Below are 55,930 nucleotides of genomic sequence, written 5' to 3'. Positions count from 1 at the left end.
CGTCTGTCGTATTCGGGCAAGGCCGTCCACCGCGTGTTCGCGTCCTGCGGGCAGGAGGGCGTTCTTCGAAGGGCACGTCCACGCGCTGCGGACGCTGGGCGGGGTTCCGCGGAGCAAGGTTCGCTACGACAACCTCAAGGTGACCGTCGCCCGCGTGCTCGGGCTGAGCCGGGCGACGGTGGAAGCTGACCGGTGGATCGCCTTCAAATCGCACTACGGCATCGAGAGCCTCTACTGCCGCCCAGGCATCGAGGGCGCCCACGAGAAGGGCGGCGTCGAGGGGCAGATCGGCTACTTCCGCCGCAACCACTTCGTTCCGGTTCCCGACGTGTCCTCGCTCGCCGAGCTGAACGAGATGGTCGAGCAGCGGAATCGGCAGGACGACGCCCGCCGGATCGGCTCAAGGTCCCGGACCATCGCCGAGGACTTCGCGCTCGAACGGCCGCTGCTGATGCCGCTGCCGGAGGAGCCGTTCGAGACCGGCCGACTGTTCACCCCGCGAGTCGACCGCGACGGTCAGGTCCCGGTCCGCACGAACCGCTACTCGGTCCCCATCCGGCTGATCGGCAAAGGGTCATCCTTCACGCCTCTCAACTGGTTGTTTACGACCAGAACGTGGAGGTGGCCCGGCACGAGCGGCTGATCGCCAAAGGCTCCGTCCGTCTTGAACTGGACCACTACCTGGAGGTCCTGGTCCGCCAGCCCGGCGCCTTCCCCGGCTCGACCGCTCTCGAACAGGCGCGTTCGGGCGGCAAGTTCACCCCGGTCCACGACGCCTGGTCGGCCCAGGCCATGAAGATCCACGGTGAGTGGGACGGGACCCGCGCGCTGATCGAGGTGCTGCTGCTCGGACGCCACATGTCACACGAACACGTCGTCGCCGGCCTGGCAGCAGCCCTGCGGGCCGGGGCGATGACCGCAGACGCGGTCGCGCTGGAGGCCCGTATGGCCGCCCAGGCCGAGACCGAGACCGCGCCTGATGCCCGGCCCCTCGGCCAGACGCCGGCGACGGTGACGTCCCTGCACGGGTGGCGCCTGGCGCATCTTCCGCCGGACACCAGGCCGCTGCCCTCGGTGTCCCACTACGACCAATTGCTCCGACGCAGCCGCACCAGCGGCAGCGGCCACCGTGAGGGAGAAGCGCAGTGACCATGCCCCGCCAGCGAGGCTTGACCGAGCAGGCCGCCGACGCCGCGATCGACTCCGCCTGCTGCGGCTGCCGTCGAGCCGCAACGAGTTCCCCGACGACTCCTATCCGGCCGGCTGCAATGCCCAGTAGTGCGGTTCGATGGGGGCATGCCTCACTACGATCCGGCCGGTCGCGCCGGGATCGTCCACGATCTTTCCGTACGAGGGGGAGAGGTCGCCGGGCGTGTGCTCGATATCGGCCCATACCACGCTGCCGGGCCCGGCGGAGCCGTAGGAGACGGTCCACTCGCCGTACCTGTCACCGCAGCTGGTGACCGACACACTGTGCTGCGACGTCACCTTCAGGCAGGTGCGCGGGTTCGAGCCTGACGGGGATACCTCCATCACTCCGTCGGGGCGGCTCAGCACCTGCCAGTTCGCCGAGGTGGACGCGGTCTCCGTGCAGTCACCCAGCGAAACCACGCCGATACTCGCGTGTGTCTTGGGCCAGACCAGACACTTGCCGTCCGTGAGAGCCGCGAACCGGTAGACCCCATCGACGAGCGGGGCAGCGTGGGCGGGTTGCGCGAGTGCCGCGATGGCCGCGAGCGCGGCGGCCATGACGGCGATGACGCGTGAACGCATGGATGAGACTCCTCGAACAGCCGTGGTCGATCCGATCACACGGCAGACGCGGTGGAGGGCAGCCGCCGCGGGAGACGGCGGCGGAACTGATCTTGGGGGACCGGTTCGTCCGGTAGCGGCCCCGCGGCGGCCGCTGTCACTCGTCTGGCCGAGCCGTGTCATCCGATGGCATGGCGATTCGAGATGCGGCCTCGCCACCGAGAACCCCGTGATCACAAGCAGAGGGCTGAACGCCGCCCTGGGTGCGTCAGGCCGTCAGGCCGGCTGCGTTCAGGGTGCAGGCCATCAGGGGCTCATAGGAGCGAGGGTCCAAGACGCGTCCAAAGGGAGCCATCTGCATCGTCCCCTCCCGCCGCGCCGATGAACAGCGCCGGAACGTTGCAGTCCGCGTACCCCTGAGGCGGATTCGTACGCCACAGGTACGCCATTCGTACGCGATGCGTACGCTTCATGGGGTAGGGTGTTGCCCGGGAGGTGTTCCATGTCCGAGTTGTTCGACGCGGTCGACGCGCTGCTCGCGTCCCGCGCCACGCTGCCGTCGCCGACGGAGCGCAAGCGGCTGCGTGCCGCGCACGGCCTGACGATCGACGAGGTGGCCACCGCGTTGAAGGTGCGCCGGGCCACGGTGTCCGGCTGGGAGGCCGGCAAGACGGAGCCCCGCCCGCCCGAGCGCGACGCCTACGCCCGACTGCTGGACAAGCTCGCGGAGCTCTACCCCGCCGCCCCGGCCGCCCCGGCCACGCCCACCCCCGCCGCCGACGCTGCGGTGCCTGCGACGTTCACCGGCGCACCCGATCCGTCGGAAGCGCAGACTATGTCCACAGGGCAGGCGTCCGAGGCTGCGGCCATGACTGCAACCGAGGACACCCAGACCCCTGCCCCCGTCGCCGCTGCTTCGGCCGCCGCGACCCGCCCGGCGCGCACCACCAGGCCGACGTCGTCGACGTCGCGCCGCCCCGGTGCGAAGAAGGCGGCTCCGGCCGGCACCCCGGCACCCGGCACCGATCCGCGGTTCGAGAACGGACCGCTCGCGGTCGTCGACGTCGAGGACGGGAAGGCGTTGGCGTACTGCACCGGCGGCCTGGTCCTGGACGTGCCCGCCAAGAGCATCCCGGCCCTGGTCGACTGGACGCTGCGCGAGGCGAAGCTCGGGGCTCCGAAGCTCGCCGGACCGGGCAAGGACGCCGACCCGCTGCTCGTGCTCACCGAGGCCGCGCTGGAGCGCTACGGCCTGCCCGCAACGCTTACGGAGGAGGAGCGCCTCGCCGGGCGTCTGCCGGAGGGCCACAAGGTCATCAAGCAGCTGGCCCGCGCGGACTGGAAGCTGACCAAGCGCGGGTTCGGGCCGTGGGCGCGGATCTACCGCCCCGCGACCGGCTCGGAGCGGGCCTGCGTGCAGCTGTGCATCCCGTCGTGGAACGCGCTCGACACGCGGCACTGGGGTGAAGCCGGGCAGCTCCCGCCGGCGGAGCTCGCCCGGGTCCTGGGCGTGTACGCCTCCCGAGTGATGACGCCGCGCGGCTCGACCGCCGTGACCGGTCTGGAGCTGATGACCGCCCTGCACCCACCGACGCGCGCCTCCGAGCCGGATGCTGACGGCAAGCGGCACTCCGAGCACAACCCCGGCTCACTGGGCAAGGACGCCCTCGACCCGATGAACTGGCCGCCGTGCGAGGTCCCCGACGGCCACCCGGTCCTCAGGGACCTGCCCCGGTTCCACGTGCGCGGCCCCGGCGAGAAACTGTTCGAGGAGGCGTACGACTGGGCACGGCCGATGACCGATGCCGAGTGCACCCTGCGCCACCTGGTCGGCATCGACGTCAACATGGCCTTCGCCGCCGGCGCCAACGGCCTGAACGTCGGCCTCGGCGAGGCGACGCACGTCAAGGCCCCCGCGTTCGACCCGAAGCTGCCCGGCTCGTGGCTGGTCGACCTCTCTCACGTCGACCTGTCCCGCGTGAAGGTCGCCAAGGACAAGTGGGCGGAGCTGGACGGCAGCCTGCTGCCCTCCCCGTTCACGCCGAAGGGCGAGGGCCCGACCGGCCCGGCCTGGTACTCGACGCCCACCGTCGCCTACGCACAGGAGCTCGGCTATGAGGTGCGCCCGACCGAGGCGTGGGTGCGGCGTGAGAACGGCCGCTACCTGGACGGCTGGTACAACCGGCTCCGTGACGCCTACCTCGCCACGATGGCCGACCTCGGCGTCGACGCCGACCTAGCGCCCGAAGACTTCCTCACGGCGATGGACGGCTACAAGGCCCGTGACCCGGAGCTGGCCATCGTCGTCTCGGCGGTCAAGGCGACGGTGAAGGGCGGCCTGGGCAAGCTGCGCGAGCGGCCCCGGGGCGAGGGCTGGCGACCGGGCGAGCCGTGGCGCGCCCTGTCCCGCCCGACCTGGCGGCCGGACATCCGGGCGGCGGTCATCTCCCGAACCCGGATCAACTTGCACCGGAAGATCGTCAAGCACGCGGCGTTCACCGGGCAGTACCCGATCGCGATCCTGTCCGACTGCGTCGTGTACGCCTCTAACGGGCCCTCGCCGCTGGACTTCCTGCCCTACCGGGAGGGCAAGCCGCTGCCCGGCGGCTTCAAGCTCGGCATCAACCCCGGCCTCGTTAAGTGGGAAGGCACGCAGGACGTCCTGTGGGGCGAGGAAGTCCGCGAGCGGTTCAACGCGGGGGAGCTCAACCTCGCCCGGTACATCAAGGACGGCACCGTCACCGACGTTGACAGTGGAGAGTAGGAGAGGGCCACGATGAGCCTGTTCGGGGACGGCCTGGAGGCCGCGGTGCAGAAGGCGTTCACACGCCCGGCACCCAAGAGCGCGGGCGCGCAGATGCGGTACCTCGTCAAGCAGCTCAAGGGCACGAAGGCGGTCGCCCAGATGCTGCGGGTCTCCCAGCGCACCGTCGAGCGGTACGTGAAGGACCAGATCAAGAAGCCCCGCCCGGGCCTGGCCGCGCGCCTGGAGCGCGAGGTGAAGGCACGCTGGCAGCCGCAGATCCGGGCGAAGGCCAAGGCGAAGGCCGCATCGACGGGCGGCATCATCATCGACACCCGCGCCCGCATGGGCTACACCGCACCGATCGGGTCGACGGACCAGGACCGCATCCGGCACCTGACCGTCGCCCTGCCCCCGCAGTACGCCGCCCGTCTCTTCGAGGCCCAGGACGCCGACGCCGGCGACGACGAGCTTCAGCAGATCGCCGCCGAGGCGCTCAAGGAGGTGTACTTCCAGGACGGCGGCCGCCGCGCCGGCTCCCTGGAGGAGGTCCGCTTCACCGACGTGCAGCACCTCGAGTTCGAGCTGTAGCCCGGCTCCTCGTACCAAGCATCTGGCCCCCCGTGTGACGTTGCGGCTTGTGAGGGAGCTGATCTCTGTTTGGGTGTCGGTATCTGCGGATGCCGTTGCAGAGGGGGTGCATGGGATCGCCAGCATGACACTGCGACCTGTCCTGGTGAACATGAAGGCTCTTGATGACTCGGCGGTCGGCCGGTTCTGGGCGGAGGCGTTCGGCTGGAGTGTTACCGGCGAGGGATCGGGCGCGACTGCCGCCAAACCCGCTGGCTTCGATTGGCTGGACCCGGTCGGCATATGCATCGACCTCATTGCCGTGCCAGAACCCAAGACGGCAACGAAGAACCGTGTGCACGTCGATCTCGCCACCACCTCTGCGGCCCATCAAGCGGAGTTGATCGCATCCCTTGAAGCTCTCGGTGCGACGCCCGCCCACGTGGGCCAGAGCGACGTGCCGTGGACGGTCCTCGCCGACCCGGAAGGCAGCGAATTCTGCGTGCTGGAGCCTCGGGAGATGTACCGCGACACCGGGCCGATCGCCCGGGGGGTGGTCGACTGCACGGATCCGCGGGCCATAACCCGGTTCTGGGACGAGGCGATGGACTGGACCCTGCACGAGGTGACGGACGACCATGTGGTGTGGCGCTCGCCCAAGGGGATCGGCCCGTATCTTGAGTTCCTCCGCTCGCCCGACGTGAAGGCTGTGCCGGACCGCGTCCATCTTGACCTTGTACCGGACCCCGGTGACGACAAAGCAGCGGAGGTCGCCCGGCTGCGGGCCCTCGGCGCCGCCGACCTCGACGTCGGCCAGGGGGACGTCCCGTGGACGTGTCTTACCGACCCAGAGGGTCATGAGTTCTGCGTCCTCGCCCGGTCCTGACGCGGAGCCTTGACCACATCCCCACACGCGAACCTCGTGCACTCATGCGCGTGGGCGGGCCGGGCTGTAACGTCCTGGTCAATCCGGGCGGCGCGAGCTTGTGTGTCGGGGCGAGATCGGCTTGCTCACCGCTTACAACGCTCAACTCGCCAGCTGATGCGCTCAGTCACAACTATCCGTTCCCGGACCCCAAGAGCGACGCCGAGCGCGCAGGCGAAGACGAGTACCAGCGCCAGGAGGAGGAAGGGGCCGCCCCCCTCCGCCTGGCCGACGAACTCCCACCAGTCGCCCCCGAGGCCCTCCTCGAACAGGTGCGGCTCGACCTCGCCACCGCCAGCCTGCACGTGGCACCGCCCCAGCCGCTCACCGACGAGGACCAGGGGGGCGTCATGGTCTACCTCAACGACGACGCCCAGGTCGTCGTCGACACGCTGCCCCACGCCCGGCTCGACCGCGCGGCGCTCGACATGGTCGAAACCGACCGCAATGACGACGTGGCCGTCATCCGCTACGAGGCGGTCCCCTCCGCGATGGACACCGCCCTCGGCACCATCCTGACCGGCTTCCGCTACACCACCCGCCAGCCGCAGTTCGGGTTCGGCCACATCGGCCTGCCCACCACCCGGTGGAAGGGGATCCGCCCGTGCCCGCATCCAAACGACCGCTCCCACCAGGGCAGCGTCGCCTCCACCTGCCCTTTCCTCCGCTCGTCTCCTTCTCCAGGACGAGCGACCCGGCCGGATCGGTTTCCGCGACGCTACTTCGAGTAGTTGTAGACGGTCGCCCGGGAGACGCCGAGCTGGTCGGCGATGAGCTGTGCGGAGCTCCGGGTCTCGAAGAGGCCCTCGCGATGCAGCTGCCGCACCAGCTCGCGCTTCTGGTCACGGGGGAGGCTCCGCGGGGTGCTGGAGCGCTCCGCCGCGAAGGAGTCGATGGCCGAACGGAGTTCGCGTCCGGTGCGGTCGCGCAGCGTTTCCAGGGCGGCCTCGCCCTGGTGCGCGACGTCCGTGGCGACGAGGTTAGCGAGGGTCAGGGCCAGCGGCGACAGCGTACTGACGTCGAGGTTCAGGCACAGGGCCGCGACATAACGTCCCTCGGCGTTCTTGATGCCGATCGAGGTGCTCTTGGCGGGGCGCCCGTCGGGGAAGCGGTTGCTGTAGTTCTGGATGACGCCGGGGTAGTCGGGGTCGGCGATGCGGCGCAGGCCCAGCTCGGTGGCGGGGTCGCCGACCTGCCGCCCGGACAGGTTGTTCTCGATGACGCGGATGGCGTGGTCGGGTCGGCGCAGATCGTGCAGGACGACCTCGCACAGACCGGGGAACATGCGTCCGACGGCGACGGCGATGCGCTCGGCTTCCCGCAGGAGGTGTTCGTCGTCCGGGCGGCCGGTGGGGTGGGTCATCGGGCGCCGCCGGGTTCCTGGGCGAACACCGCGGCCATCTTTTCGGCGGACTTCAGCCCCGCACCGGTGAGCACGACCACGGTCGTCTCGTCCGGAGCGATCTGCCCGGACGCGATGAAGTGATCGAGGGCCGCCGCGGCGACGCCGCTGGTCGGCTCGACGTACAGGCCTCGGGCGCTCAGCGCGCGGACCGCGGTGTGGATCTGGGCCTCGGAGACGGCGCAGGCGCCGCCACCGGAGCGGCGGACGGCCTCCACCGCCTCGGGCAGCCGGACCGGGTGGGCGATGGACGCGCCCTCGGCGATCGTCGGCACCCGCTCGCCGCGGTGGGCCGGGTCGATGCCGTTGAACGTGTCGGCGATGGTCGCCCAGTGCTCGGGCTGCCCGACGAACAGGCGCGGGCGCCTGTCGATCTGGCCGGCGGCGAGCAGTTCGCCGAACGCGAGGTCGCACCCGATGACGTTGCTGCCGGCCCCAGCCACGAGGACGACGTTGTCGGGCGCGGTGAAGCCGAGGAACTCCCACATCTCGTAGGCGACGGTCTTGGTGCCCTGGAGGAACATGGGGTGCCAGTTGTGACTGGCGTAGGGGATCCGCTCCGACTGCCGGATCGCCTCCTCCGAGACATCCTCGCGGGTGCCGCCCACGAGCTCGATCTCGGCTCCGTAGGCGCGGGCCTGGAGGATCTTGGCGGCCGAGGTGGCGGCGGGAACGATGATCTTGGCGCGGATACCGGCGGCGGCGGCGTAGGCGGCCACCGCGGCACCGCCGTTGCCCGAACTGTCCTCCAGCACGCGGTCGACGCCGTGCGCCACGAGGTGGGACATCATCACCGACACGCCCCGGTCCTTGAAGCTGGAGGTCGGGTTGAACCACTCCAACTTGAAATGAACGCGCCGACCACCCCACTCCAGGGGGACCATCGGCGTACAGCCCTCACCCAGGCTCACCCGCCGGGCGACAGGGACGGGAAGGACGGCGTGATAGCGCCACAGGGACCGCTCGGCGGTGTCGATCTGCTCGGGCCGCAGCCCCGGCAGCGCACTGACGGCGAGCGGACCGCCGTCCTCACCCCGCCAACGGGGCTCGTGCAGGGGATACCGCTCCCCGGACCGGTCGTACAGACCGACGGCGTCGAGGTGCTGTTCGGTTGTCATGCCCCCATGCTAGACGCCAAATCCAAATGTAAACAGCAAGTCCAAATACGCAGGTGGTGCCCGCGTGCTGGATGGAGCAGCTCGGTGCCGTCGGCGTCGGGGACAGAGGTGTCGGGTTCCCGCCAGGCGGTGACGAGGCGCAGGATCCCGGCCCTACTGCCGGCGGCCCGAAAGGCCGACAGCCGGCTCGGCCGCAGGAGGCCGGCGCGCGGGTGCGATTCCTGGGTGCACCAGGCCAAGGAACAACGCCTTCCGCTGCTGCCGCACCTGCGGGTCCGCGCTCGTCTTCTTCAGCCCGCCCGCGACTGGGACCACAGGCGGGCGACGACCTCCTGGTCCCCGGGCAGCAGCACCCGGATGGGCACTGGCAGCGGTTCGGGGGCGAAGGACGTCGTCACGTCTCCCACCGTACGGACGAGCGCCGGGACGCCGACGATCGGCACGACCTCACGGCGGGCGCCGACCCCTGTCCACAGGTGGCCGATGGCCGACTGGACGGCATGAGCGATCACGAGCAGCAGCAGCCGGCCCCGCGCCGCGGCAAGGTCCTGGAGGCCCTCGCACGGGCGGAGCGGAAGGTGTTCACCCGGCCCGCGCCGAAATCCGCACAGGCTCAGGTGAAATTCCAGCTCATGCGGGCGAAGGGGGCGACGCAGGCCCTGGCGGAGTGCGTGGGCGTCTCGGGCCGCACGGTGGAGCGCTACCGTGCCGGGAAGCTGACGACCCCGCAGAAGTGCCTCCAGGCCGCCTTGGTGGAGGAGACGGAATCTGAGTGGCAACCGCAGGTCAGAGCGCAGGCACGCGAGCAGGCGTCCACGTCCACCGGCATGATGGTGGACGTGACGACCCGCTTCGGATTCACCTGCAAGGGTAGCTCCGACGACGGTCGCGAGCGCAGCATCACCACGGCGATCTCGCCCTACTACGCGAAGCAGATCCTCGAACTCCAGGAGGCCGGTGCGACGGAGGAGGACTTGCATCCAATCGCCGCTCAGGCCATCACGGAGTCATATTTCACGGATTGGGGCACCCGTGCCGCTGGCCTCCGCAGATTTCACCGACATCTTGAAAATGGAGTTCCGGTTCTGACCCGGCCGAATTCAGGACCTGCCGGAAACGTATCCGACGGGCCGTCGCACAGCGCTCTGACGACGGCCCGCTCCGGAATCCGCACCACGAATGCGAGGCCGAAAATGACCACGCCCTGGCCGCCCCGGCGCACGGCCGGCCGTCCGCTCGCCCCGCACGTCGCCGTGCCCCGGGAGTCGGTCGACCCCGCCCGCATCGGGCGGCGCGTCGTACGGCGCCGGGCGAAGGGGATGGACGCCGGCGCCGTCGCGGCGGCCCTTGAGGACGCCCACCTCGACGCGCGGCAGGACTCCCGCCACGCGGACCTGGTCGACGACGTCCGCGGCCGGGCGGACCTCGCGGAGTGGGAGCGCTTGGACCAGCCGCTCGCCGCCGCGCCGCCAGGGACCGTCTACGACCCGGAGAGCGATGACGTCGTCCAGACCGAGCTCGCCGCCGAAGCCGCGGCCGCCGCCGACCGCCGCGATGTGGGCGGAGATCATCGAGTCCTTCCAGGACGACCGGACGCTGTGGCTGGCCACACTCGAAGCCCTGCTCCAGGCGGAACATTCCGATGATCTGCGCCGCTACCTGGCCGGAAGTCAGGCCCAGGGCCGCCGGGGTCTGGCCGCGCTGCTGCTCGGCACACCCGAGGACGAGGTCGGCGACACCGCCACCCGCACCCTGGGCGCCGCGCAGATGGCCCTATTCACCGGTCTGATGACGCAGTGGCTCACCGACCCCGACCAGGCTGCCGACGCCTCTGAAATCGTCGCGGGTCTGCGCGCTCTTACCGACATCGTCGACGCACACGAGTAGCCAGGGCATCGACAGGGCGACCCGAGCTGGACAACGACGGGCAATCTGTTACATCACGGTCTCCAGCCGCTTCTCTGCTGCACCTCGCCGAGAGCGCCGCCGGTCCGGGAAGCGGCTCGGTCCACGACTCGCGCCACTCTGCCGCTGCGGTGCCATGCCGGTGCACCTCCGCGCGCGGCGGCGCCGACCTGTTTACCAACCGCCTTCGGGGGTTGTTACTGAGGTTGGCGAAGGCAGTGCTCCTCCGTGAAGTTCGTGCACAGCCGGCAAGCATTCAGCAAGCCCAGCCTGCAACCTCCCCGCGAACCCACGGGCCTACCCCTGACATCAGGACGACAGACCTTTGAGTTCCGGACCGAGGGCGCCGAGCTGGTCCCCCATCCTGTCGCGGTACGCCTGGCGAATGGTGCCGCGCTTGCCGCGGCACATGCCTCGGGGGGAGGCGGCTTGAGAAAGTCCCTCCCTCACCGATTGGACCTGTCGGCGGTGAAGTACCGGTCGACGACCTGCGGCAGATAGTCCGCCGTCCGGCCGAGGCGCCCGACCATGATCGGCGAAGGAACGAAGTCGATCTCGTCGAGTTCCGGGGTGACGCCGTGACCGCCCTGCGCGACGGACTGTTCCGAGTGAAGGTCACGTACGAGCGCGCTGGATGTGCGCGGGCATAGAAAGTGGAAGCCGAGGCTACCGAACCGGTTGCCACGGGTGAGGGCCCAAAGCCGAAGCGCCTTGTCATCGACGTGGACTCCGATCTCCTCGGCAAGCTCACGGGCGGCATGCCGTCGCAGAACCTCGATGTCCAGAGGGCCTCCGGACGGCGGCGGTTCGACAGCCCCTCCCGGCAGGGTCCAGCGACCGGGCGCGGCTGTGGTGGGTGAGCCCCGGCCGACCACGAGGCCGCTTTCCGTGGGGAGGAGAACGGTGACGAAGAGAGACCCCGGAACCCGTTCCGCTGGCCACAGACGGCGCAGTGCTCGGTCCCGGTACGTCATCGCCGCCCAGCGCACCACCGGCGCACCGGACCCGACACCGTCCACGCCGAGCGTGACGGCCAGCGGTCCGTCGAATGTCTCAGGGGTGAGCGCGCGGGTCTGTGTCCAGAGGCGGTCTACCTCGCTGCGCTCCCACGGCGTGAGGGCCGGTGACGGGTACTGGACGAACGTGACGTCGTAGTTGAGGAACTCGACCGCGGCAGGGCTGGGCACGCTTCAGGATAACCGCGCCGTTCCGGTACCGACCTGGTGAGCATGGACGGCACCGACACGGCGCCGGCCCCAACGAGCGAACTGACACGGGCTACGTGCCCCGGGAGGGGGCATCGAGGGTCTCGGCGATGGTGAGCGCGGCCAGCATCACGACCAGCATTGCGAGCGATCGGCGGCAGCGTCCGCTCGTCGATCGCGCCCAAGCGCAGGCCCCTTGCGGGCCAGGCCATCACGACCAGCATTGCGAGCGCCCCAGCGCCCGCCGCACCAGGCCGGGCAGTGACACGGCGGGCGAGCTCCCACCAGAAGCGGCTGGCTCCTCCGATCGGAGCCCGGCACAGCCTGCTCAGTGGGTCGGCGCCATCATCATGTGCTGGACCGCCAGGCCGGAGGCCAGCAGCTCGCCGACCACCGACGCGGGGCTGGTCTGGGTCGGGTAGTAACCAAGGAACGAAGGGTGCTGCCAGTGGACCGCGCCGGCCTCGGTCCGCGTGCCCTTCTGACCGTCTGGCCCGACCTGACTCCCGATGTAGGCGCGGTCCTCGCCTCGCTGCCAGAGGAGGGATCCGTGGAGTTTGTTTGGGAGGCGCAGGACGGGACGATCAGCCACGCGGTCGTCGACGACACCGAGTACCAGGAGCTCGCCGCCTTGGTGGCCGATGCGCGGGCGGCCTGCGCCCTGCCCATGTACCTCGACGAACGCCACCCGCTGCATTGCGCCGCCCTACCTGACAGCGACGGTGTGCTGCGCGCCCGATGGTGATCTTTGACGAACACCAGGTGACGAGAAGGCTGATCAACTCCCGAGAGTGACAAGTAGTGCGAGCAGATGGTGACTGTCCCGTCTCTGGCGATCTGGTCCCTATCTCAAATGATCTGGTCCGATTCGCTCGGCATCTCAGATGATCTGGCCCGCTGGCGCTGCTGTCGGTGGGGTGGCAAGCGATCGTCTTGGTCACGGCCTGCAGCCGGGGCACATCACTCCATCGATTCCAAAATGCGGTCGAGTGTCCGGCGCCCCATTCTGCTCATCGTCGGATTGCTCTCGGCGTAGTACCAGACAACGCCCATCGCCTGTTGGAACGCCCATGCCTTGCCGCGCTCCCACTCCAGATCGTCACAGTCCAGTGTCCGCCGGAGTACGTCCCGCGGGCCTGGCTGTAGCAGGTGCCAGGCACTGACCAGATCCAGCGCGGGGTCGGCCGGGCCGAAGCCGCCGGTGTCGAGTACGCCGCTGAGCCGGCCTCCCGCGACCAGTACATTGCCGGGAATCAAGTCACCGTGGCTCATCACGTCGGCACCTGTGCGTGGCAACTCCCGAAAGTGGCTCCACACCTGACGCAGTTGGGGCACGTCGAGCAGCCCCTCACTCTCCTCGAAGCACTTCGCCATCCAATCGTCGTGGTGAGCGAGAACGCCGCCACGACCTTTGCCGCTGAAAAGCCGCCCCCTCGTATCGGCGTCCCGAAGGGCTGCGATGAAGGCCGCAAGGTCCTCGGCAAAAGCGTCCGACCCACGCGGGTCGGCGTCAAAGGCGACCGTTCCCGGCACCCACGTCTGAACCGACCACGGCGTGGGGTAACCCACTCCAGGCTTTCCCAAGGCGACAGGCTCCGGGGCGGGGAACCGAGACACATGGGCCAGCTCCGCGCTCGCCTGGGCTTCCTGTTCCAGAACCGCCAGTGCCTCGGCAGCATCGGCCAGACGCAGTGGGAAACGCGCCGAGAGGTCGTTCCCGATGCGGAAGATGGCGTGGACCGTCCCGGTCGATGACAGGCGTTGGGGCGCCTTGCCTCTCCACTGAGGGAACTGTTCTTGGATCAAGGTCGCCACGATTTCGGTGGTCACGTCCACTTGGTCCTCGTGCATGGTCATCCTCGCAGGCCCTTCCACCAGTCCGATTCGAAACGCCTGAAGCAGACCAGATCAACTGAGACGACAGCCAGTATTCATACGCCTAGGTCCAGATCAACTGAGATTTTCGGCCCTCAGGCATCTCAACCGTTCTGGTCGCCCCACGTCACAGTGGCGGCTTCGGACCAGGTCACTTGAGACGGGATAGTGACAGCCGTCGTGCTCCGTTCCATGGGTTCGTCCCGCCTGACTGACGCCTGGGGTGACAACTAGGCAGTGTCTTCAATTGATCACCGCTGGTGGATCATGGTGTCGTGATACGTCGCCATGAACTGTCCGATGCTGAGCGGGAGTTCGCCGGGCCGTTGCTGCCCGAGTCGTTGCGGGGGCGGAAGCGGCCGGACGACCGCAGGGTCCTGAACGGGATCGTGGGGAAGTTCCGGACTGGGACGGCCTGGCGGGACGTGCCCGAGCGATACGGGCTGTGGGCCACGCTCCACACTCTTTTCGCAGGTGGGCGGCGGACGGAACGTTCGACCGGATGCTGCGGGTCGCTCAGGCCAAGGCGGACGCGGCGGGCGACATCGACTGGCTGGTGTCCGTGGACTCCACCATCGTCCGGGCCCACCAGCATGCGGCCGGGACCCGAAAGAGGGGCTCCGCGACCCGGCCCTCGGCCGGTCCAGAGGCGGCCTGACCAGCAAGATCCACCTGGCCTGCGACGGCCGGGGCCGCCCGCTCGGCTTCGTCGTCACGGGCGGCAACACCAACGCCTGCACCCGGTTCACCGCCGTGATGGAAGCGATCCGGGTGCCCCGGATCGGCCCCGGGCGGCCCAGGGTCCGGCCTGATCACGTCCTGGGCGACAAGGGCTACAGCTCGAAGGCGGTCCGCGCGTGGCTCCGCCGCCGGGGCATCACCCACACGATTCCAGAGCGGGCCGACCAGGTCCGCAACCGAACCCGGCGAGGCAGCCGAGGTGGCCGCCCGTCGGCCTTCGACCGCGAGGCCTACAAGCACCGCAACGTCGTCGAACGCTGCTTCAACCGCCTGAAGCAGTGGCGCGGCATCGCTACCCGCTACGACAAGACCGCCCGGTCCTACGAAGCCGCCGTCACCCTCGCCTCACTCCTGATGTGGGCGTGACATTAGACGACAGAACCTAGTACCGGATGGCCAGGGGGCAGCGGGTCGTGTTCGTCGTCATCGAGCGCCTGGGCCTGCGGTGGACGGTGAAGACCGACGTGCTCACGCACCGCAGCGCGCCGTCGACACCACGGTGCACGAAGCCGTCCACGAAGCCGTCAGCTGCCTGATCGACTCCCGGCAGATCCGCCCCGACTCCTTCCCCGACCCTGTCTCCGTCGTGCTCGACGACCTGGACGGCGAGGTACGGGCCCGGGGCCTGTCCGCCGCCCTGCACGCCGCTTTCTAACGGCGACCTCGAACCGTGGCCCGCGCCGCGCCTTCTACGTCCTGACGGTCATCTGCCTCTGGGTGGCCGGCGTTTCCTGTGGTCACAGCAAGTACGGGCGTGTACTGTCCCGGTTAGCTGTCGTGGTTCGGATCCTCCCTTTGCCCATGCCTCGGCGTGGGCTTTTTTGCTGTGCTGTGCCGCAGGAACCAGGGCGATCACCTCCGCCTCCCACACCGTGTGGGCGGTGTTCATCGACTGGAAGGCATGAGACATGGCTACGGGAATCGTGAAGTGGTTCAACTCCGAGAAGGGCTTCGGCTTCATCGAGCAGGACGGTGGAGGCCCGGACGTCTTCGCCCATTACTCCAACATCGCTGCCCAGGGCTTCCGGGAGCTGCAGGAGGGCCAGAAGGTGGAGTTCGACGTCACCCAGGGCCAGAAGGGTCCGCAGGCGGAGAACATCCGCCCGGTCTGAGCCCCGCCTGCATCCCCGACGCCCCGCGGGCCGCTCTCAGCCGCCCGCGGGGCGTCGCCGCAATCCTCAGTACGGCTTCGTGGAGCTCGTCCTTCCGGACGCCGACCCGCAGCAGCGGCGCGGGGTCGAGTGTGAATGGGCGCGGCGGTGGCACTGGATCGGCGTCAGCAAGGCGTGAGGGCGCTTCCTGCTCCATGCCGCGCGCAGCGAAAGTGATCACGGTTGTCACGAGGTGACCAACCTGCGGCCGTCAGGCGCCCACGCGCGAGGATGGCTCGCTGCCACGGGCGTGCCTGTTCACACATCCGCACAACACCGGAACGGATGAAGATGTCGGGCGACACGAAGTGTCAGCGGTCGGCGACAGGTGAGGTGTCACTGAGCGTTTTCAGCGTTGCCGCTCTGCGGCGATGGCGGTCATGCGGTTGGGGCTGCAGCGGGCTTTGCGGAAGATGCGCCAGGACTTGAGTCGCGCGATGCTTCGTTCGACCGGTGCTCGTGCCGCTGACAGGGCCAGGTTGATCGTCTGCTGGGTTGTGGTGAGGTCCTGGCGAGGAGGCCGTCTGATGGGTGTGGTCACCCAGGGGCCGGCTCCGATGTAGGCGCGGTCGGCGAGGACGGGGACGTCCTGGCGTTCGCAGATCCGGATGATGCGGTGGGTGCGGGCCGCGGTCAGGTCATGTGTGCGGCCGGGCAGCGCGGGTGAGATCCACAGCAGGTTGCCCGCGGGGTCGGCCACGACCTGCACGCTCCCGCCGTGACGGCGGTGCTTCTGGGAGAAGTCGGCCCGGCTGTCGCCGACACGGTCGCACTCGGCGAGCGTCCCGTCGAGCAGGACGTCATCCGGATCGGCCTCACGCAGGACACACAAGAGGCCGGGTGCCCGGCCGGACAGGTGCTGGACGACGGCCTTGACGTAAGCATGGGCGGTGTCGACGGATATGCCGAAGTCGGCGGCGATCTGCGCGAGCGTGTCGTGCCGGCGAAGATAGACCAGGCCCACGAGGGCACGCTGGTGGGGCGGCAGCTTGCAGCGCCGGTCACCCTCACGGGTGACGATGAGCATGGATACCCACTCGATCGGAGCATGAGGCAGGTCGAGTGCGGCAGGATGGGGACCAACAGGGCTCCTGCGCCGATGGGCTGAGACTTCGAACACCTCCCTCAACGGCGCGGGAGCCCTGTGCGTTGCGGTCCTCATCCTGACTCGGCCAGGGTCACTCGATCAGGGGCCCCTCTGAAAACGCTCAGTGACTCGCTGCGCGGTCTGGTCTCATTCCTGGCGAGCGAATCGGTCGAGTGCCTTGAGTACATGGGCGCGGGTTGTGTCGTTGCCCAGATGGCCTGCGTTGTCGACGATGGTCAGCTCGGCATCGGGCCAGGCGCGGGCGAGTTCCCATGCGGTGTCGAGCGGGCCGGCCAGGTCGAGTCTGCCGTGGATCAGCACGCCCGGGATGCCGGCCAGCCGGTGTGCGTCGTGCAGGAGTGTGCCTTCTTCCAGCCAGGCGCCGTGGGAGAAATAGTGGGAGCAGATGCGGACCAGGGCCAGTTGCGCGGTTGGCGGGCGGTCGCCGTAGGGGTGGGAGGTGCCGTTCGTTTCCCCGGACAGGACTGCGTCCTCCCAGGCGCACCAGTCAGCTGTGGCCTTCTCTCGTACTGCGGGGTCGGGATGTTCCATCAGGCGTGCGTAGGCCGCGACAATGTCACCGTCACGCGGTGTGCCGCCAGCTCCCGCTAGGAAGCGTTCCCACTGTTCGGGGAAGAACCGGCCCGCCCCGCGGTAGAGCCAGTCGATCTCGGAGCGCCGGGTGGTGGTGACGGCGGGGATGACGATCTGCGACACCCGCTCCGGGTATGTCTCGGCGTAGGCCAGGATCAGGGTGGAGCCCCATGAGCCGCCGTACAGCAGCCAGCGGTCGACACCCAGGTGCTCCCGCAGCCCCTCCATGTCGGCGATCAGGTGCTGGGTGGTGTTGTGCCGCATGTCGGTTGTGGGTTCGCTCGCATTGGGGGTGCTGCGGCCACAGCCGCGCTGGTCGAACAGTACGATCCGGTAGCGGTCCGGGTCGAAGTACTGGCGTGCCCTGATCCCGCATCCTGATCCTGGACCGCCGTGGACGACGAGTGCGGGCTTGCCGTCCGGGTTGCCGCAGACCTCCCAGTACACGAGGTTGCCGTCGCCGACGTCGAGCATCCCCTTCTCGTACGGCTCGACCGGTGGGTACAGCTCGCTCATTTTCGGATCTCCTGGCAGCCAAATGTGGACAAGGTCTTGTAGTAGACAACACGGCCGAGGTGACTCCGGCACCTGAACGATCGGCGGGGCTGGGCTCTCGGCCAGCGCCTAGCGCTCTTGACAACCGGAGAGGAATAGCCTGTCCAGGCGGTTGCGAACGTGTGCGGCTGTGCCGGTCAGGGATTCCTGAGCCGTTCATGACAGGAGCGTCCCTGTGGCGCGCGCGTCAGCCGCCGAGGATGAGCAGGGCGGCCAGCGCCGGGCCGAAGGCGCCGCCAAGTTGGTAGCCGAGGTTGAACAGGCCGATGGCCGTGGCGCGTTGCGCGGCAGGGGCAGACCCGGTCGCGTATACCGCCAGGGTGGCCTGGCCCGCGCTCGTCGTGAAGACGGCCAGCGTCGCGACCGGCAGGAGCAGGGATGGCCAGGGCGTCAGGGTCGCGGTGAGCGGGGCCAGGGCGCCGACCGCGAGGAGGATCGTCAGGACGCGCGGGCGGCCCATCCGGGCCGAGGCCCCCGCCAGCGCCATGGAGAGCACCGAGCCGGTGAGAAGGGCGAGCATCTGGCCGGTGCCGATCGTGGAGGTCGACCAGTCGGTGCGGTCGCGCAGGAGCTGGGGGACGGTGAAGAGCAGCGTGAAGTACGAGGTCGAGAAGGCGCACGCGAGCGCGGTGGAGAGGACGAACGTCCGCCTGCGCAGCAGGGACGCCGGGAGGAAGCCCGTGGGCCGCGACCTGATGTGCAGGGCGAGCAGTACAGCCGCCAGGACGGAGGCGGCCGCCGCGGGGAGCGGGAAGCGCGGTATGAGGACCAGGGCCGTCGCCAACAGGACCAGCAGGGCGGCGCCCCGGCCGTCGAACGGGGTGCGCCCGGCCCCGGGAGGGGCGGGCAGGTCGGCGCGGCGCATGACCGCAGGCAGGGCGAGGAGGGCGACCGCTCCGATCGTAAGGGAGACCCGCCAGGACGCCGCGCCCGCGAGGTGCGAGCCGAGGAGCGGTCCGACCGCGCCGAGCGTCCCGAAGCCCGCCGTGATCACGCCCATGCGGCGGACCGACCCCGCCAGGCTCATCGCCGCCGTGACCAGACCGGCGCCGCCCATCGCCTGGGCCGCCCGGCCCGCCATCGCCAGCGGCAGCCAGGGCGCCACGGCGACGACCACCGTGCCCGACCCGATCAGCGCCGCGCTCAGCCGGAGGGTGGCGCCCAGGCCGCGGTGGCGCAACAGGCCCGCCATCAGCGGGGTGCCGACCGCGACGGCCCAGGCGAACACCGTGACGAGCCAGGTCGCCGTGGCGGTACGGACACCGAACGTGTCCGCCATGTCCGGAAGGATCAGGACCGGACTGTTGGCGCTCGCGGCCAGCGGAGTGGCGAGTATCGCCAGCCACACGGCGGGCACGTGCTGTGTACTCCGGGCGGCCCCCGTGGCGGGGGTGGGGGAGGGGGCGCGGTCGAGCAGGGGCACGGTGGACTCCGGGGTTCGTGGGGCGACGGTGGCACGGACGGCCCGGGACGGCCTCGGTGCGGTGCGGTGCGGTGCGGTCCGGTCTGGTGTGGTGCGGTGCGGTGCGGTGCGGTGCGGTGCGGTCAGATGGTCGTGGTGACCTCGTCGTACGCGAGTCGCGGCGAGCGCGGGTACCAGGCGTTATCGCCGGGGCGGCCGATGTTCACGATCATCAGCGGGGTGTGGTCGTCGTCCAGGAACTCCTTCCGGACGCCCGGGAAGTCGAACCCGGTCATCGGCCCCGCGGCGAGGCCCGCCGCGCGCACCCCGAGGATGAAGTAGGCGGCCTGGAGCGTCGCGTTGAGCAGCGCGGACTCCTCGCGGACCGGCCGGTCGGCGAAGAGCAGGTCCTTGGCCTGCGGGAAGTGCGGGAGCAGGGCGGGGAGTTCCTCGTGGAACTCGTTGTCGGCGGCGAGGATCGCGACCAACGGCGCCGAGGCGGTCTTCGGCCGGTTGCCCTCGGCCATGTGGGGCAGCAGCCGCTCGCGCGCCTCGTCCGAGCGGACCAGGACGATCCGCAGCGGAGCCTGGTTGTAGGCGGTCGGGGCGTACTTGACGAGGTCGTACACCGCCCGGAGCTGCTCGTCGGTCACCGGCTCGTCGGTGAAGGTGTTCGCGGTACGGGCCTCGCGGAAGAGGAGGTCCTGGGCGACGGGGTGAAGGGCGAGCTCGGACATGGGATGCTCCTGTCGTTCAACCTTGATAATCTCAACGTTGAGATAAAAGCACCCGTCTCTCCCAACGTCAAGTATCTTAACGTTGAGAAGATGCCTATTGAGAGGAGTGCGGCGATGAGCGATGCCGTGGACGCGATCATCGGTCAATGGATCGAGGAGCGCCCCGACGTGGCGGACGACCTGTGGCCCGTGCAGCTCTTCGCGCGGATCCAGCGACTGGCCCGGGTGGTCGACAAGTCCGCCAAGGCCGCGGCAGCCGCGCACGGCGTGGAGTACGGCGAGTTCGACGTCCTGACCACGCTGCAGAGATCGGGGCCCCCTTACGCCCTCACCGCCGGAGCCTTCCTCAACGCCTCCATGGTCACGTCCGGCGCGATCACCAACCGCATCGACCGGATGGAGGCCAAGGGTCTGGTCGAGCGGGTGCGCGACGGAGAGGACCGCCGAACCATCAAGATCCGCCTCACCGAGCACGGGCACGAGGTCACCCGGGCCGCCTTCGCCGACCACCTCGCCAACTACGCTCGGCTCCTCGCCGATGTGGACCGCGACCTGGTGGCGACGACCGGCGAGGGCCTCCGGCAGGTGCTGGAGGCCCTCGGCGACACCCGTATCGAGTGACGTATGAGAAGTGACATGTGAAAAAAGGGGGGCGAGGGGTGCCGACGGGGTCCCTGCCACGCCCCGGAGGGCAGGTCCCGGACCGCGACGTCGGCCTCGTCGGCCTCGGTGTGACGGCTGGTGCCGTGCGTGCCGTACCAGTCCACGCAGAGCACCGCCGCGTCGTCCTGCAGATGGCCCCTGGTGGCGGCACCTGCGCGAGGGGGGAGGGGCAGGTGCCCACGGATGACGACCGGGGGCCGCTCACCGCGCCGACCGCCGGTTCCAGCGTAAATTCCGATACACGCTGCGCGCACATGTCGCAGTCGCCACCATGTCTTCCCGCGTCGCCTCACAGAGGTGTACCCGGGTCAGCGGGTACACCCGGGTACACCTCTGTGAGTGCGAGGTTCGCCCGCGTTCAGGAGATGCTGTTGTACGGTCCGCCGTCGAAGGTGAGGGCTGCGAGTTGCGGGCCGCGCAGCGGGACCTTCCAGTCGCCTGTGCCGCGGTAGAGGTACTCGCCCTGGGTGCCGACGCCGATCAGGTCGGGACGGCCGTCCCGGTTGGCGTCACCGAGGCCGACGAGGTGCTGATACGCGTTCCAGCCGCCCCCCACCCTCGTGCGTGCCGCGAACGTCCCGTCACCCTTGCCCAGGTGCTGCCACAGGACGCCGGCCCTGTCCCGCGCGAACAGGTCGCCGGCCGCTCCGCCCGCCACGTTGCCCACGGCGACCAGCTGGTTGTACACGCCCCAGCCGGGGCCGATCTTCTTGCGGGCGGCGAACGGGGTCGTAGCGGACCCCGTGCTCTTGTGCAGCCACAGGTCGCCGTCCTTGTCGATGGCCACAAGGTCGGCGAGTCGGCGACCGCCGAGCCCGCGACGTTCCCGGTGACCTCGATCTGGTCGTAGATCTGCCAGCCAGGTCCGATCAGCCGGTGCGGTCGGCCTGGAGTTGCGTGTCGTATGCGGTGTCGGTGCGCCAGAGCTGGCCGGAGGTGTCCCGGAGGAAGACGTCGGGGGTGCCGTTGTCGTCGAAGTCGTGCGGCGCGGTCTTGCGGACCACGGTGAACGAGCCGGTGGCGGTGAGGGTCGGACCGATGTAGTTGGACGGTACGGCGGTCAGCTCCCAGGTGTAGTCGCCGTTGTACCCGCCCTGCCAGTCGAACGTTGTCCGCGCCACGTCCGGGTAGTCGTAGTACCTGTAGTCCGCTCCGGTCCGGGTGTGCCGGATCCGGAGCATCGTGTGGGCGGGCGGCCGGGACAGGTTCCAGGTGAACTTCGCCGTCCCGCCGTTCTTGTCGAGGTCGACCGTGGCGGGGACGTCGGTGCCCGTGACCTGTATCGCGGTGGGCTCGCCGGTGCTCGCCACCAGAGTGACGGCCGGGACGTCGTCCCCCGTCGCCGTGACCTTGTACATGCCCTCGCCTTGGGCGACGCTGCCGCCCCGCACGTACAGGCTGCCGTCACCGGCCACGGCGGCCGAGGTCATGTGGTCGAGCAGCTTCTTCGTCGTCTTCGTCGCCGGGTTGTACGCGGCGACGTCGGCCAGCGTGGAGGCGACGTTGATGCTGTCGAAGACGCCCGTGGTGGCGTAGACGACCCGACCGCCGACGAGGCGGACCAGGAACCCGCCGTGCACCGCTCCGCTGACGGGGACCTCTTGGACGGTGTCCGTGGCCCGGTCCAGGAGGAAGATCTCCGGGTGGGTGTCGGCGTCGCCCTTGGACCAGGCGACGTGCGTCTCGGAGACGGCGCTGATCGTGGCCCCCGCGGGGACCTCGTAGCTCTCTTCCCGATCGTGTCGGTGGCGAGATCGAGCAGAGCCCACTTCCGCACGTTGTCCACGGTGAACTGGACCAGAGCGTCGTCGGCGGTGCCCGGCTGCACCCAGACCGAGGTGGCACCGGCCGGCAGGCCCGTCACAGGGCCGGTGCTGACCGCGAGGGTGTGCTTGCGCAGGCCCGTGCCGTCGGTGGTGAACACGGCGTCCGCCGCCGAGCCGGCGAACACCGGCTTGCCCACCAGCGGATCGAGGCCGACCTCGCGGATGCCCATCGTCGTCAGGTCCCGCAGCCTGACCTTGTAGTGGTCCGCGAAGACCAGAAAGTCCCCGGTCCGCGTGGACCGCAGATAGGTCCGGCCGCTGTAGCCCGTCGCGGCGCCGTTCGCGTACCAGGCGAAACGACTCGAAGCGCTGCTCCCCACGGGCTGGGTGAGGAAGCCCTTCACTCCGGCGTCGACCAGCTTGTGCTGCTTCGGAAACACGATCGGATCCGCAGAGGCTTCCGCAGCGACGGACGCCATCCGGCCCGGGGAGGCTGCGGTCGCCGGGACGGCGAGCGCCCCCGCGCCGAGGGTGACGGCGAGGACGGTGGAGACGGCGACGGCCAGCCGTCTGCGAGTCGAGCGGGCGTAGGCCACGTTCGTATTCCTTCCGGAGCATTGGCGCACCATGCGCCACACCCGTTCAGACTCACGACAGGTCGAAAGGTGTACGGATCCGGCAGTTGAAGGCTGATGACGCCCGTCCCGCTCGCCACGAAGCTCGTGAACGAACTGGTCGAGGCTGCCGACGAGAAGCAGTCGAACAAGACGATCGCTCGCTACGGCCGCGTGAACTGGACCGGCATGGCGCTGAGCTGCTGTTCCAGGTACTGACCGAACGCGAGGAGAAGAACAGCGTCGCCATCGCCTCCAACGAGTCTTTCGGCGGCTGGACGAAGACCTTCACCGATCCCCGCCCCTGCGCGGCCATCGTCGACCGGCTCACCTTCAACGACACGATCATCGAGACCGGCACCGACTCCTACCGACTCGCCAGCACCCGCGCCCGAGCCGAACAGGTTCAAGCCGGCTGACGAGACACGGCCGCAGAGGCCGTCCCCTGCTGCCGAGTGAGCTCCTCCAAGACACGGTCGCGGAGAAGTCCGTACTCCTCGCGGAGCCTGCGCCATTCGGTCACGGGCGGTCGGGGAATCACGATGCCTCCAGTGACGATCTCCTCCGGACTGAACTGCTCGCGGGTGAGGTCGATCTCGATGCCCATGCCCAGGCGGTTCCACCAGTGGTAGTCCACCCGCTCTCCGTTGACGTGGACCTCGCCCCGGATCAACTCGCCCCCCAGCAGGTCATTGAGCACCATGGCGGTCACTCCGCACTGGTCCCGGGCCGGGTTCTCCCGGGTCCAGCGCGATCGGAACTCAGGCGTGCACGTCTCGGCACTCCAACTGCTGCGAACGGCTCGTTCGATGTCGGCGAGAAGAAACGGTGTCATGTCGGTGATCCTGCCAGCCGGCACTGACAACGACCGGACGCTGCCAGCCTCGTCGCCGTTGTCGTCCGCTCGATCGGCGCCCGCCACGAGGGCGCCCACGACCTGTTACCGACGGCCTGTACTTCGACCTGCGCCGTGTGCTGCGCAACCCCGCCGACGATCCCTTGATGCGCCCCCGCACCGGCCTGGACCCCGACGTCTACGCCTACGTCCTGGAGGCCCCGTGACCCCCTTGCTCCAGCGGCGGACCGCAGCCGCCCGCCGTCACGCCCCCGGGGCCCCGTAAACGCCCGCCCGCCCCGCCGCCGCGGCACCGGCGGCGGCGAGGCGGGGGAGGGCCGGGTCCGGGGCCGCCTGCAGGAGCAGCAGCTCGTGGTAGAGCGGGGCGGTCGCCGCGACCAGCAGCGCGCGGGCGTCGACCGGGCCCGGCACTTCGCCCCGCCCGGCGGCACGCGTGACGACCACCGCGCAGCGTGCGTAGCGGTCCTCCCAGAAACGGGCCAGGGCGCCGGCCGCCTCGGCCGAGCGGAAGCCCGCGGCGATCAGCGCCGTGGTCAGACTGGGCCCGCTGCCCGCCAGGGCCTCGTAGACCTCCTGGTTGAGCGCAGTGAGGTCGCCCTCCAGTGATCCGGTGTCGGGCGGGCTCCACGTGTCGTCGGCCGCGGCGTCGAGTACGTCGGCCAGCAGGCCGCCGACGTCGCGCCAGCGCCGGTAGACGGTGGTGCGGTGTACGCCGGCCCGCTCGGCGACCGTGTCGATCGTCAGCCCGTCGTACCCGCCCGCCATCAGCAACTCGCCCACCGCCGCCAGGACCTGGGCCCGGACCCGGGCGCTGCGGCCTCCCGTCCGGCGCCGTGGTGTGGCCGAATCCAGATGGTCTTCATGGCTGGAACTCTCACTTGTGTGCTCAACAGCATCCATGGAACGATCTTAAAGCAACATTCGTCGCTATAAGGAGTCTCCGGTGATCCTCACCCGCCCCTCCCACCACCACGTCGCCCTCCCTCCCGCCCCCGAACCCCTGGAGCCGCTCCATGACCGCCCATCTCACCGCGACTGACCTCGGCAAGTCCTACGCCGGCCGCACCGTCCTCGCCTCCGTCGACTGCTCCGTCATCGACGGAACCCGCCTCGGCATCGTCGGCGAGAACGGATCCGGCAAGTCGACCCTCCTCCGGCTGCTCGCCGGCGCCGAACGCCCCGACACCGGCACAGTCATCGTCCGCGCCGACGGCGGCATCGGCTACCTCCCCCAGGAGGAATACCTCCCCGCCCACCTCACCGTCCAGCAGGTCCTCGGCCGCTCCCTCGCCGGACTCCGCGCCACGGAGGACCGCATGCGCCGCCTGGAGGCACGCATGGCCGACGGCGACACCACCGACGAGACCCTCACCGTCTACGCCGACCTCCTCACCGCCTTCGAACTGCGCGGCGGCTACGACGCCGACGCCCGCACCGAACGCGCCCTGCACGGCCTCGGACTGCTTGGACTGCCCCGCGACCGCACCGTCGGCGGCCTCTCCGGCGGCGAACAGGCCCGCCTGCGCCTGGCCGCACTGCTGGCTTCCGCCCCCGAGGTCCTCCTCCTCGACGAACCCACGAACCACCTCGACCACGCGGCCCTCACCTGGCTGGAGGACCACCTCCGCGCCCGCCGCGGCATCACCGTCACCGTCTCCCACGACCGGCAGTTCCTCGAACGCGTCACCACCGCCCTCCTGGAGGTCGACGGTGACCTGCACCGTACGGTCCGCTACGGCAACGGTTACGCCGGCTACCTCACCAGCCGCGCCGCTGAACGGCAACGCCGCTCCCAGGCCTACACCGCTTGGCGCGAGGAGACGGACCGGCTGCGGGAGTCCGCCGCCGTCACCGCCCGCAAGGTCGCCCCCGGCCGGGCCATGAAGGACGGCAACAAGATGGCCTACGACCGCGCGGCCGGCCGGGTCCAGCACTCCCTGGCGAGCAGGGTCCGCAACGCCGAGGAACGCCTCGCCCGCCTGCTGGCCAACCCGGTCCCCGCCCCACCCGAGCCGCTCCGTTTCACCGCCGTGCCGCGCACGACTTCCCCCGCCACTGCGCACGGCCCGTCCCTCACGGCATACGACGTGTCCCTGACGGGCCGCCTGGCGCCGGTGAACCTCACCCTGTCGCCCGGCGGCCGGCTCCTGATCACCGGTCCGAACGGCGCCGGCAAGAGCACTCTGCTCGGCGTCCTCGCCGGCACCGTCATCCCCGACCGGGGCCACGTGGTCCGCCCTGTCCGGACCGGACTGCTGACCCAGCACACCCACCCCGGGCCGGCCCACCGCCCACTCCTCGCGGCCTTCGCCGCGGGCCGCCCCGGCCCGCCCGAGGAACACACCGAACAGCTGCTGTCACTCGGCCTGTTCGCCCCCGGGCAGCTCACCACCCCGGTCGGCACCCTCTCCGCGGGCCAGCGCCGGAGGCTTGCCCTGGCCCGGCTGGTCACCGAACCGGCCGACGTCCTGCTCCTGGACGAGCCCACCAACCACCTCTCACCCGCCCTGGCCGAGGAACTCGACGAGGCCCTCGCCTCCTTCCCGGGCGCCGTGGTCGTCGTCAGCCACGACCGCCGCCTGCGCACCCGCTGGCAGGGCGACCACCTCTCCCTCCGAGCGGCAGCCCCGGCTGCGGCCTGACCCCCTCCCCCTCTCTGAAAGGCCCCCCTTGACCCTGGCCCGCCTGATCCACACGTATGCCCTCCCCACTCCGGGCGCCGGCCCCTACGCACTCACCGCCGGCCCCGACGGCAACATCTGGTGCACCCTGGTCCACGCGGGCCGCATCGCCCGCCTCACCCCCGACGGCCGGATCGACGAGTTCCCCCTCGATTCCCCCGACTGCGGCCCGACCCTGATCACCACCACCTCCGACGGTGCCCTGTGGTTCACCCGCAACCACGACCACCGCATCGGCCGCATCACCCCCGACGGCGAAGCCCGCTCCTACCCTGTCCCCGGCTCCGACCCGGGCCCCTACGGAATCACCGCCGGCCCGGACGGCGCCGTCTGGTTCACCACCCTCCACACCGCGACAGTCACCCGCATCACCCCGGCCGGCGAACTCACCGAGCACGCCCTCCCAGACGGCTCCTTCCCGTCCTTCCTCACCACCACCCCCGACGGTGCCCTCTGGTGCACCCTCAACCAGGGCGACGCCCTCGCCCGGATCACCGTCACCGGCGAGACCACCCTCCACCCTCTGTCCACCCCCGGCGCCGCCCCCGTCGGCCTCGCCGCGGCCCCGGACGGCACCCTCTGGTTCGCCCAGATCGGCACTGGCCACATCGGCCGCCTGACCCCCGGGGGCATCATCGAACACCCCCTGCCGGATCCTCGATGCCGCCCGCACGCCGTGGCGGTGGCCCCAGACGGCTCCTGCTGGTACACGGCATGGGCCACGGGCCGCATCGGCCGCGTCACCCCGGCCGGCACCGCCACCGAGTTCCCCCTCCCCACCCCCGCGTGCGAACCCCACGGCCTCGCCTTCGCCCCCGATGACACCCTCTACGTCGCCCAGGAGAGCGGCGAGGTCACCCGCTGGAACCTCACCTGACACGTGGTGAGAGGGGCGTTCGCAGCGTCGGTCATGAGGCAGTGGGCTCCTTCTCCTACGGCGAGCAAGGCAGTCGGCTCCGCTCCGAGATAGCCGACGGGGACCACAGGAGTGCGTGCTTCCCGGCAAGGCTCCCCGGGCCGGTGATGAACACGCCACTCGAAGCGGTGACGCGACACCGGCGACCGCAACGCACACGCTCGGCCGTGAGCACCGGCTCTGCAACACGCCAGGGCGTTGCAGCTCTGACCTGGGCAAACACAGGCCAGCGGTCGGTCTGGGTGCCCGCGTTGGTTGTGGTGTTGGTGGGGTGGTTGATCCAGTAGAGGGCGGTGTCCATGCCTCGTGGAGTCCAGTTGTGGAGCAGGTACCTGCGGCTCGACGCGGCAGGGGAGAGCGCCCACGCCACGAAGGGGACAGATCCCTGGATCGCCAAGACCCCTGAGATCGCGGTGCCGGTCAAGGACCCCATGGCCGACGTCACGGTCCGGATAGCGGTCGGCGGGGACACCTGGAAGGAAGGGGACCAGGCCCCCGTCCGAACGGTGCGCCTGTCCCCGACCGGGGTCGCGTTCGACGCCGAGACCGGGGCGCAACTCCCTTCCGACCCCTCCCAGGTCAGGGACCGCGACACCGGTGCCGAGCGGCGCGCACGCACCCGCAACACGGGAGCGCTGACCGCGCCGGGCGGTGCCGGGGGAGAGGGGGCCTGGGCGTCACACGAGAGCGGAAAACCGGCCCTGCAGAAGGTGAAGGCGGGATAGGCCGGCCCCGCCTCCAGGAGCACCCTGTGGCGAGTACCGCAGACGAGCCCGAGCAGCACCCTCCGTGCTTCGAGCTGTAAGCGGCTTCCCGGCACGGCCATTCGCCTGTCCTGCCAGGGTTCCGCGATCATCGCGCGCAGCTGGGCATCGGAGTCGGCTTGAGTTCCGCCGACGGTGGGCCGAGGCCTCGACCAGGGCCTTGATGCCCGCCGGCACTCCTCTCTTCCAGGACCGGTCAGAGCCAGCCTCTGTGAGCCGCCTGTACACCGGCCTGGAAACGTGTCTCGACGCCGAGTTCGGCCATCAGTTCGGTGAGCCGGCGTCCCACCGTCCGCTCGGTCACGCCGAGGGTGCGGGCGATGGTGCGGTCCTTCATGCCGGAGGCCATCAGCGACAGCAGCTCTCGGTCCCTTTCGGACGGGCCGCACTGGGTCGCGGCCGCGCCAAGGGGAGTGGCGCGTGCCCAGAGGCTCTCGAAGCAGCAGACGAGGGCGTCGACGAGGGCCGACTCGTGCACCAGCAGCCGCACGCCGGGGTCCGGATCGGTGTAGGAGACGGGCAGCATCGCGGTGGTCCGGTCGACGATGAACATCTTCAGGGTGACGTCGGGAAGTATTCTCGCCTGTTCGCCGGCGTCGATGCAGCGGTGCATGGCCGCCATGTGCTCGGGCGAGGCCAGGGCTTCGCGGGCGTAGACGAAGCGGTAGGCGACCCCGTCCTGGAGCCGGCGCAGTTCGAGGTCGTTCGGGTTGCTCTGCCCGCCGATGTACGGCGGGGCGTCGACGGCGACGATCTCCTCGCGTGCCTCCAGCTGGAGTCGGGACACGGCGGCCAGTACGGCGTCCTCGCCCTCCAGCAGCTCGACGACCGGCGTCCCCCGATGTGGCCGGGCACGGAGCCGGTCGGCCAGTTCCTCCACCTGCATCTGCATCTGGGCGAGGTCGCCGCGTCGGCGGCTGATCAGCGCGGGCAGGGCCTCATCGGGTGCGATGAGGGCGTACAGCGGGGGAGTGAAGCCGATCTGCTGGACGAGCCCGTGGTCCAGGAGGTGACGTATCGCGGGACGCAGTTCGGCCGGGGAGCAGCCGGTGCTCTCCGCGAGCCCTTCTGTCGTGGCCCGCTTCAGGTCCAGTAGGGCGAGATAGGCGTCGTTCTCGAGCTGGCCGAGACCGACGGGCTGCAACGAGAACACGTGGACCTCCCATGCCAACGGTGGGGGTCGTTGGTGTGGTGGGGACTGTAGGTCGCGCTCCGGTGGGCGTCAAGGTCTCATTACGGCGCAGAGGAAAAGGACGTTTCGCGGCATATTCGGTGTCTGTAGGGTTCCATCCCACCCATCCCTGCTGAACAGGACATTGTCCGGAACCGGAAGTGCACAGAGATTTACAGGTGGTTGCAGGCGCCCCAATCCTGGTCCCAGTTCCGCCGCCGCTGTTCATCCTTCAGCGTCGCGCGGCGGAGCTTCCAATGCCGTCACTCCCCACGGTGGCTGACCTCGGCCACGGGGACGGCATGCCTGGACAAGGAGCATCGATGCACCACAGATACGCATTGCCTGCACGGAAGATATTCGGGACGGCGCTCGCCGCCGGTCTGGCCGCCACAGTGCTGGCGGTCGTGCCGGGGACGGCGGACGCCGTCGAGGGAAGCGTCCCGGGAGCCGGTGCGCCGCTTCCCACGCCGGTAGCTCCGCAGACGGACGCCGCGGCACCGGCGACCGACGGGCCGGTCGAGCGCCTCATCGTCGGCTACAAGCCCAAGGCCACGGAGGCCAAGTCCGACGACGCAGCCGCCAAGGACGCCGAGGCCAAGGGCAAGAAGGCCGGTGAGTCCCTCGACTTCGAGCGCCGCCTGGGCACCGGAGCCGCGCTGGTCGACCTCGGTGCCGAGCTCGGTCAGAAGGACGCGGCCGACGTCATGGCCGCCTTCCGTGCCGACCCGGATGTCGCGTACGCCGTCCCGGATCGCCGTGTGTACGCCACGGCCGCCGCGCCGAACGACACCGACTACAACCGCCAGTGGGACCTGTTCGAGGCCGCCGCCGGAATGAACGTCCCCGGCGCCTGGGACAAGGCGACCGGTGAAGGCGTCAAGGTCTCTGTCATCGACACCGGCTACGTCGCCCACTCCGACCTCGCCGCCAACGTAATCGCCGGATTCGACTTCATCTCCGACGAGAGAACATCCCGCGACGGCGACGGCGGCCGCGACAACAACGCCGCCGACGTGGGCGACTGGATGAACAAGGGTGACTGCGGCGTCGACCAGTTCGGCCAGCCGGTCCCCGACCGCGACAAGAACAACTCCTGGCACGGCACCCACGTCGCCGGCACCATCGCCGCGACCACCGGCAACAACAAGGGCATCGCCGGTATCGCGTACAACGCGACCATTCAGCCCGTCCGCGTCCTCGGGTGGTGCGGCGGCACGGACGCCGACATCATCGACGCCATCACCTGGGCGTCCGGCGGTCCGGTGCAGGGCGTGCCCGCCAACCCGAACCCGGCCGACGTCATCAACATGAGCCTCGGCGGTGGCGGCGCCTGCAACCCCGGCACCCAGAACGCCATCAACGGCGCGGTGGGCCGTGGCACGACCGTCGTCGTGGCGGCCGGCAACAGCAACGCGAACGCGGCTAACTTCCAGCCGGCCAACTGCAACAATGTCATCACCGTCGCCGCCTCGGACCGTGAGGGCAACCGAGCCAGCTACTCCAACTACGGCAACATCATCGACGTCACCGCTCCCGGCGGCGAGACCGCCCTCGTCTCCGCGAACGGCATCTGGTCCACGGTGAACAGCGGCCTGCGCAGCGTCGGCAACGAGACGTACCAGGCGTACCAGGGCACCAGCATGGCCGCCCCGCACATCGCGGGCCTCGCCGCCCTGTTGAAGCAGGCCACCCCGACGCTGACGCCCGCCCAGATCGAATCGGCGATCAAGTCCAACACCCGCGCGCTGCCCGGCGCTTGCACGGGCGGCTGCGGCGCGGGCCTCGCCGACGCGGCCCGGACGCTCGGCGCGTCCGGCGGGACCGACCCAGAGCCCACCGGCAAGGTGTTCACCAACGCAGCCAACGTGACCATCCCGGACACCAGTACCCCGATCACCTCTTCACTCGCGGTGACGGGCATCAGCGGCAACGCCCCGACCACTCTCAAGGTCGCTGTCGACATCAAGCACACCTACCGCGGTGACCTGCGCATCGAGCTCGTCGCCCCGAACGGCGGCACCACGCAGCTCAAGGCCACCAGCTCCGGCGACAGCGCGGCCAACGTCATCACCACCTACACCGTCAACGCCTCCAGCGCGGCCGCCAGCGGCACCTGGAAGCTGCGGGTCACGGACGTCTACAGCGGCGACACCGGCTACATCGACTCCTGGAGCCTGACCTTCTGACCCATCCACACCTCTAGTCCCAACCAGGGGCCTGCCGATGCCGAGGAGGGCATCGGCAGGCCCCACGCCCCGTTCGCGCACTACGGGGTTCCAGCAGCGATCAGGCCCCGTTGTCATGGCATACGGACCGCAGCGGACCATCCCCGAGACCCACCTCCAGCGCCTGCAGCCTCTGCGCATAGTTCGGGAAGCCCGCACCCAGCACGATCCGTCCCCTCACATCCGCAAAACGCGTCCGCTCCCACGGGAGAAGCGCGCAGGGCCTCGCTGAAGTCCGTGAATGCCATCGTCATGTCCTACTCCGGACCTCCGAGTGACGCTCCGCCAAGTTCAGATGTTGCCCGTACACAGGCCTCCCCTGTGCACCACCAGTCGCCGCCGGGGAATGGCGCACCAACACCCGTCCCGACCGGGGGCCCGGTGTGCAGCCGGGGCATCGCGGCCAGCGCCTGATCAGCGCAGAGCGGGCCTCGTCGGGTGCGACATGGGCGTACAGCGGAGGAGTGAAGCCGATCTGCTGGACAGCCCGTGGTCCAGAGGTGACGTATGGCGGGGCGCAGTTTCGGCCGCGAAGGAGCCGGTGATCGCCGCGAACGCTTCTGTCGTGGCCCCTTGAGGTCGGGCAGGGTGAGGCAGGCGTCGTTCTCGAGCCGGCCGAGGCCGACCGGATTCAGTGGAACACGTGGACCTCCCACGCCGACCGCGGGCGACTGTACGGGCTGTCGGTGGCACTCCGGTGAACGTCACGGTCCTCCTGGCGACGCCCAGGAATGCACCGGTTCGGAGAAATTGGGTGTTCCGCCCGGTTCATCCTGCACGTCCGTGCTGAACAGGACATTGTCCGGAACCGGAAGTGCGCGCTTGTTTACAGGCAGTTGCAGGCGGCCCGATGCTTGGCGCAGTTCCCGCCGCGACCGTTCAGCCCACCTTCGCGCGGCGGAGCTTCCCCCGCCGTCACCACCCCCACGGGCCCAGGCCACCCCCGGCCACAGCGATGGCATGCCTGGATAAGGAGCAGCGATGCAGCACAGAACCGCACTGCCCGCACGGAAGATACTCGGCACCGCGATCGCCGCCGGTCTGGCCGCCACCGCGCTGGTAGCCCTGCCGGGGACGGCTGCCGGCGCCGAGGGAAGCATTGTGGGAGCCGGCGCGCGCAACACCGTCAAGGACAGCTACATCGTCGTCCTCAAGGACGGCAGCGCGACGGCGAAGGGTGTGGAGCAGCACAAGGCCGCCCTCACCAAGCGGTACGGGGGCAAGGTCGGGCACACCTACACCTCCGCGCTCAAGGGCTTCTCGGTCAGGATGACCGAGAAGCAGGCCAAGCGGCTCGCCGCCGACGCGGCGGTCGCCTACGTCGAGCAGGACGCCAAGGGCTCCCTGCAGGCGGTTTCTTCCTGGGGCCTGGACCGTGTCGACCAGGGGGCTCTGCCACTCAATGGCGCCTACACGGCACCCAACACCGGCGCGGGCGTCACCGCGTACGTCATCGATTCGGGCATCCGCACGTCGCACAGCGACTTCGGTGGACGCGCGTCCTGGGGCACGAACACCATCGACAGCAACAACACCGACTGTCACGGGCACGGCACCCATGTGGCGGGCACCCTCGGCGGCACGTCCTATGGTGTGGCCAAGGGCGTCAGCCTGGTCGGGGTCAAGGTCGCCGACTGTGCCGGGGACCTGAGTTCGACGAGTATCGCCGCCGGCATCGACTGGGTCACGCGCAACGCAGTGAAGCCCGCCGTCGCCAACATGAGCTTGGAGTACCCCAGCCAGGCCGTGGCTACGGCAGTGAAGAACTCCGTCGCCTCCGGCATCGTCAACGTCGCCGCAGCCGGCAACGACTACGGCTCCGACTCCTGCTACGTCACGCCCGCCAAGGTGCCCGAGGCCATCACCGTTGGTGCGAGCACCCGCAACGACAGCAGGTGGATCCGCTCCAACATCGGCCCCTGCATCGACCTCTTCGCGCCCGGTGATGCCATCGTCTCGGCCGGCATCACGAGCAACACCGCCTCCGCGACGATGTCCGGCACGTCGATGGCCGCCCCGCACGTGGCGGGCGCCGCCGCGCTCTACCTCTCGGCCAACCGGACGGCAACACCCGCCCAGGTGCAGTCCGCCCTCAAGAACAACGCCACCAAGGGCAAGCTGACCGGCATCGGAGCCGGATCGCCCAACAACCTGCTCTACACCGGCTTCATCGGCCAGTGACGGCCTGACCCCTGTGACAGCCTGTCCGGCCGGTACCCCCCACTTCTCCGCCCGCCGACCGGACAGGCCATGGGCTCCGCTCCCTCGCCACTCCCCCCACGCCGAACGAGGTTCCCGTGCGATCGAAGCTCGCCCATTGGCTCGCCGCAGCCGCGACCGCCGCGGCCGTCACCGCCGGCACCGGGTACGGCATGGCCGCACCGGCCGGCCCAAGCGCGCCCCGCGACGACCGCGCCTACATCTACCGCATCCCCGGCGGCGCCCACTTGCCGCCCGCTGAACTCGCCGGTTTCGACCTGATAGAGGACCGCGAAGGTGATGACCTGTTCGTCCTCGGCGACGCGACCACCGCCCTGCACCTCAGGGCCGCCGGCCTGCGCCCGAAAGTGGAGCAGAGGCTGACCCCGGCCGCCTGGGAGCCGCCCAAACGCAGCGGCCAAGCACCCGCGCTCACCCAGGCCGTCGCCGAGGAGACGTACTACGGCGGCTACCGCACGGTGAACGCCCAGTACGCCCACCTCGACCAGGTCGCCGCCGACCACCCCACGTTCGCCACCGTCGTGGACATCGGCGACTCGTGGCGCAAGTCCGCCGGCAGAACCGGCGGATACGACCTCAAGGCGATCTGCATCACCAAGAAGCAGAGCGGCAGCTGCCGGCTGACGCCCAACTCCAGCAAGCCGCGGGTCCTCGTCCAGGCGCAGGTGCACGCCCGCGAACTGACCACCGGCGAGATCGTCTACCGCTGGATCGACCACCTCACCGACGGCTACGGCGCCGACGCCACGACCACGAGGATTCTCGACACCCGCGAGATCTGGGTGGTCCCGATTGGCAACCCCGACGGTGTGGACATGGTGCAACAGGGCTTCACGGGAGGTCCGACGGGTCAGCAGTGGCACCGCAAGAACGCCAACCACACCCATTCCACCACCGCCTGCACGGAAGGCCCCAACAGCGGCAGCGGCATCGACCTCAACCGCAACAACAGCAGCCACTGGGGCGGCGCAGGCGCCAGCTCCCGGCCGTGCGACCCGGTCTACAAGGGCAGGTCAGCGGACTCCGAGTCCGAGAACAAGGCACTCCAGGGCTTCTACCGCCAGCTGTTCCCCGACACCCGCGCCACGGGTGACACGGCGGCCGCCGCGCCCGGCACCAAGGGAATGTTCATCACCCTGCACAGCTACTCCAACATGGTCCTGTTCCCCTGGGGCTTCGACGACGGCAGGGAGAGCGGCAACGACGTGGCGCTGCGCGCCATGGGGAGTGAGATGGCCCGACTGGCCGGCGGATGGCAGTACGGCCAACCCGGCGAGATCCTCTACGACGCCGGCGGCGGCCACGACGACTGGGCCTACGACCACCTCGGCGTCCCCGCCTTCACCTGGGAGATCGGTCCGAGCAGCGGCACCTGCGGGGGCTTCCACCCGCCGTACTCGTGCCAGGACACCTTCTGGAACCAGGTCAAACCCATGCTGACGTACGCGGCCGGCAAGGCGGGCGATCCGTACGCCGGCACCGTGACCTCGTCGCCTGCCGGCTGACACCCCCGCGCGCCACCGTGCCATCCGCACCCCCGGACTCGGGCGCCGCCGTTCCTGACGCGGGCGAGGGCCCCGCGCGCGGTGAGGGCGGCCCGCAGCTGGCTGCGCATCACAGGCAGTCGCGGCTGAACCAACCGGCACCGGCGCCTGCATGACAACCGCCTCCCCACCGGCGCTGATCGCTCCCCGAGCGGCGGTCGCCGGGCGCCTCACATGTTGGAGACCACATTCATGAAGCCGAAGAGCCTGGGCCTCGCAGCGGCGGCCGTGGCGTTACTGCTGCTCGGAGGGTGCCACACGCTGGCGGCCATGGAACCGGAACCCGAACCGATCGTCATCGGGACGGCCAGCGGCTTGTCAGGGTTCGACCCCGCCGGAACATACGACAGCGGGTCACTGGCTGTGTACAACAACATCTACCAGAGCCTGCTCACCTTCGACGCGGGGTCGCCCGTACCGCGAACCGACGCGGCCAAGACGTGTGCCTTCACCGACTCCGCACTCGACACCTACCAGTGCGAGCTCCGTGACGACCTCGTCTTCTCCAACGGTCACCCGGTCACCGCCATGGCAGTGAAACACTCCTTCGAACGGATCCTGCGCATCAGCCACCCCCTGGGGCCGCGCACGCTGTTCGGAAATCTGCGCTCGGTCGAGGTCCGCAACTCCCTCGTGACATTTCACCTCAGTGCAGCAGATGCCACATGGCCCCACAAGATCGCCACAGGAGCCGGTTCGATTCTCGATCCGGCCGAGTTCCCTCTTGACCAGCTGCGCAAGGACGGGAACACGGTCGGATCCGGTCCCTATGTGGTCTCCTCCTATACGAAGGGAAAGGGCGTCGACCTCGAACCGAACCCGACGTACAAGGGGGCCGTGAAGCGACCAGGCATACCGGTTCGCGTGCGCTACTACCCGACGGCACAGGGCGTCGAGACAGCTTGGACAGCAGGGACCATCGACGTCGCCTACAGCGGACTGCCGTCCGCGACCGTTGCAAAGATCGATCCCGGCGACCCGGAACTCCACCTCTTCACCGGGGAGGGCACACATGCGCGCTACCTCGCCATGAACCTGCGCTCCTCAGGCAACCCCTTGACGAAGCTCGCCGCTCGCCGAGCCGTCGCCGCCCTCGTGGACCGCGGGAAGCTGGCCACAGAGGTGTTCGCATACACAGTGACGCCGCTGTACTCCCTCGTTCCCCAAGGCATCCCCGGTCACGACACCGCCTTCCTGGACGAATACCCCGAGACGGATGCCCGGTACGCGGCACAGCGCCTCCGCTCCGCCGGCATCACCACTCCGGTGCCCATCACACTGGGCCATCAGAACGGCCCCGCCGCCATGGAAGCAAAGGAACTGAAGCGGCAACTGGAAGAGAATCACCTCTTCAAAGTGAAACTCGTCGAAGAAACCGACTGGAACACCTACCAAAAGCGATGCGAGCGCGGCGAGTTCGACGCCTTCACCACCGCGTGGGCTCCCGATTTCCTCGACCCTGACACCTTTGTGCAGCCGCTGGTGAGTACACGTAACACCCTGCACAACGGATACACGTCGGCCGAGGTCGACAGGGCGATCCAGGACACACAGCGGCACGCCGACCGCGCGAACACCATTCCGCAGTTCCTGGCGATACAGCGGACCGTCGCGCGAGACGTTCCACTGGTCCCGCTGTGGCAGAAGAAGGAATACGTGGTAACCCGCGCGACCGTCACCGGCGGCCACCACCTGGCCGAGGGCAACGGAATCTGGCGCCTGTGGGAACTGGGACGGCTCTGAAGCCGCTGAGCGCAGACCACCATGCCGCCCACGCTGCGCGAGCGCGCCGGCGTTCTCCACTCCCGCACCGCACCCCCCCCCAGGTACCACAGGCACTCCCCGGCGCCGCGCTTCTGAGGCGCTCCGGCCGCCGCAGCCGCATGCTCCGCTGACCGGCTGCGTCGGCATCTTGGCGCTACCGGGGGAGTAGGGCGCTCACGGTCTGGCCGCCGGTGGCCTGGCGGGTGACGGCGGTGGTGAGGGCGAGGCGGTTGACCATGGGCCAGCCGAAGCCTCCGGTGCCGCCGTTCAGGTCGGGGGTGCGCATGCCCGGCGCGTGCGGGCTGGGGTCGTGCACGGCCACTTCGATGCTGTCCGGGCGCGCGGTCAGGTCCAGCGTGCAGGTGCCGCCGCCGTGGCGCAGGGCGTTGGTGACGAGCTCGGAGACGACCAGGACCACGGTGTCGGCGGTCTCGGGTGTGAGCGCTGGTAGGAGACCTTCGAGGAACTCCGGAGCGCTGTCGCGGGCGCCGGCTGCAGATGTCGCTGAGAGGAGGGGTGCGACGTCGCACCCGGAGGCGGGCGGCCTGCTTGGGTCCGAGCGGGGTGTCGGCGGCGACCAGGTCCGCCAGGTCCTCGCGCCGGCAGACCTGGTCGACCTGGCCGGGGTTGGTGGAGCGTCCCGGCCGGGTTCGCGCTCAGGCCGCCCAGGAGGCAGCGGTGGACGAACCGGCGCACGACGAACGCCGTCACGTTTCGCCTTTCGGTGATCACTGCGCCGAGTCGCGGTTGCCTCCGCGAAGCTCGTCGTAGGGTCGGGTGCGCTGAGGCATATCCGGATTTGCGCGACCCCTAGCGCGGCAGCGAGGTCTGTCATTTGAACGGTGTATCGGGGGTGGTTGGCGTTACTGGCGGGCGGAGAGTCGGCCGGCGAAGGTGATGTCTAAGGCGTTCAGTCCGGTCTCCCAGCGTGGCCTGCCCGCGACGGTCCCGGAGCCGCGGGACGCTCGGTTCGTGGGCAGCGTCGCCCAACGGCTCCGTGCCATGGTCAGTCGGCGGTGTGATTCCTGCTCGTGGGGTCGGGGATGCCGTGGTCGGCGAGGGCTTTGCGCAGAGCGTCGTTGTCCTGTTCGAGGTGGTTGATGCGGGACCGGACCGGGTCGAGGGCCTGCTGGAGTTCGGCAGGGGTGAACCGGGGGGTGATGTGCTGCGGGCAGTTCCAGTCGAAGGCCTCGATGTCGATGACTACCAGGCGCTCGACGATGTGGGGGTGGCCGTAGTCGACGGGCCGGAGTCGTTCGGCGAGGTAGGGGTTGTCGGCGAGGGCCTTGACGCGGGCCCGGCCGAGGATCTTCAGCCGGATCCGGCGGGGGTAGTCCATCAGGATCAGGGCGACGCGGTTCTCGCTGTCGAGGTTGCCGTTGGTGATGTACTGCCGGTTCCCGCGGAAGTCGGCGTAGGCGAGGGTGTGGCCGTCAAGCGGTTGCAGGAAGCCCGGGGGACCGCCGCGATGCTGGACGTAGGGCCAGCCGCCGGTGTTGATGCTGGCCATGTAGAAGCTGTCTCGCTCGAGGATGAACTCCTGCTCGTCGGGGCCTAGCTGGTCGGGATCCGGGCCCGCGGCGGCCGCCATGTGCCGGTATGCCCTCCCGCTGCCGACGGCGTCCTGGTGGTGCTGTACGTCAGGGGTGAACAGCAACTGCGCGTAGCGGCTCGACACGGAAGGAGATCACCACCAGTAGACGGGGTAGCGGGGGGCTGCGGAATCGAGCGCGGAGCGGGCAAGGCCGACGGCGACCAGGACGACGGTAGCCAGGGCCAGGAGCGCAAGGAACAGCAGCGTCGGGGGCTGCGTGACGACAACGATGACTGCGGTTGCGGCGGCGGGGGAGTGCGGGGTGCGGGCGAGCATCATTGCGCCCAGGGCGAGGCCGCCGGCCAGAGCGGCAGCCCAGGTAGAAGATCCGACGGCGGCGAGGGTGAGGAAGCCGACGGCCGCGGAGACGAGCTGTCCGCCGACGACGCTGCGCGGCTGGGACAGCGGCAGGGCCGGGGCCCCGTAGACGAGGGCGGCACTGGCGGCGAGCGGCGGGACGAGCATCGGCTGGTGCAGGACGGTGCCGATCGCGACGAGCGCGGTCAGAGCAGCGACGGCCGCGGTGGTGGAGACGGCGACCGCAATAAGCGTGGGCCTGGCCGGGGCCTTGCTTGCCGTGCGGTTGGGGGCGGGCGCCGGGGCTTCGGGCACGGAGGTCAGCGGGGTGTCTGCCATCGGTCAGCAGCTCCTGAATGGATCGGAGGAGGGAAGAGGGAGATGGAAGGGGGTGCCGGGGCCACCGTCACGGGGGATAGCGGCGCCCCGGCACACCCTGGGATGTGGGCTAGAAACGGGCAGCGGCCTTGTTGGCGACCTGGTAGCCCAGCGTCAGCGCGGCGGTGTTGTCCCATTCGAAGTGGACGCCGATGTACTTACGGCTGTCGGCCTTCTCCTGGGCGGCTGCGGTGAAGGAGGTGAAGGTACGGGTGACGCCCTTGGCGTACGGGTCGTCGGTGCCGGCAGTGAACGTCAGGTCGTCCCGGCCGAAGTGGTTCTTCACCGCGCCAGCCCATGCGGCGGCGATGCCGGAGTGGCCGGAGAGGTAGGTCGGGAAGTTCGGGCTGAAGCTGTTACCAGCCGCGTCGCTCTCAAGCGGCTTCCAGGTCGGATCGGCGACGAGATTGGGGTTGGGCACCTGGTCGGCGAAGTTGATCGCGTGCTCCGGGCGCCACAGGTCCCAGTCGGTGTTGAACTTCGAGTCCCAGATCGCGATGGCGGCATCCGCGAGGGAGACCGACAGCTTCGCGAACAGCTTGGCGGAGTCGTAGGAGGTGCCATAGGGCCGGTGCTTCTTGTAGATCGCGATGGTGTGGTCGTACTGCTGGCCTACCGGCTTGTAGGTGCCGTCGACGTCGTTGGCCCAGTAGTGCGCGATCTGGGTCTGCTCGGGTGTACGGACGGTGGAGTTCTTTCCGCCGATCGCCTTGATCTCGTTGACCTGGGCAGCGTACTCGGGGCTCTTGAGCATCTGCTCCGGGGTGGTGAACCCGGCCGGCTTGGCCGGACGGAGCTCCGAGCCGGTGGTGAGCGCGAACGGCTTGACCTTGCCCCAGTTTGCACCCCCGACAGGCTTGTTGGGAGCCGGGATCCAGTGGCCGGGACCCACGGTGGCGACGTACGGGGTGGTGTTGGTGGACCCGTCGTTGGTGCGGTTGGTGATGATCGCGTTGGCGGTCTTGATGCCCAGCTGGCTGCCCAGCTGCCGCTGCGCAGCGGTTCCACGGTCCGGCAGGGCCCGGGCGGTGTTGAACGCCGCGGTGAAGTCGACGTTCGGGAAGGCGTTCTTCAGGGCGGTGTACGCGGCGTAGTCGACGGCGGAGTCGATCGCCCCGTGCTGGGACGCTGCGGAAGCGTCCTTGGTGAGGTACGGCTTACCGATGGTCGAGATGGAGTTGACGGCGTCGTAGATGGCGAGGTTCATCATGGCGCCGCCGCGGGTCAGCGGTCCCGGTGTGCCACCAACCTGGCGGAAGGCGTCCAGGATGGCGTTGTTCCAGTACAGGACACGGTCGGGGGTGCTACCCGCTTCTGTGCCCGTGTCCAAGGAGGCCGCGTTGGCCGGGGTCGTAGAGACGGCGGCGGCAAGCACAAGGCCGGCGATGGCGGCCTTGGCGGAACGGCGGCTCGGACGTATGGAAAGCATCAAGGGTCCTTTATCTGTCTGACGGCGGGTCATCACCCCCCGGGGGCCGGTCCAAAGGTGGACGGGCCAGGGAGGGGCGGTGGAGCGGGACCGTGGGCACAGCGTGGCCGGTCCGCTTTCGAAGGTAGGGCCGTGGACAGGGGGTTCCTGATGGCGTCACAGATGCCTGATATGGGGGAATCCGATACCAGCACGTCACCCTACCTCTAACAGCAATTTACGAAAGAAACATTAGATACTTCGGGTCAGTCGCTGGGTGCGCGATGGCGGCTGTAGTGGCGTGCCGCGCGGGCACGGTTGCCGCAGCCCGGTGAGCACCATTCGCGCCGTGGCGGGTTGCGTTCGAAGTAGAGGACGCAGCCCGGCGCGAGGCAGGGCTTGATGTCGATGCTTTCGCATGTCAGCAGGGTGACGGTGGAGTGGGCGAGTTCGGCCTGGCATTCCAGCAGGGGGCTGCAGGTGCCGGCCCGGGCGGCCGCTGGGCGGCCGTCGGCGTTCCACAGCAGGACGGGCCAGGAACGCCCAAGGCCGCCCGCCCGGTTCAGCTGGGCGATGTCCCGCTGGTCAGGCGCGTGCTCGTGAGTGCGGGCATCGATGAGCCGGCGTGCGGCATCGCGCAGCTGCTGGAAGCCGACCACGTCGGCCGGGCCGACGTGGCGCAGGGTTTCTTCGGGCAGGTCGGTGGTGAAGCGTTCGCGACAGGCCCACAGCCACCAGGTCAGTTCCCCGGGTCCGGCCAGGCCGTCGCGCAGTGCGCCGCGCACGGCGTAGTGGGTGTTGACGAACTCCAAGGCGAGAGGCTCTCCGAGCAGCGGCGGACCTTCGGCGGGGGCGTGGGGGGCGGGGGGAGTGTGGGGGGTCATGCGGTGTCCTTCAACGGGCTTTCCTTCCGGCCGACTTGCCGAGGGAGGCGACGGCATGTCACGATCACATATCTAACGGGGGTATCCGCAAAACGCGTTAGGCATCCTGATGCGGCAGGATACGCCGCACCGGCACTCGGGGGCGAGTGTGACGAGGAGGGTCGGTGCGACCCGGAGGAGCGTTCTCGCAGAACTGTTCGACGAACGTGTCCCGTCGGCGGCAGAGCCGCCCCGGGTTCGTTCCGACGCCGGATCTCTCACTCTTGGGGACAGCCATGGCTTTGGATCTTGCCTTTCATCAGCTGCGCACATTCCGTGAAGTGGCCCATCAGGGAAGCGTCACGAGAGCCGCACATAATCTCGGATATGCCCAGTCAAGCGTCACCGGACACATTAAGTCGCTGGAGACGAAGCTCGGGTATCCGCTATTTCGGAGGCTTCCCCACGGCGTCTCCCTCACTCCGCACGGAGAAATCGTCAAAGAATACACCGAGCGGATTTTCAAAACGATGGACGAGCTGACCGGCGCCTTGCACCCCCGAGGGGAGGCCGAGGGGCGGGTCTCTGTCGGCGCCGACCCGCTCCTCATGGAACAACGCCTGGGCCACCTGGTCCGCGAAGCCCGCTACCGCTACCCCAAGGTCCAGATCTCGCCGCGGCCCACCAGCACCCGGAGTCTCGCCGAAGACGTCCTGCGCGGAGAATTGGCTCTCGCTTTAGTCGCGCGCGCGGCAGACGCTCCCGCCCTGCCCGCGGACCTCATCACGGAGAAATTGCCACCCCTCACCCTGGCCCCGGTCGCCGCACCCTCGCTGGCCAACGCCGCTCACCTCGGCGAAGCCTTGCGCCCGGTGCGGGTGCTGACCGTCAACGCCGAGTGCACGAGCCACCTTCCCCTGGTCAAAGCCCTGCGAAGCCGGTACGGGATAGATGCCCCCGTCATCGAGGCCGGGTCGGTCGGCGGTGTCCGCGAACTCGCGCGTGCCGGCTACGGGTTGGCCATGCTGCCGCCCGACGCCTCGCTGGCGGGGCAGCATCTGCAGATCGTGCCCACCCTGCCGTACGCCGAGATCGACGTGCGTCTCGTCTACGCGCGACCCGATCACCTGGGCCGTGCCGCCCAGTCCGTCGCGGAACTCATCCGCCGGCTCCCCGCCCCCGCGGGCGATGAAGTCCACCTGGCGGCCGTCTCCCCGCTGACCGCCACCCTGCCCGGCCGGACGCACGGTGTCTCCGCGGGGATCGCCTCGTAAACACATAAGAAAACGGACCTCGGCACGGCCATTTAAGCGGAAATTCGTATTCCGCCGATGGTCGTGCCGTTGTGCTGTCCTAAGGGCCTTGCCGGGACCATCGGCTACCCAGATATCTCCTATCGAAAACATTCGAATCGAACAGTTTTCCTGAACCGTAGCCTTTTCGAGTGGCGGGTAATGCATCCGCCTTACGAAAAGCGTCTGAGGGAGATCATGGAAAACGTCCTCTACGTCCCAAATGTGTTCCGTAGCGGCTTCGACCTGGACAGCCTCGAGTGGACCTCTTGGAACGAGCCGGGCAGGGTCAGCGTCGAACACGCCGTGCTGTGGGCCCCCGACACGGAGAACGACGAAGACTCCGTCGGCCTCCTGCTGCGCTTCCCGCCCGGCGCCCACGGTGACTTCCACGAGCACACCGGCTATGAACTCATGCTCGTCCTCGACGGAGTCCTCGACCACAGCGACGGCCCCTCCTACGTCAAGGGCGACCTCATCGTCGAAGGCCCCGGCAGCGAGCACCAGATGTCCAGCCGCACCGGGTGCACCGTGCTCGCCATCCGCACCCGGCCGGCCGAAGCCCGCACCCCGGCCAAGGACATCCGCCCCGTCGGCGTCACCGCCGCCATCTGACCGGACGGGACGGGGCGCAGCATCCACGCCCTGACTGGCCCCGCCCCGTCCCCGTCCCTTAGTCCAGCCGCTGAACACGCCACCGGAAAGAACGCCTCCATGTCTCTGCCCGCGCCCACCCACGGCACCTCCGCCCAGGCCACCACCACCGGCCAGCGCGTCCTGGTCTCCAGCGTCTCCTCCGACTCCCACACCTGGAATCTGGTCTTCCTCCAGCTCCTCCTCGAGGACCTCGGCCACCAGGTCACCAACATCGGCTCCTGCGTCCCCGACGAGCTGCTCATCGCCGAATGCCGCCGCGTCAAACCGGACATGGTGGTCCTCTCCAGCGTCAACGGGCACGGCGCCCTCGACGGCAGCCGGCTCATCCGCCGCTTGCGCGAGCAGCCCGACCTGTCCGATCTGAAGGTGGTCATCGGCGGCAAGCTCGGCATCCGCGGCGCCGAAGGCGAATCCCACAGCCAGGCACTCATGGCCGCCGGCTTCGACGCCGTCTTCGAGGACGCCGCAGGCATCACGCCCTTCCGCCGCTACCTCGCCGCCGCCGCCCCCGCGCTGCAGGGAACCGCAGCGTGAACCTCCCGCCCGCGCCCACCCGCCCGCTCGGCGCCTTCGCCACCGCGATCGCCCACGCCCGCCACGACGGCGAACTCGTCGTCCAGCCCCGCATGGGCATGCCCACCCTCAACGAGATGGGCCAGGGCCTCAGCGCCGTCAAACGCGCCCGCGCCCGTGTCGTCGGGACCATCACCCTCGACAGCTACACCCGCGTCGGCGACCATGATTCCGCCCGCCGCGCCCTGGACAACGGGTCCGACCTCAACGGCTACCCGATCGTCGCGCACGGCCCCGACGCCACCCGGGCCCTCAAGGAAAAGGTCACCGCTCCCGGCGACCCCTTCGCCATCCAGGTCCGCCACGGCTCCGCCCAGCCGTACGACATCATCCAGGCTCTCCTCGACGCCGGCCTGGATGCCACCGAAGGCGGACCGATCTCCTACTGCCTGCCCTACAGCCGCACCCCCATCACCGACTCCGTCGACGCCTGGGCCCGCAGCTGCGACCTGCTCGCCTCCCACCCGGGAACCCACCTGGAAAGTTTCGGCGGCTGTATGCTCGGCCAGCTCTGCCCCCCGAGTCTTCTGGTCGCCCTGTCCGTCCTGGAATGCATCTTCTTCCGCCAGCACGGCCTGACCAGCGTCTCCCTCAGCTACGCCCAGCAGACCAACCGCGATCAGGACATCGAAGCCCTCCACGCGCTGCGCACCCTGGCAACCGAACACCTCGACAGCACCGACTGGCACGTCGTCCTCTACAGCTACATGGGGGTCTTCCCCCGCACCGTCGACGGCGCCCTGGAACTCCTGCGCGACTCCGCCCGCCTCGCCGCAGCCACCCGCACCGAGCGGATGATCGTCAAGACGCCCGCCGAGGCCCACCGCATCCCTACCATCGCGGACAACATCACCGCGCTCGAAGAAGCCGCGCAGGCCGCCCGCACCGCGCCCGACGCCGCCCGGCCCAACGGCGAGTTCGGTGTCCTCGCCGAAGCCCGCACCCTGGTCGACGCCGTCCTCGAACTCCACCCCGACGTCGGCCAGGGCCTCATCCGAGCCTTCCAGCGCGGCATCCTCGACGTCCCCTACTGCCTGCACGCCGACAACGCACAGCGCGCCCGTAGCTTCATCGACGCCCGCGGCAGCCTCCAGTGGCACCGGGCCGGCGCCATGCCCGTCACAACCGCCCGCGGCAGCGGCGACCTCAGCCTGCGCGCCGAAGACCTCCTCAAGATGCTCGGCCACGTCCAGGACACCTACGACCGAGCCGCCTTGAACCCCTCCGGCGTCGCCGCCCTGGGCACCAACCCCTCCTGACCCGCAACAACAAGGACACCTCCGTGCTCACCAGCCCCGCCCCCCTCCAGCTCGCCGTCATCGGCAGCGGCCCCCGCGGCCTGTCCGTCCTCGAGCGCCTGGCCTGCCGGCTCATCCAGGAACACGACGCCAGCGGCGCACCCGCCCGGCCGGTCACCGTGCACCTCATCGACAACACCGAGATCGGCGCGGGACGGGTCTGGCGCACCGACCAGGACCCCTGGTTCACCATGAACACCGTCGTCAGCCAGATCACCATGTACTCCGGCGACAGCGACGACGGCCCCGCCCGCCCCGGCGCCGGGCCGTCCCTCGGCCAGTGGCACGCAGCCAACACCCCACCCGGCCAGACGCCTCTGGGCCCCAACGGCTACGCCTCGCGCGCCGACTACGGCCGCTACCTGAAGGACGTCTACCGCACCATCGCCGAGGCGCTGCCCGCCCACGTGCAGCTTCGCAGCCACAACGCCGCCGTCACCGCGCTCACCCCGCAGCCCGACGGCACTTATCTCCTCCAGCTCGACGCCGCACCCGGCCGTCTCGCCGTCGACCGGGTCACCCTCGCCACCGGCCACCCCCGCAACGCCGCCGACGACTTCGACGCCGCGATGGAGGTCTTCGCCTCCCGCCATGCCGTGCACTACCTGCGCGGTGACTCCGCCGCCGACATGCCGCTCGGCGAGTCAACGATTCCCGCCGGAAGCACCGTCGCCATCCGAGGCCTGGGCCTGTCCTTCTATGATGTGATGCTCTCCCTGACCGTCGGACGAGGAGGCGAGTTCAAAGCCGCAGCGGACGGCACCTACACCTACGTGCCCTCCGGCCGCGAACCACACATCGTCGCCGGCTCCCGCAGCGGCCTGCCCATCCCCGCCCGCGGTATCAACCAGAAGCCCGCCAACCACAGCCACAAGCCGCGGTTTCTGACCCCCGCCGCGCTCACCGCCGCTCGCACGGCCCGCGCTGCCACCACCGCCAGCGCCCAACTCAACTTCTCCCAGGACGTCCTACCCCTGCTCCTCGACGAAGTCGCCTACGTCTACTACACCACCGCGCACCGCGTCCGACACGGATCCGACGACGTCCGCTTCGCCCGCGAGCTCGCCGACGCCCTGCACCGCGGTCACGACTTCGCGCCTCTCCTGGCCTCGGCCCACTTGGACGACCTGCCGGCCATCGACCTCAAGGCCCTGGCCCGTCCCTTCGAGGGCGCCGAGTTCACCGGCCCCGACGACTTCCGTACCGTGCTCCTCGGCGTCATGCGCGAGGACCTCGACCAGGCACGTCTCGGCAACGCCGACGGCCCGCTCAAGGCGGCCCTGGACGTACTGCGCGACATCCGCAACACCGTTCGCGAAGCCGTCGACTTCGGCGGCCTGCTGCCCGAGTCCCACACCGATGATTTCAACCGCGCCTTCCTGCCCACGAACGCCCTGCTCTCGGCTGGCCCGCCGCTCGAGCGGGTCGAGCAGCTTTACGCCCTGATCGCCCAAGGCGTCGTCGACATCGCCGGCCCCGGAACCCGTTTCAGCACCAACGATGCCTCCGGCACGTTCACCGTCTCCTCGCCGCAGGTAGCCGGATCCACCCGGCAGGCCCGCACCCTCATCGACGCCCGCATACCCACCCCCGACCTGGAGCGCGACACCTCCCCTTTCATCCAGCGGCTCATCGCGGACAACCTGGTGCGCACCTTCACCATTCAGGGCCCCGACGGACACCACCGCACGGGCGGTCTGGATGTGACGCCGTCGCCGTTCCGCGTCATCCGCGCCGACGGAACCCCCCACCCCGGCCTGTTCGCCCTCGGGATTCCCACCGAGCACACCCGCTGGTTCACCCAGGTCGGCTCCAGCCGCCCCGGCACCGGCCGCACGCTGTTCTACCGGGACGCCGACGCCATCGCCGAAGCCCTGCTCGCCCCCAGCGACCACACCCTCCGGCCGCTCACCGCCGCAGGCGCGAGGACGGCCCTGTGATGCGTACGCCAAACACCGCCCACGCTGCTTTCCGTACCGCCCGGGACACTCTCCTGACCCACCGCGCCGACCTGGACGCCGCCCGCGCCGCGTTCCGCTGGCCCGTCTTCGAGCAGTTCAACTGGGCGCTCGACTGGTTCGACGTCGTCGCCGACAGCAACACACGGCCCGCGCTGCGCCTCGTGGGCGAGGGAGCACCGGACACCGACACGACGCTTACCTACGCCGAACTCGCCGCACGCTCCGACCAGGTCGCCGCCTGGCTGCACAGCAACGGCGTGCTACGCGGGGACCCGATCCTGCTGGCGCTCGCCAACCGGGCGGCGGTCTGGGAGGCCACACTCGCCGCGATCAAGCTCGGCGCTGTCGTCATCCCCACCTACACCACAGCCACCCCGGCCGAACTGGCCGACCGCATGGCGCGCGGCCAGGTCCGCCACGTCATCGCAGAAGCCGCCATCACCGACCGCTTCCCCACCCCGAATGGTTGGACCCCGATCAGCGTCGGCCCACCCGTGGACGACTGGATCGACTACACCACCTCCCACCAGGCGCCCACCGGCTTCATCCCCGACGGCACCACTCCGGCCGACGCACCGCTGTTCCGGTACTTCACCTCCGGCACCACCTCCGCGCCGAAGATGGTCGAGCACACACACACCAGCTACCCCGTCGGCCATCTGTCCGGCATGTACTGGAACGGCGTCACGCCCGGCGACCTGCACCTCAACATCTCCCTGCCCGGCTGGGCCAAGCACGCCTGGTCCAGCTTCTTCGTCCCCTTCAACGCCGAAGCCACCGTCCTTGCGCTGCCGGCCGAACAGGCCACACCCGGCAGGGTTCTCGACGTCCTGCGCAGCCGGGAGCCGACGACCTTCTGCGCGCCTCCGACAGTTTGGAGAGCCCTCGTGGCCCAGGGCCTCGGCGCCAGGCCGCCCCGGCTGCGCGAGGCGGTCTCGGCCGGCGAGCCGCTGGATGAGCCCCTGATCGCCGCGGTCCGCAAGGCGTGGGCCATGGAACTACGCGACGGTTTCGGCCAGACCGAGACCACCGCTCAGATCGGCACCACCCCCGGCCAGAAGGCGGTCGCCGGCCGCATCGGCAAGGCACTGCCCGGCTACCAGATCACGCTGGTCGACCCCGAATCCAACAGGCCCGTTCCGGATGGCACCCCCGGCGAGTTGTGCGTTCAGCTCGCTGACCGGCCGACGGGGCTGATGCGCGGTTACACCGGCGACCCCGAACGCACCGCGCGGGTCTTCGCCGACGGCCTGTACCGCACGGGTGACCTCGCCGTACGCGACGCGCAGGGACACGTGAGCTACCTCAGCCGCGCGGACGACATGTTCAAGTCGTTCGACCACCGCATCTCGCCCCTGGAGCTGGAACAGGTTCTGCTGCGCCTGGCCCAGGTCAGTGACGCCGCGGTCGTTCCCGTACCGGACCCGGTCGGTCTGTGGAAACCGAAGGCGTATGTCGTGACCGCGGGCGGGTTCCCACCGGACGCGGCGACCGCCGAGCTGATCTTCAAGGCCGTCGTGAAGGAACTGCCTCCCGAGAAGCACGTCCGTGTCGTGGAGTTCGCCGAGGTGCTGCCGCGGACGGCATCGGGGAAGGTCCGCCGGGCCGCGCTCAAGGAGCTGTGCCCGGGCGTGGAACACGCACTGGTCGTGTGACTCGTGGGCCGGAGGACACCGGCGGCGGTCATCGGCTCAGAGAGGAGCAGATGACCCCCGCCGGCTTTGTCGCGTCTACTGCTCGCCGGACGGTGCGGCCTTGCGATGCCGGGTGTAGTGGCGCCGGGTCTTGGCCCGGTTGCCGCAGCCGGCCATGGAGCACCAGCGGCGCCCACCGTTCTTGGAGACGTCGTAGAAGTGCAGGACGCACTCAGGGTTGGCACATTTGCGGATCCGGTCGGGGTTCTCCTCCAGCAGCTGCAGGTACGTCTCAGCGGCACTCCACGCAGGCAGCCAGCTGGGTGCGTCGGTGTCGATAACCGCCTCGGGCCCTTCCGTGCTCAGTACACGCAGGATCCGGCCGTGGCGGAGCGTCTCATTCAGGTCGTTGATCGCTTCCTTCGGCTCTGCCCTCTCATCCAGGAGCGCGCAGAGGGCCGTGCGGGTGACGAGCAGCGCGTCGAGGGTCTCCTGGCTGGACGGCACGGTGTCGGCGAACCCTGCCGTCGCGAGCCAGGTCGTTAGACCGCCGGGGCGTTTCAGCAGGTCATGGCGTACGCCCTCGTCAATCCAGACGGTGTTCACCAGGTCCAAGGGCAGTGGTTCGTCCGTGAGGGGCCGGGGGTCCGCGTTGGGTCCGCGGACGGGTTCTGTGCTCATCAGTGCTGACCTTTCGTGTCGTAGGTCTATGCGACCACATGGCCAAATTCAACCAGCTAAAACAGTTTCACCGGTTGACTCAGTCGCAGTCAACCTCTAACGTTCTTTTCAACGGTTAGGCCGGATGGTCCGGCCCCACCACTCACCGGAGGCACCCCATGACGCAGTCCCTCGCCGACAAGTCCCTGCAGACCGGCCACGTCGGCCTCAACGTCACCAACCTCGAGAAGTCGTTGCCCTTCTACATCCGCGTCTTTGGCTTCGAGATCCTCGCCGAGGGCAAGGACGACACCCAGCGCTGGGCCTTCCTGGCCCGCGACGGCCGCCTCGTCCTGACGCTGTGGCAGCAGAGCGACACCGCCTTCACCTCCGGCGCCGCCGGCCTGCACCACCTCTCCTTCCAGGTCGACTCCATCGAGGACGTCAAGACCGCCGAAGCCGTCCTGCGCGAACTCGGCGCCGACTTCGCCCACGACGGTGTCGTCTCCCACGGCGAGGGCGCTGGCTCCGGCGGCATCTTCTTCACCGACCCCGACGGCATCCGCCTGGAGATCTACGCCCCCACCGGCGCCGAGACCGCACCCGCCCCCACCGGCGCCGCCCCCACCTGCGGCTTCTTCTAGAACCACGGGCCAGCGGGCTGCCTTCGCCCCGGCAGCCCGCCCCAGCACACCCGCACCAATCGGAAAGGAGCCGGACATGGGCGTCTACCACCAGGGCGAACGCACCGTTCAGGAGCGATCCGGCCTGCTCGACCACGCCGACTTCTCCTCCGCGGCCATCAAGAGTGAAATCCCCGACGTCGCCGTCGGATTCCTCGCCGAGCAGCCCATGCTCGTCATCGGAGCCCCAGACACCCGCGGCGACATCTGGGCCTCCCTGCTCACCGGCGAACCTGGATTCCTCGCCGCCACCGGCCCGGCCTCCCTGGCCATCAACGCCACTCCGGCAGTCGGCGACCCGCTGCACGAGGCCTTCACCCGCACCGCCCACCTCGGCATGATCGCCATCGAGCCCGCCACCCGCCGCCGCATGCGGATGAACGGCACGGCCCGCCCCACCCCCCAGGGGCTTCGCGTCGACCTCGACCAGATCTATGCGAACTGCCCCAAATACATCCAAAAACGCCAGCCCGTCAGCGAACCCACCACCCTGGCACCACCCCACCACGGCCACGAACTGAACGCCCACCAGCTCGACTTCATCGCCCAGACCGACACCTTTTTCATCGCCACCGCCGACCAGCACGGCAATGCCGACGCCTCCCACCGCGGCGGCAACCCTGGATTCCTCCAGGCCCTCAGCCCCACACTCCTGCGCTGGCCCGACTACATCGGCAACGCCATGTTCGGCACCCTGGGCAACATCGAAGTCCAGCCCAGAGCCGGTCTCCTGCTGCCCGACTGGACCACCGGCACCCTCCTCCAGCTCACCGGCACCGCCACCGTCGACTGGGACCCCGAACACGCCGCAACCCTCCCCGGCGCCCAGCGCATCGTCGAGTTCACCATCCACCACGTCGTCCAGACCGACCACGCCTCCCCCCTGCGCTGGACCACGCCCCAGTACTCCCGCTTCAACCCGCCCGCCCCCCAACCCCTAGAAGGAGCAGCAACAGCATGACCGTGAAAATCACCGTCGACATGAACCTGTGTGAGAGCCACGGCCAGTGCGTCTTCGCCGCTCCCGAGGTCTTCTCCTTCGACGACGACGACTACCTCCTCTACGACGCCGAACCCGACCCCGCCTTGTACGCCAAGGTCCCCCAGGCCGCTGCCGCCTGCCCCGTGCGAGCCATCCTGGTCGAGGGGACACCGTGAGCACCGCCCCCCAGAACATCGTCGTCGTCGGCGCATCCCTGGCTGGCCTCCGCGGCGTCCAGGCGCTGCGCGCCGCTGGCTACCGGGGCCGTCTCACCCTCGTCGGCGCTGAACGCCACGCGCCCTACGACCGCCCCCCGCTCTCCAAGGAATTCCTGGCCGGCCGAACCGGCCCCACGGACATCTCCCTCGAACCGGCCGCCGACCTCGGCCTGACCGAGCTGTACGGGCACCGCGCCCTGCACCTCGACACCACAGCCCAGGAAGTCCACCTCGACGACGGCTCTGTTCTGCCCTATGACGGACTTCTCATCGCCACGGGAGCCGGCGCCCGCCTCTGGAACAGTCCCCGCCCCCGCTCCGGTGTGCACACCATCCGCACCATCGACGACGCCCGGGCCCTCAAGGAAGACCTGACCGCCGCACGGCGTCGTCTGCTCATCGTCGGCGCCGGATTCATCGGCTGCGAGGTGGCCTCCGTCGCACGCGAACTCGACCACGAGGTCACCCTCGTGTCGACCGAACCGCTCCTGCTACAGGAAGCCCTCGGCCATGAGGCCGCCGCGTTTCTCACACAGCTCCACCACGATGCGGGCGTCGAGATACTTCCCAGCAGCACGGTCTCCGCGCTCCACGGCCACGAACGCATCGAGGGCTGCACTGTCAACAGCACGTGGCGCATCGCCGCCGACACCGCACTCCTCGCGCTCGGCGCCCGACCCCACACCGATTGGCTTATCACGTCAGGCCTGAACACCGACCGGGGCCTCGCCACCGACGAATACACTCGAGCCCTCAGGGCCGACGGCCGACCCGACCATCGCGTCGTCGCCGCTGGCGACATCACGCGCTTCCCCCACCCCCACGCACCCGAACCCATCCAACTGGGTCACTGGAGCAACGCCGTCGAACAGGCCCAGACGGCTGCACACAATTTGCTCAACCCCCACAACCCCAAGGCCTACCGCCAAGTCGCCTCCTTCTGGACCACTCAGTACGGCGTCCGATTCCGTGCTGTCGGCCTGCCTCGCTACGCCGACCACACCGAAGTCCGCGAACTCGACCCTGAGAACAAGCGCCTTGACATCGCCTACTATCGCGCGGGACGCCTGATCGGCGCCCTCACCGCCAACCGTGCCGCTCGCATCACCGCATACCAGGCCGCGCTGGCCGAAGAGATCTCTCTGGCAGATCACGCACGGGAGCCCCATCACGCAACATGACGCCACACCGCCGCCGTCCTGCTCTACCCGCCTGGTCCCGGCATGCAGCGGCTATGTGCGCATCAACCGGGGTTCGGGGGAGAACACAGGCTTGTCCGGGGGAGCGGACTGTGAGGCGGAGGGCAGAGGTGCCGAGCTGGGAAGAGCACTGGAGTGAGCACGCGGCCTGCCGGGAGGAAGATCCGGAGGAATTGTTCGTCCAGGGCAACACACAACAGAGTCGCGCGAAAGCAGTGTGCACCAGTTGCCCGGTGCGCACCGAGTGCCTGGCAGAGGCCCTCGACCACCGGATCGAGTTCGGTGTGTGGGGCGGCATGACCGAGCGCGAGCGCCGTGCGCTGCTGCGCCGCAGGCCTGAAGTCCTCTCCTGGCGGCAGGTCTTGGATGACGCCCGCCGCACACAGAACCAGCCGCGCGCGAGCTGAGCACACCCGCCATCAACCCCCGCTGCTTGTGACACCCGGCGGCGCCGCGGCCGTGGACTTTGCCGAGCTCAGAGATATGGCGTACAGCTGTCTGTGTTGCATCTGGCCCGCTGTGCCGACCATCTGATTGTCATCCGGCACGTCTTCAGGGACATCAGCGTTCGACAGTTTCGCCGACCCCGTCCAGCACCTCAGGCCCCGGCAATCCCTAAGGGCTTGCCGGAAACGCTGCCCGGGCTCACCGGCTTCGCACTCCACCTGCTCCGAGACCTCGACGCCATAACCGCCGGCCTCACCCTGGACTGGAGCGCAGGCAGCAGCGAGGGAGCCGTGAACCGCATCAAGAAGATCAAGAGACAGCTCTACGGCCGAGCCGGATTCGAACGCCTACGCAAGATGTTCTTGCGTCAGTAGTGCATCGCTCGGGTGCGCCTTCGTTGCCTCGAAGGCGGTCAGGACGGGGAGGCCGAGTTCCTTGGGGGCCTCGGTCTCCACGTCCAGGTGCATGGCGAAGCCGAAGTTGTGAGTCCGGTTCCGCTCTGCGGCGCAGAACTGAGCCCTGCCGGGCTCTCCTCCAGCCGTGTCACTCCCGTGACTGGTGCCTCTGCCACTTCGACCACAGGCCTGCTGTCCTGTCCGGCGCCGACCGTGGCGAGCGGCGCCGGGGCTGGCCACCGGCTGGCGGGTCTACAACGGCGTCGTCCACTGACACCGGATGGCCCCGTATGCCCCGAACGGCCCGCCCTGAATCCCGAAGGCGGGCCGTTCCATTCGTCAGTGTGTCGGGTCGCCTGCAGGCCGACCGACGAGGTCCCCGCTGCAAGCCGGTGGGGCCACAGCTGATCACGCCGTGGCCCCAGGCTGGTCCGGTGTGGCTGTTCAGCCGTTCCAGGTGGCGGTGACGGTGAGCTGGCCGGGGCCGGCGGGCAGACCCTGGAGGGTGACCAGGGCGGGAGTGTCCCAGGTCCGGTCGGTGTGACGGCTGGTGTGAAGCAGCTTGTTGTCGCTGGTGGTGACGGCCACCTGCACCTCTCCGTTGACATGGGTGGCCGCCACGGACTCGGCGGTTACGGTGCCCAGGACGGGCTTGAGGTCGCCGAAGGGGTCCAGGTGCCGTTGGCGTTGCGGATGGTGTGGTATCGGCGAGTGCCGTTGTCTGTGGTGATGACGAAGTGCGCGTCGTCGTTGCCGGTAGCGGCGTTGATGGAGGTGATGGGGCCGGTGGGGCCGGCCTGGCCGGCCACGTCGCCCCAGGTGTCGTTGGCCTTGCGGGCGCTGTGGTAGGGCTTGCCGTTGCTGACAATGACGGTATTGGAGCTCGCCGCTGACGGTGGTCATGGCGGCGATGGTGATGTTGGTACGGCCGTTGGAGATGTCACGGAAGTGCGTCCTGCTTGCGGACGGCGTGGAGGGCCTTGCCGTCGGCAATGGCGAGGACGTGCAGGTCTCAGCCAATGCTGGCGGTGGTGACACCGGTCAGGCTGCCGAGCTCACCGCGACGGCGAACACGTCGCCGAAGGGGCTCCCCGTGCCGTCCTGCTTGCGGACGGTGTGGAAGAGGCGTGCGTTGTTGCTCATCGCGACGACGTGGGTGTCGCCGTTCATGCCGGTGGCCGCCGAGACGCGGATCCCGCTCAGGGATGACGCCTTGTCCTGAACGTCCTGGAAGCCGGTCCAGGAACCGTTCGTTGAGGCGGGTGGCCTGGTAGAGGCTGCTGTCGGACTGCGCCAGGGCCTGGGTCTTCCAGCCGGTCCCTGGAGTATGGCGGCGCTGATCGAGATGGTGAGAGTGTGCGAACTGCATGGTTCCGTGATGACGTCGTGTGGTCGTAGAAGCTCAGGGTGCGGGGGATGCCGGTGACTGGTTTGGGCTGGATGTTCGGGAGGGATCTGCCGTTTGTGAGCCTGACGTTCGTGAAGGGCATCACGGCCTTGCAGCTCCTGGAACGGATGGGTGCCAATGCGGCGACGGTGGCCGTCCGGGATCAGGGTGACTTTCAGGACGAGTTCGGGAGCCGTCTGTTCGATTTGGACGCCTATGTGGTGAGTGCAGGCCGGTGGGGTGACTGGGCATGGGTCTGGGAACACTCCAGTTGGCGGTGCGTTGAGGACACGCAGCTGATCAGCGACGTCTCACAGGGAACGACCGCCGTCGTGCTGCATTTCAGCGAGGGCCCAGCGGAGTTTCGGTACGCAGAAGACGGTCAGTTGCTCTCCGGGTTCAGCTGGGAGGCGAGTACCGAGCTGAAGGACCTCATAGGGGGTGCGCCCTCGCGCTTTGACTCCGAGCTCCGGAAGCACGGTGCGAACCCAGAGACCGGCGACTACGGCCCCTTGAGTCCGCGAGCGTTGTTCCTTCGGCTTGCGGAGGGGGTGGGCGTCGGGCTGGCTCTAGATGATTTGCATACCGCGCCGGTTCTCAGTGCTCAGCTCACCGCTCCGTAGGACCGTGGCCATCTGGTTTCGTGGACCAACGGTCGTTTGCTGTTGCGGGTCAGGCGTCGGGTCATCAGTGTGATGAGTGCCCAGTCAGGTGTGCTTCTGAGGGCTGTGGGAGACGTTCGTAGTCGCGGACGTTGCGCCGGCCTTTCATGATCCAGCGCAGGGTCCGTTCGACCTTCCAGCGCCGTGGCAGGACGACGAAGCCCTTCGCTCCGCGGGGGCGGGAGACGGTTCTGAGGGGCATGTTGAGGAAGTCCCGGGACCACTTGATGAGCTGGCCGGCGTAGGCGGAGTCGGCCCAGACCAGGGTGATCTGGGGTTGCATGACGCGCAGGCACGCCGGTGCCACTTCTCCGGCCGACCGCGGAACTTGGTCTGGCAGGCCGACAGGGGAAGCAGCGGTTCGATCAGAGCCCATTCCGCGCGGGTCTGCCG

52 protein-coding genes and 7 pseudogenes (1 of these 59 cut by a window edge) are annotated in these 55,930 nt (G+C 69.3%); 34 read left to right on the top strand and 25 right to left on the bottom strand.

Features of this window, described 5'->3' with window-relative positions; translation table 11 throughout:
* Positions 1-1,149: pseudogene (gene istA, locus ABZ567_RS30685) on the top strand (IS21 family transposase) (it extends 474 nt beyond the left edge of the window).
* A 102-nt stretch (positions 1,150-1,251) separates the two neighbouring features.
* Here istA and ABZ567_RS30680 read toward each other — a convergent pair.
* Positions 1,252-1,773: a hypothetical protein gene (locus ABZ567_RS30680; protein WP_360796186.1), complete on the bottom strand. Its 522-nt coding sequence runs from the start codon at positions 1,771-1,773 to the stop codon at positions 1,252-1,254.
* A gap of 481 nt (positions 1,774-2,254) precedes the next feature.
* Here ABZ567_RS30680 and ABZ567_RS30675 point away from each other — a divergent pair, with 481 nt between their 5' ends.
* From ABZ567_RS30675 to ABZ567_RS30660, 4 genes are all read left to right on the top strand, one after another.
* Complete coding sequence (locus tag ABZ567_RS30675) at positions 2,255-4,516, top strand: helix-turn-helix transcriptional regulator (protein WP_360796184.1); 2,262 nt, start codon at positions 2,255-2,257, stop codon at positions 4,514-4,516.
* Between the two features lie 12 nt (positions 4,517-4,528).
* On the top strand, positions 4,529-5,086 hold the full coding sequence (locus tag ABZ567_RS30670) for an XRE family transcriptional regulator (protein WP_360796181.1): 558 nt from the start codon (positions 4,529-4,531) through the stop codon (positions 5,084-5,086).
* A gap of 124 nt (positions 5,087-5,210) precedes the next feature.
* Complete coding sequence (locus ABZ567_RS30665; protein WP_360796206.1) at positions 5,211-5,951, top strand: VOC family protein; 741 nt, start codon at positions 5,211-5,213, stop codon at positions 5,949-5,951.
* Positions 5,952-5,995: 44 nt separating this feature from the next.
* Positions 5,996-6,721 (top strand): hypothetical protein, encoded by a 726-nt coding sequence (locus tag ABZ567_RS30660; protein ID WP_360796178.1) that lies wholly within the window; start codon positions 5,996-5,998, stop codon positions 6,719-6,721.
* Here ABZ567_RS30660 and ABZ567_RS30655 read toward each other — a convergent pair.
* The 3 genes from ABZ567_RS30655 to ABZ567_RS30645 form a co-directional block, all read right to left on the bottom strand.
* Positions 6,709-7,353: a PAS domain-containing protein gene (locus tag ABZ567_RS30655; RefSeq protein WP_360796176.1), complete on the bottom strand. Its 645-nt coding sequence runs from the start codon at positions 7,351-7,353 to the stop codon at positions 6,709-6,711. The genes ABZ567_RS30660 and ABZ567_RS30655 overlap by 13 nt on opposite strands.
* Positions 7,350-8,510 carry a pyridoxal-phosphate dependent enzyme gene (locus tag ABZ567_RS30650; protein WP_360796174.1) on the bottom strand — a complete coding sequence of 387 codons (1,161 nt, stop codon included), beginning with the start codon at positions 8,508-8,510 and terminating at the stop codon, positions 7,350-7,352. The genes ABZ567_RS30655 and ABZ567_RS30650 overlap by 4 nt, the downstream gene beginning before the upstream one ends.
* Positions 8,511-8,800: 290 nt before the next feature.
* Complete coding sequence (locus tag ABZ567_RS30645; RefSeq protein WP_360796171.1) at positions 8,801-9,022, bottom strand: hypothetical protein; 222 nt, start codon at positions 9,020-9,022, stop codon at positions 8,801-8,803.
* Here ABZ567_RS30645 and ABZ567_RS30640 point away from each other — a divergent pair.
* Both ABZ567_RS30640 and ABZ567_RS30635 read left to right on the top strand, forming a co-directional pair.
* Positions 9,011-10,156 carry a hypothetical protein gene (locus tag ABZ567_RS30640; RefSeq protein ID WP_360796169.1) on the top strand — a complete coding sequence of 382 codons (1,146 nt, stop codon included), beginning with the start codon at positions 9,011-9,013 and terminating at the stop codon, positions 10,154-10,156. The two genes, ABZ567_RS30645 and ABZ567_RS30640, sit on opposite strands and share 12 nt — an antisense overlap.
* Positions 10,065-10,397, top strand: a complete 333-nt coding sequence (locus ABZ567_RS30635; protein ID WP_360796166.1) for a TetR family transcriptional regulator C-terminal domain-containing protein — start codon at positions 10,065-10,067, stop codon at positions 10,395-10,397. The genes ABZ567_RS30640 and ABZ567_RS30635 overlap by 92 nt, the downstream gene beginning before the upstream one ends.
* A 464-nt stretch (positions 10,398-10,861) precedes the next feature.
* Here the strand turns inward: ABZ567_RS30635 and ABZ567_RS30630 are convergent, their stop codons facing one another.
* Positions 10,862-11,602 (bottom strand): NUDIX domain-containing protein, encoded by a 741-nt coding sequence (locus ABZ567_RS30630; protein ID WP_360796163.1) that lies wholly within the window; start codon positions 11,600-11,602, stop codon positions 10,862-10,864.
* Between the two features lie 457 nt (positions 11,603-12,059).
* Here ABZ567_RS30630 and ABZ567_RS30625 point away from each other — a divergent pair, with 457 nt between their 5' ends.
* Complete coding sequence (locus ABZ567_RS30625) at positions 12,060-12,365, top strand: hypothetical protein (RefSeq protein WP_360796160.1); 306 nt, start codon at positions 12,060-12,062, stop codon at positions 12,363-12,365.
* Between the two features lie 215 nt (positions 12,366-12,580).
* On the opposite strand, the gene ABZ567_RS30620 is transcribed toward ABZ567_RS30625, so the two are convergent.
* The gene (locus ABZ567_RS30620; RefSeq protein WP_360796157.1) at positions 12,581-13,477 is read right to left on the bottom strand and encodes an aminoglycoside phosphotransferase family protein; all 897 of its coding nucleotides are present in this window, start codon (positions 13,475-13,477) and stop codon (positions 12,581-12,583) included.
* 293 nt (positions 13,478-13,770) lie between these two features.
* Between ABZ567_RS30620 and ABZ567_RS30615 the strand changes: the two are divergent.
* The 3 genes and pseudogenes from ABZ567_RS30615 to ABZ567_RS30605 all read left to right on the top strand — a co-directional run bounded on the left by ABZ567_RS30615 (position 13,771) and on the right by ABZ567_RS30605 (position 15,348).
* Positions 13,771-14,602, top strand: a pseudogene (locus tag ABZ567_RS30615) (IS5 family transposase).
* 79 nt (positions 14,603-14,681) lie between these two features.
* Positions 14,682-14,891, top strand: a complete 210-nt coding sequence (locus tag ABZ567_RS30610; protein ID WP_360796155.1) for a hypothetical protein — start codon at positions 14,682-14,684, stop codon at positions 14,889-14,891.
* Between the two features lie 253 nt (positions 14,892-15,144).
* Positions 15,145-15,348, top strand: a complete 204-nt coding sequence (locus ABZ567_RS30605; protein WP_030219333.1) for a cold-shock protein — start codon at positions 15,145-15,147, stop codon at positions 15,346-15,348.
* 388 nt (positions 15,349-15,736) lie between these two features.
* Here the strand turns inward: ABZ567_RS30605 and ABZ567_RS30600 are convergent, their stop codons facing one another.
* The 4 genes from ABZ567_RS30600 to ABZ567_RS30585 form a co-directional block, all read right to left on the bottom strand.
* On the bottom strand, positions 15,737-16,414 hold the full coding sequence (locus ABZ567_RS30600; RefSeq protein ID WP_360796152.1) for a transposase family protein: 678 nt from the start codon (positions 16,412-16,414) through the stop codon (positions 15,737-15,739).
* A 207-nt stretch (positions 16,415-16,621) separates the two neighbouring features.
* Positions 16,622-17,584, bottom strand: coding sequence for a prolyl aminopeptidase (gene pip, locus ABZ567_RS30595; protein ID WP_360796149.1), 963 nt, complete (start codon positions 17,582-17,584; stop codon positions 16,622-16,624).
* A 226-nt stretch (positions 17,585-17,810) separates the two neighbouring features.
* Positions 17,811-19,046 (bottom strand): MFS transporter, encoded by a 1,236-nt coding sequence (locus tag ABZ567_RS30590; RefSeq protein WP_360796146.1) that lies wholly within the window; start codon positions 19,044-19,046, stop codon positions 17,811-17,813.
* A 122-nt stretch (positions 19,047-19,168) separates the two neighbouring features.
* Positions 19,169-19,762, bottom strand: a complete 594-nt coding sequence (locus ABZ567_RS30585) for a malonic semialdehyde reductase (RefSeq protein WP_360796143.1) — start codon at positions 19,760-19,762, stop codon at positions 19,169-19,171.
* 114 nt (positions 19,763-19,876) lie between these two features.
* Here ABZ567_RS30585 and ABZ567_RS30580 point away from each other — a divergent pair, with 114 nt between their 5' ends.
* The gene (locus ABZ567_RS30580; protein ID WP_360796140.1) at positions 19,877-20,383 is read left to right on the top strand and encodes a MarR family transcriptional regulator; all 507 of its coding nucleotides are present in this window, start codon (positions 19,877-19,879) and stop codon (positions 20,381-20,383) included.
* 400 nt (positions 20,384-20,783) lie between these two features.
* On the opposite strand, the gene ABZ567_RS30575 is transcribed toward ABZ567_RS30580, so the two are convergent.
* Both ABZ567_RS30575 and ABZ567_RS30570 read right to left on the bottom strand, forming a co-directional pair.
* Positions 20,784-21,212 carry a VCBS repeat-containing protein gene (locus ABZ567_RS30575; RefSeq protein ID WP_360796137.1) on the bottom strand — a complete coding sequence of 143 codons (429 nt, stop codon included), beginning with the start codon at positions 21,210-21,212 and terminating at the stop codon, positions 20,784-20,786.
* Positions 21,213-21,294: 82 nt separating this feature from the next.
* Positions 21,295-22,194, bottom strand: a complete 900-nt coding sequence (locus ABZ567_RS30570) for a hypothetical protein (protein WP_360796134.1) — start codon at positions 22,192-22,194, stop codon at positions 21,295-21,297.
* Between the two features lie 704 nt (positions 22,195-22,898).
* Between ABZ567_RS30570 and ABZ567_RS30565 the strand changes: the two are divergent.
* Positions 22,899-23,224, top strand: a pseudogene (locus ABZ567_RS30565) (ATP-binding protein); the annotation flags it as partial.
* Here the strand turns inward: ABZ567_RS30565 and ABZ567_RS30560 are convergent.
* Positions 23,212-23,640 carry a hypothetical protein gene (locus ABZ567_RS30560; protein ID WP_360796203.1) on the bottom strand — a complete coding sequence of 143 codons (429 nt, stop codon included), beginning with the start codon at positions 23,638-23,640 and terminating at the stop codon, positions 23,212-23,214. The pseudogene ABZ567_RS30565 and the gene ABZ567_RS30560 overlap by 13 nt on opposite strands.
* Before the next feature lie 264 nt (positions 23,641-23,904).
* Entirely contained in the window at positions 23,905-24,561 is a 657-nt protein-coding gene (locus tag ABZ567_RS30555) for a TetR/AcrR family transcriptional regulator (RefSeq protein ID WP_360796131.1), read from the bottom strand.
* A 113-nt stretch (positions 24,562-24,674) separates the two neighbouring features.
* Between ABZ567_RS30555 and abc-f the strand changes: the two genes are divergently transcribed.
* The 3 genes from abc-f (at position 24,675) to ABZ567_RS30540 (ending at position 27,983) form a co-directional block, all read left to right on the top strand.
* Positions 24,675-26,303 carry a ribosomal protection-like ABC-F family protein gene (gene abc-f, locus ABZ567_RS30550; protein WP_360796128.1) on the top strand — a complete coding sequence of 543 codons (1,629 nt, stop codon included), beginning with the start codon at positions 24,675-24,677 and terminating at the stop codon, positions 26,301-26,303.
* A 28-nt stretch (positions 26,304-26,331) separates the two neighbouring features.
* Positions 26,332-27,219 (top strand): virginiamycin B lyase, encoded by an 888-nt coding sequence (locus tag ABZ567_RS30545; protein WP_360796125.1) that lies wholly within the window; start codon positions 26,332-26,334, stop codon positions 27,217-27,219.
* Positions 27,220-27,557: 338 nt separating this feature from the next.
* Positions 27,558-27,983, top strand: coding sequence for a hypothetical protein (locus tag ABZ567_RS30540; RefSeq protein ID WP_360796122.1), 426 nt, complete (start codon positions 27,558-27,560; stop codon positions 27,981-27,983).
* A gap of 235 nt (positions 27,984-28,218) precedes the next feature.
* On the opposite strand, the gene ABZ567_RS30535 is transcribed toward ABZ567_RS30540, so the two are convergent.
* Positions 28,219-29,175 (bottom strand): helix-turn-helix domain-containing protein, encoded by a 957-nt coding sequence (locus ABZ567_RS30535; RefSeq protein WP_360796119.1) that lies wholly within the window; start codon positions 29,173-29,175, stop codon positions 28,219-28,221.
* Between the two features lie 341 nt (positions 29,176-29,516).
* Here ABZ567_RS30535 and ABZ567_RS30530 point away from each other — a divergent pair, with 341 nt between their 5' ends.
* The 4 genes from ABZ567_RS30530 (at position 29,517) to ABZ567_RS30515 (ending at position 36,928) form a co-directional block, all read left to right on the top strand.
* Positions 29,517-31,382 carry a S8 family serine peptidase gene (locus ABZ567_RS30530; RefSeq protein WP_360796116.1) on the top strand — a complete coding sequence of 622 codons (1,866 nt, stop codon included), beginning with the start codon at positions 29,517-29,519 and terminating at the stop codon, positions 31,380-31,382.
* A 1,020-nt stretch (positions 31,383-32,402) separates the two neighbouring features.
* A complete protein-coding gene (locus ABZ567_RS30525) occupies positions 32,403-33,602 on the top strand; it encodes a S8 family peptidase (RefSeq protein ID WP_360796113.1) in 1,200 nt (399 codons plus the stop codon).
* A gap of 116 nt (positions 33,603-33,718) precedes the next feature.
* Positions 33,719-35,146 carry a M14 family zinc carboxypeptidase gene (locus ABZ567_RS30520; protein ID WP_360796110.1) on the top strand — a complete coding sequence of 476 codons (1,428 nt, stop codon included), beginning with the start codon at positions 33,719-33,721 and terminating at the stop codon, positions 35,144-35,146.
* 231 nt (positions 35,147-35,377) lie between these two features.
* A complete protein-coding gene (locus tag ABZ567_RS30515) occupies positions 35,378-36,928 on the top strand; it encodes an ABC transporter substrate-binding protein (protein ID WP_360796107.1) in 1,551 nt (516 codons plus the stop codon).
* A 175-nt stretch (positions 36,929-37,103) separates the two neighbouring features.
* On the opposite strand, the pseudogene ABZ567_RS30510 reads toward ABZ567_RS30515, so the two are convergent.
* The 6 genes and pseudogenes from ABZ567_RS30510 to ABZ567_RS30485 all read right to left on the bottom strand — a co-directional run.
* Positions 37,104-37,454, bottom strand: a pseudogene (locus ABZ567_RS30510) (ATP-binding protein); the annotation flags it as partial.
* A gap of 16 nt (positions 37,455-37,470) precedes the next feature.
* A pseudogene (locus ABZ567_RS30505) lies at positions 37,471-37,681 on the bottom strand (hypothetical protein); the annotation flags it as partial.
* A gap of 274 nt (positions 37,682-37,955) precedes the next feature.
* Entirely contained in the window at positions 37,956-38,627 is a 672-nt protein-coding gene (locus ABZ567_RS30500; RefSeq protein ID WP_360796104.1) for a pyridoxamine 5'-phosphate oxidase family protein, read from the bottom strand.
* A 9-nt stretch (positions 38,628-38,636) separates the two neighbouring features.
* Complete coding sequence (locus tag ABZ567_RS30495; protein ID WP_360796101.1) at positions 38,637-39,179, bottom strand: HPP family protein; 543 nt, start codon at positions 39,177-39,179, stop codon at positions 38,637-38,639.
* Between the two features lie 109 nt (positions 39,180-39,288).
* Positions 39,289-40,647, bottom strand: coding sequence for a hypothetical protein (locus tag ABZ567_RS30490; RefSeq protein ID WP_360796098.1), 1,359 nt, complete (start codon positions 40,645-40,647; stop codon positions 39,289-39,291).
* A gap of 245 nt (positions 40,648-40,892) precedes the next feature.
* The gene (locus ABZ567_RS30485) at positions 40,893-41,510 is read right to left on the bottom strand and encodes a CGNR zinc finger domain-containing protein (protein ID WP_360796095.1); all 618 of its coding nucleotides are present in this window, start codon (positions 41,508-41,510) and stop codon (positions 40,893-40,895) included.
* Positions 41,511-41,785: 275 nt separating this feature from the next.
* Here ABZ567_RS30485 and ABZ567_RS30480 point away from each other — a divergent pair.
* From ABZ567_RS30480 to ABZ567_RS30450, 7 genes and pseudogenes are all read left to right on the top strand, one after another.
* Positions 41,786-41,971: pseudogene (locus ABZ567_RS30480) on the top strand (LysR family transcriptional regulator); the annotation flags it as partial.
* Positions 41,972-42,019: 48 nt separating this feature from the next.
* On the top strand, positions 42,020-42,763 hold the full coding sequence (locus ABZ567_RS30475; protein WP_360796200.1) for a LysR substrate-binding domain-containing protein: 744 nt from the start codon (positions 42,020-42,022) through the stop codon (positions 42,761-42,763).
* Positions 42,764-42,979: 216 nt separating this feature from the next.
* A complete protein-coding gene (locus tag ABZ567_RS30470; protein WP_360796092.1) occupies positions 42,980-43,396 on the top strand; it encodes a cupin domain-containing protein in 417 nt (138 codons plus the stop codon).
* A gap of 99 nt (positions 43,397-43,495) precedes the next feature.
* Positions 43,496-43,972, top strand: coding sequence for a cobalamin-dependent protein (locus tag ABZ567_RS30465; protein WP_360796089.1), 477 nt, complete (start codon positions 43,496-43,498; stop codon positions 43,970-43,972).
* Complete coding sequence (locus ABZ567_RS30460; RefSeq protein ID WP_360796086.1) at positions 43,969-45,270, top strand: methylaspartate mutase; 1,302 nt, start codon at positions 43,969-43,971, stop codon at positions 45,268-45,270. Before ABZ567_RS30465 ends, ABZ567_RS30460 begins: the two co-directional genes overlap by 4 nt.
* A 23-nt stretch (positions 45,271-45,293) precedes the next feature.
* A complete protein-coding gene (locus tag ABZ567_RS30455; RefSeq protein WP_360796084.1) occupies positions 45,294-47,249 on the top strand; it encodes an FAD/NAD(P)-binding protein in 1,956 nt (651 codons plus the stop codon).
* Positions 47,249-48,925: an AMP-binding protein gene (locus tag ABZ567_RS30450; RefSeq protein WP_360796081.1), complete on the top strand. Its 1,677-nt coding sequence runs from the start codon at positions 47,249-47,251 to the stop codon at positions 48,923-48,925. The genes ABZ567_RS30455 and ABZ567_RS30450 overlap by 1 nt, the downstream gene beginning before the upstream one ends.
* 75 nt (positions 48,926-49,000) lie before the next feature.
* On the opposite strand, the gene ABZ567_RS30445 is transcribed toward ABZ567_RS30450, so the two are convergent.
* Entirely contained in the window at positions 49,001-49,585 is a 585-nt protein-coding gene (locus ABZ567_RS30445; protein WP_360796078.1) for a CGNR zinc finger domain-containing protein, read from the bottom strand.
* 158 nt (positions 49,586-49,743) lie between these two features.
* Here ABZ567_RS30445 and ABZ567_RS30440 point away from each other — a divergent pair, with 158 nt between their 5' ends.
* From ABZ567_RS30440 to ABZ567_RS30415, 6 genes are all read left to right on the top strand, one after another.
* A complete protein-coding gene (locus ABZ567_RS30440) occupies positions 49,744-50,208 on the top strand; it encodes a VOC family protein (protein WP_360796075.1) in 465 nt (154 codons plus the stop codon).
* A gap of 76 nt (positions 50,209-50,284) precedes the next feature.
* Positions 50,285-51,208, top strand: a complete 924-nt coding sequence (locus ABZ567_RS30435) for a pyridoxamine 5'-phosphate oxidase family protein (protein ID WP_360796073.1) — start codon at positions 50,285-50,287, stop codon at positions 51,206-51,208.
* Positions 51,209-51,210: 2 nt separating this feature from the next.
* Positions 51,211-51,405 (top strand): ferredoxin, encoded by a 195-nt coding sequence (locus ABZ567_RS30430; RefSeq protein ID WP_360796197.1) that lies wholly within the window; start codon positions 51,211-51,213, stop codon positions 51,403-51,405.
* On the top strand, positions 51,402-52,628 hold the full coding sequence (locus tag ABZ567_RS30425; RefSeq protein ID WP_360796070.1) for an FAD-dependent oxidoreductase: 1,227 nt from the start codon (positions 51,402-51,404) through the stop codon (positions 52,626-52,628). The genes ABZ567_RS30430 and ABZ567_RS30425 overlap by 4 nt, the downstream gene beginning before the upstream one ends.
* Positions 52,629-52,756: 128 nt before the next feature.
* Positions 52,757-53,053: a WhiB family transcriptional regulator gene (locus tag ABZ567_RS30420; protein ID WP_360796067.1), complete on the top strand. Its 297-nt coding sequence runs from the start codon at positions 52,757-52,759 to the stop codon at positions 53,051-53,053.
* A 216-nt stretch (positions 53,054-53,269) separates the two neighbouring features.
* On the top strand, positions 53,270-53,467 hold the full coding sequence (locus ABZ567_RS30415; RefSeq protein WP_360796209.1) for a hypothetical protein: 198 nt from the start codon (positions 53,270-53,272) through the stop codon (positions 53,465-53,467).
* A gap of 465 nt (positions 53,468-53,932) precedes the next feature.
* Here the strand turns inward: ABZ567_RS30415 and ABZ567_RS30410 are convergent, their stop codons facing one another.
* Both ABZ567_RS30410 and ABZ567_RS30405 read right to left on the bottom strand, forming a co-directional pair.
* Positions 53,933-54,109, bottom strand: a complete 177-nt coding sequence (locus ABZ567_RS30410) for a hypothetical protein (protein WP_360796064.1) — start codon at positions 54,107-54,109, stop codon at positions 53,933-53,935.
* Positions 54,110-54,529: 420 nt separating this feature from the next.
* Complete coding sequence (locus ABZ567_RS30405) at positions 54,530-54,658, bottom strand: hypothetical protein (protein WP_360796061.1); 129 nt, start codon at positions 54,656-54,658, stop codon at positions 54,530-54,532.
* A 294-nt stretch (positions 54,659-54,952) separates the two neighbouring features.
* Here ABZ567_RS30405 and ABZ567_RS30400 point away from each other — a divergent pair, with 294 nt between their 5' ends.
* Positions 54,953-55,498 (top strand): DUF6461 domain-containing protein, encoded by a 546-nt coding sequence (locus ABZ567_RS30400; RefSeq protein ID WP_360796058.1) that lies wholly within the window; start codon positions 54,953-54,955, stop codon positions 55,496-55,498.
* Here ABZ567_RS30400 and ABZ567_RS30395 read toward each other — a convergent pair.
* Positions 55,480-55,829: pseudogene (locus ABZ567_RS30395) on the bottom strand (transposase); the annotation flags it as partial. The gene ABZ567_RS30400 and the pseudogene ABZ567_RS30395 overlap by 19 nt on opposite strands.
* Between the last annotated feature and the right edge of the window lie 101 nt (positions 55,830-55,930).

Origin of the sequence: Streptomyces sp. NPDC016459 (assembly GCF_040632845.1) — a bacterium.
GTDB lineage: Bacteria > Actinomycetota > Actinomycetes > Streptomycetales > Streptomycetaceae > Streptomyces.
This window is presented reverse-complemented; position numbering and strand designations above follow the sequence as displayed.

Excerpts from the sequence above, each read along its gene's own strand:
- ABZ567_RS30530 (WP_360796116.1), top strand. The coding sequence starts at position 29,517 with ATGCACCACAGATACGCATTGCCTGCACGGAAGATATTCGGGACGGCG.
- ABZ567_RS30445 (WP_360796078.1), bottom strand. The coding sequence starts at position 49,585 with ATGAGCACAGAACCCGTCCGCGGACCCAACGCGGACCCCCGGCCCCTC.
- ABZ567_RS30490 (WP_360796098.1), bottom strand. The coding sequence starts at position 40,647 with ATGCTTTCCATACGTCCGAGCCGCCGTTCCGCCAAGGCCGCCATCGCC.
- ABZ567_RS30650 (WP_360796174.1), bottom strand. The coding sequence starts at position 8,510 with ATGACAACCGAACAGCACCTCGACGCCGTCGGTCTGTACGACCGGTCC.
- ABZ567_RS30605 (WP_030219333.1), top strand. The coding sequence starts at position 15,145 with ATGGCTACGGGAATCGTGAAGTGGTTCAACTCCGAGAAGGGCTTCGGC.
- ABZ567_RS30560 (WP_360796203.1), bottom strand. The coding sequence starts at position 23,640 with ATGACACCGTTTCTTCTCGCCGACATCGAACGAGCCGTTCGCAGCAGT.
- ABZ567_RS30465 (WP_360796089.1), top strand. The coding sequence starts at position 43,496 with ATGTCTCTGCCCGCGCCCACCCACGGCACCTCCGCCCAGGCCACCACC.
- ABZ567_RS30405 (WP_360796061.1), bottom strand. The coding sequence starts at position 54,658 with ATGAACGGCGACACCCACGTCGTCGCGATGAGCAACAACGCACGCCTC.
- ABZ567_RS30475 (WP_360796200.1), top strand. The coding sequence starts at position 42,020 with ATGGACGAGCTGACCGGCGCCTTGCACCCCCGAGGGGAGGCCGAGGGG.
- ABZ567_RS30540 (WP_360796122.1), top strand. The coding sequence starts at position 27,558 with ATGCCTCGTGGAGTCCAGTTGTGGAGCAGGTACCTGCGGCTCGACGCG.
- ABZ567_RS30515 (WP_360796107.1), top strand. The coding sequence starts at position 35,378 with ATGAAGCCGAAGAGCCTGGGCCTCGCAGCGGCGGCCGTGGCGTTACTG.
- ABZ567_RS30665 (WP_360796206.1), top strand. The coding sequence starts at position 5,211 with ATGACACTGCGACCTGTCCTGGTGAACATGAAGGCTCTTGATGACTCG.
- ABZ567_RS30450 (WP_360796081.1), top strand. The coding sequence starts at position 47,249 with ATGCGTACGCCAAACACCGCCCACGCTGCTTTCCGTACCGCCCGGGAC.
- pip (WP_360796149.1), bottom strand. The coding sequence starts at position 17,584 with ATGAGCGAGCTGTACCCACCGGTCGAGCCGTACGAGAAGGGGATGCTC.
- ABZ567_RS30485 (WP_360796095.1), bottom strand. The coding sequence starts at position 41,510 with ATGACCCCCCACACTCCCCCCGCCCCCCACGCCCCCGCCGAAGGTCCG.
- ABZ567_RS30555 (WP_360796131.1), bottom strand. The coding sequence starts at position 24,561 with ATGGATGCTGTTGAGCACACAAGTGAGAGTTCCAGCCATGAAGACCAT.
- ABZ567_RS30585 (WP_360796143.1), bottom strand. The coding sequence starts at position 19,762 with ATGTCCGAGCTCGCCCTTCACCCCGTCGCCCAGGACCTCCTCTTCCGC.
- ABZ567_RS30600 (WP_360796152.1), bottom strand. The coding sequence starts at position 16,414 with ATGCTCATCGTCACCCGTGAGGGTGACCGGCGCTGCAAGCTGCCGCCC.
- ABZ567_RS30495 (WP_360796101.1), bottom strand. The coding sequence starts at position 39,179 with ATGGCAGACACCCCGCTGACCTCCGTGCCCGAAGCCCCGGCGCCCGCC.
- ABZ567_RS30675 (WP_360796184.1), top strand. The coding sequence starts at position 2,255 with ATGTCCGAGTTGTTCGACGCGGTCGACGCGCTGCTCGCGTCCCGCGCC.
- ABZ567_RS30640 (WP_360796169.1), top strand. The coding sequence starts at position 9,011 with ATGAGCGATCACGAGCAGCAGCAGCCGGCCCCGCGCCGCGGCAAGGTC.
- abc-f (WP_360796128.1), top strand. The coding sequence starts at position 24,675 with ATGACCGCCCATCTCACCGCGACTGACCTCGGCAAGTCCTACGCCGGC.
- ABZ567_RS30655 (WP_360796176.1), bottom strand. The coding sequence starts at position 7,353 with ATGACCCACCCCACCGGCCGCCCGGACGACGAACACCTCCTGCGGGAA.
- ABZ567_RS30580 (WP_360796140.1), top strand. The coding sequence starts at position 19,877 with ATGAGCGATGCCGTGGACGCGATCATCGGTCAATGGATCGAGGAGCGC.
- ABZ567_RS30680 (WP_360796186.1), bottom strand. The coding sequence starts at position 1,773 with ATGCGTTCACGCGTCATCGCCGTCATGGCCGCCGCGCTCGCGGCCATC.
- ABZ567_RS30435 (WP_360796073.1), top strand. The coding sequence starts at position 50,285 with ATGGGCGTCTACCACCAGGGCGAACGCACCGTTCAGGAGCGATCCGGC.
- ABZ567_RS30440 (WP_360796075.1), top strand. The coding sequence starts at position 49,744 with ATGACGCAGTCCCTCGCCGACAAGTCCCTGCAGACCGGCCACGTCGGC.
- ABZ567_RS30660 (WP_360796178.1), top strand. The coding sequence starts at position 5,996 with ATGCGCGTGGGCGGGCCGGGCTGTAACGTCCTGGTCAATCCGGGCGGC.
- ABZ567_RS30635 (WP_360796166.1), top strand. The coding sequence starts at position 10,065 with ATGTGGGCGGAGATCATCGAGTCCTTCCAGGACGACCGGACGCTGTGG.
- ABZ567_RS30470 (WP_360796092.1), top strand. The coding sequence starts at position 42,980 with ATGGAAAACGTCCTCTACGTCCCAAATGTGTTCCGTAGCGGCTTCGAC.
- ABZ567_RS30525 (WP_360796113.1), top strand. The coding sequence starts at position 32,403 with ATGCAGCACAGAACCGCACTGCCCGCACGGAAGATACTCGGCACCGCG.
- ABZ567_RS30670 (WP_360796181.1), top strand. The coding sequence starts at position 4,529 with ATGAGCCTGTTCGGGGACGGCCTGGAGGCCGCGGTGCAGAAGGCGTTC.
- ABZ567_RS30620 (WP_360796157.1), bottom strand. The coding sequence starts at position 13,477 with ATGACCATGCACGAGGACCAAGTGGACGTGACCACCGAAATCGTGGCG.